We start from the raw sequence: 57671 nt of genomic DNA on the forward strand, positions 1-57671 counted from the left end.
CTTGGCATGATGAATCGAGTTATGGTTGTTTTTTGCAGAATTATTATAACTCATATCATGCCGTCTAAAAAATAATCACGAAAGAACAACACGCCCTAATTTTATCCTTATTTCAATTACTCATTTCCATTTTTTCCTTTTTATGTATCTACGTGGGGTTTCAAGAAAGCTAATAAAAAATACATACAATATAAAAATAAAAACAGCTGACCAGAAAAAAATAATATTTGAAAAAAGCCCTTCTCCTGGCTGACTTATAATTAACAGGCTATATAAAGAAATAAAATAAAAATAAAAAAGAGCTAAACGTCGTTTACGATTTAAAGTTTTGTCATTATTGTAGTCCATTGCAATATATTCCGAAAAATAGCGCCGAATAAAACACCCAACAATAGCAAAAAAATAATAGCTAACCCACATTTCAACAGCCATGCAAATCTCCTTATTTTATAATATTACCGTCTCTATCTTTTCTATATGCTGAACCATCACTACTTTCACAGCTATAATAATCTGGTGCATCATCATTACCTATTGTGATTATCAATGAACAATTCTCAACAATTTGTCCTGTATTAATAATTGTTTCTGGCTCTTTAACAACCATGCTGACTTGTTTAGTATCTTTATTAAGTATAAAAGCTTTTTTTAATTTTTCACGTAGCTGATAAAAAGATAATAGATCACTACCTATTTCCAAAGTTAATAATTTCTTACTCATTTGTTTGTAAGCGTTTTCTAAATCACGGCGACCATATTTAAATAATTTAAATATTGGATTACCAAACTTATTCAGTTTCGGCACTAATTTCAACTTAGCCCCTACTGACATACTTAAATCTAAACTATCATAAGCAATATCACCAATTGAAGAATCAAAACCTAAAGACTCGGCAGCATCTTTATACCAACTTCTTAAAGGCCCATCAACTTCCATACTTCTGTTGCCTCCATCAATCTCGTTCATAACACCATTAACAATACCAGATCCTCCTTCATATATTCCATTTACTCCATGCGCTATCATAGGGGCACCAATAAGACATGACCATCCCGCAGAACAAAGTGCTACCCCATTTTGAATCATTCCTACACCACCAAAAATAGACAAACCATTTTTCGACCATATAAAACTTTATTCCCATAAATTATTTTCTTCAGTCTTTATTTTCTTTGCACCTTCCTCATAACTCATTTCACCACTTTCAACTTTATTGACAATATTCATGGCATATGTATCAACATCATCAATAAAAGCTTGTTTTATTTCGTTATAATAAAGGTGTTTTTCGCATAGTTCGTGGGTACAGTCCATTAAGCGCTTGGCATCCAATCGAATTTTTGACGTGTCGTCACTCATTTCAAGTGATGAGTCACTTTGCGTATACATCAGGTTTTGAAAAATAGGTAATGAGGTTTCTGAAGAGCTAGGCATTTTAAAACTTGAGCTTTTCGCTGATGAATGACTTGCAACATTAACATAAGCAAAGCTTTTAGTTGCGATAATTCGATTATCGCCTATTGGGCATCTACAAACTACAATGCAACCATCATACGCAGCTGGTTTACCTTCTACAATACAATCATATGTTCCTTCAATAATGGAACCATATCCTTTTGTACATTTAGGACAACTTGCGTAATCGCCTAAGTATGCAATGCCTTGACCTTGAGAAAACCCTCCATTTGATGCGGAAATCACTTTACCACCTGTTGTCGTATCATCGCCCAACACTGCTAATTATTTGTTCACTCCCTTCCCCCATTTTTTTATTAAAAAATTTAATAAGAATTGATGACCATTGCGTTAATTATTCGTTCATACCTACTATGGCGTCATTAAACGCCATAATTAATTAACTTTAGAAATTAAGATTTGTGGCCGTTTTGCTCTCGCTCAATTGCACGGTAACCGATATCATGACGATAAAAACAACCATGCCAATAGATGCCTTTGGCTTGCTGATAAGCGCGCTGTTGTGCTTCAAGTACTGTGTTGCCAAGTGCGGTTATGCACAATACTCGTCCACCATTAGTGTAGACACGCCCTTTTTCTAAACTAGTCCCCGCATGGAAGATTTTACAATCATCGGTTGATTCGCTAGGTAGTCCAAGAATGACATCTTGGGTATTATATTTACTTGGGTAGCCACCAGCGGCAAGCACCACACCTAATGCTGGTCTTGGATCCCATTTTGATTTGACGGTGTCTAATTTGCCTTCTACCGCTGCAAGGCAGAGTTCGGCCAGATCGGATTGCATTCGCATCATAATGGGTTGTGTTTCGGGATCACCAAATCGGCAGTTGAATTCAATAACTTTGGGATTGCCGTCTTTGTCAATCATTAAGCCAGCATATAAAAAGCCGACATAGACGTTGCCTTCTTGCGCCATGCCGTTAACGGTTGGGTAGATGATCTCATCCATTACCCGTTTAAAAACCGCATCAGTTACAACAGGAGCTGGCGAATACGCGCCCATGCCACCTGTGTTTAAACCTGTATCGCCATCGCCAACACGTTTATGATCTTGGCTAGTTGCCATTGGCTCGACATGTTTGCCATCAACCATGACAATAAAGCTGGCTTCTTCACCGTCTAAAAATTCTTCAATCACAACGAGGTGCCCTGCATCGCCAAAGGCGTTACCTGCTAACATGTCATGCACGGCATCTTCGGCTTCTTTTAAGGTCATGGCAACAATCACCCCTTTGCCAGCAGCTAGCCCGTCAGCTTTAATGACAATTGGGACGCCTTTTTCATGAATATAGTTAATAGCTGGAGCAACTTCGGTAAAGTTTTGATATTCTGCGGTGGGGATGTTGTGGCGAGCTAAGAAGTCTTTAGTGAAGGCTTTTGATCCTTCAAGTTGTGCAGCTGCTTTGGTTGGGCCAAAGATTTTTAATCCTGCTTTTTGAAAGCTATCAACAATGCCAATCACTAACGGGGCTTCTGGGCCAACTATAGTTAAATCAATTTGTTCTTGCTGAGCAAAACTAAGCAGTCCCCCCACGTCGGTCGCTTTGATGTTGATATTTTCTAAACTAGGTTCTAGTGAAGTACCTGCATTGCCTGGTGCAACAAAGACTTTAGATACTCGTGGTGATTGTGCAATTTTCCAAGCAAGCGCATGTTCGCGCCCACCATTACCAATGACTAAAACTTTCATAAAAGATCCTTAACGATGTCTTTTTAATAAAAAGGTAAATATAGGTAATTTATTTTTTAATAATAATGAGCAAAGTCGCCACATTATTTATAGTAAAATTAATGCCTAAAATGGCGCATATTTGTAAATATCATTGCAATATTGTGTTCATTCGCAGCTTGGATCACTTCGTCATCACGAATCGAGCCACCGGGCTGAATTACACACGTTACCCCTGCAGCTGCTGCCGCATCAACCCCGTCTCGAAACGGGAAAAACGCATCTGAAGCAACCACAGAACCTGCAACTTCTAGATTTTCGTCTTGCGCTTTGATTCCAGCGATTTTGGCGGAATAAACTCGACTCATCTGTCCTGCGCCAATACCGATTGTCATGTTGTTTTTGGCGTAAACGATGGCATTGGATTTAACAAATTTGGCCACTTTCCAACAAAATAAAGCATCAGACAGTTCTTGCTCTGTTGGTTTGCGTTTGGTGACAACAGTAAGCTCGTTTAGCGATACCATACCTAAATCACGATCTTGCACTAATAAACCGCCATTAACACGCTTAAACTCTAAACTGACCGCTGCAGGCGTTGCCCATTGACCACATTCGAGTACTCGTACATTTTTTTTCGTTTCAATAATGGCTAATGCATCTTGATTGACAATTGGAGCGATGATAACTTCAACAAATTGTTGTTGAACAATCATTTGAGCCGTTGCCGCATCTAATGGGCGGTTAAAGGCAATAATACCACCAAAGGCCGATGTGGGATCGGTTTTATAGGCATTTAAATAGGCGTTTAGGATATTGTCGCTAACCGCAACACCACAAGGGTTGGCGTGTTTGACAATGACACAAGCAGGCTGTTCAAATGATTTGACACATTCAAGCGCTGCATCGGTGTCGGCAATGTTGTTATAAGATAGTGCTTTACCTTGCAGTTGCCTTGCCGTTGCAATCGATGCTTCATTAGCGCCTTCTTCAATATAAAAAGCCGCTTGTTGGTGGCTGTTTTCGCCATAGCGCATGTTCTGTTTTTTTATAAATTGAAGATTTAATGTGCGTGGAAATTGTCCTGCTAGTTTGTTGGTTTCGCCCATATAAGGTGGTACGCGTTGCCCAAAATAGTTGGCAATCATGCCATCATATTTGGCGGTGTGTTCAAAGGCTTTAATGGCAAGGTTGAAACGATATTCAAAAGAAAGGGCGTTTTGGTTATTATCCATCATATTAATGATATTTTCATAATCACCACAATCAACCACTATAGCAACATCTTTATGATTTTTAGCGGCAGAACGCACCATGGTTGGGCCGCCAATATCGATATTTTCAATGGCGTCTTCTAATGTGCAATTTGGTTTGGCAACCGTTTTAGCAAATGGGTAAAGATTGACAACCACCATATCAATCGGTGCAATTTGGTGTTGTTGCATAATGTCATCGTCAACCCCTCGTCTTCCTAAAATAGCACCATGAATTTTGGGGTGTAGTGTTTTGACTCGCCCATCCATCATTTCAGGAAAACCAGTATAATCGGATACTTCGGTTACGGGTATTTGGTTATCCATAAGTAGCTTTGCGGTTCCCCCTGTTGAAAGAAGTTCTACATTTCGTTCTGATAGGGCTTTGGCGAACTCTAAAATCCCGGTTTTGTCGGACACACTAAGTAAAGCACGGCGAATGGGTCGAAACTGCTGCATAAATGGCTCCGAAGTTGATATTAAAATTCAAATTATTAAGTCGCATTATATATAAATTAAGGGGGGATGTTTAGTATTAACTTGCTAATAAAGTAAATAGTCGGTTGTCAAAAGTAGGGTTAATTTAGATATATGTAGGAAAACGTCGAGCTGTTTACACTTCATGGTTAACATAATCCTCTAAAAACTCATAAGGCGTTTTTCTACAATTTATTTTGTAAAAAAGTTTCAAGAAACTATACGTTTTAGTCTATTTTTCTTTGTTCTTCGCTTCTTACACCTTAAAAAAGTGATCCTAATCACAAAAATAAAAAATACCCCCGTTTTAACAGCGTGATATTTATCACACTTATCAAATTTTTTTGATGAATCAAATAACCAAATCCCTCTACAATAACAGCATGATGATTATATCAATCAATAAGGAAAGATTTGTATGACTACATCAAACATTAAACTTAAAGTCCAAAATTTTGGGCGATTTCTGAGTAATATGGTGATGCCAAATATCGGCGCATTTATTGCTTGGGGCTTTATTACTGCAATTTTTTTATATAATCCTAACGATCCATCTGCTGGAGGATGGTTTCCAAATGAAGGCGTATCAACTGCTTTTATCGGACCAATGATCACTTATCTACTTCCATTATTAATTGGTTATACTGGTGGTAAATTGGTTTACGGTGATCGTGGTGGCGTAGTTGGTGCGGTCACCACAATTGGGGTAATTGTTGGCGTATCGATTCCAATGTTTTTAGGCGCAATGATATCTGGACCTTTAGGTGGATGGTGCATTAAACAGTTCGATAAATTCATTGATGGTAAAATCAAAAGTGGCTTTGAAATGTTAGTTAATAACTTTTCAGCTGGCATTATTGGTATGATTCTTGCGCTTATCGCTTATTTTGGAATTGGTCCTGCAGTTGCTTCGTTAACTAATGTACTTATTGTTGCAGTACAATTCATGGTTGATCATGGTTTATTACCACTTACTTCTATTCTGGTTGAACCTGCAAAAATACTATTCCTTAATAATGCTATCAATCATGGTGTATTTACTTCACTAGGTGTAACACAAGTAGCAGAAACTGGAAAGTCTATCTTCTTCTTGATTGAAGCGAACCCTGGTCCTGGATTAGGTTTATTACTTGCTTATATGTTCTTTGGTAAAGGTTCTGCAAAAAGTTCAGCCAGTGGTGCAGCAATCATTCATTTCTTTGGCGGCATTCATGAAATTTATTTCCCATATGTATTAATGAACCCGCGTTTAATTATTGCGGTAATTTTAGGGGGAATGACTGGCGTATTTACTTTAACACTATTTGGCGCTGGATTAAGTTCACCGGCATCACCCGGTTCAATTATCGCCGTTCTTGCGGTCACGCCAAAATCATCAATGCTTGGTGTAATGATTTCTGTCATTGCGGCAACAATGGTTACGTTTATCGTTTCCGCTATTTTATTAAAAACCACCAAAGAAGCAGATAAAAGCCTTGAAGATGCAAAATCGAATATTTCTGCAATGAAAAATGAATCAAAAGGGATTGTAAATGGTACACTTGATCTTGCTAAAGTGAAAAAAATCATAGTAGCTTGTGATGCAGGAATGGGATCAAGTGCTATGGGCGCGGGTGTATTACGTAAAAAAGTTCAAGATGCAGATTTAGATATTTTTGTCACTAATGTTGCGATTAATAATCTACCTGATGATGTTGATATTGTTATCACACATAAAGATTTAACTGATCGAGCAAAACAGCACGCACCAAATGCACATCATATTTCATTAACGAACTTTTTAGATAGTCAATTATATAGCCAACTTGTAGCCGACCTTTTAAGCTCTCAAGCAAGTAGTGGCACAATAGAAACTGCATTAGCAAACAATCAATCGCCTGATAATACTCCTTTATTTAAATTATCTAAACAAAATATTTTTTTAGGACTAAGTGCTAAAAATAAAGAAGAAGCTATTCGCTTTACAGGGCAAAAATTGGTCGATAATGGTTATGTCACACCGACTTACATTGAAGCAATGTTAGAGCGTGAAAAATTAACATCAACTTATTTAGGCGAATCAATAGCCGTTCCACATGGCACTATTGAATCAAAAGATGATGTTATTAAAACGGGGATCGTATTTTGCCAATATCCTGCCGGTGTTCAATTTGGTGATGAAGAAGATGATAAAGCAAAAATTGTGATTGGTATTGCTGCTCGCAATAATGAACATCTTGATGTCATAGCAAAACTGACTAATGCATTAGATGATGAAACTATTATTGCAAAACTGGCAACAACAAATAGTATTGAAGAAGTTTTAGCAATACTGAGCTAACCTAATTCTATTTCCCTCTTGATGTGGGAAATTAAGTTAAACAGTTAAATTAAATTATAAAGTTAAGGATTATTATTATGCAAGCACTACACTTTGGCGCAGGTAACATTGGACGAGGTTTTATCGGTAAATTACTATCCGATGCTGGCGTACAGGTTACATTTGCTGATGTCAATCAACAAATTATTGATGCTATTGCCGCTCGTCATGAATATCCGGTAAATGTTGTTGGCGAGCAATCTACCACTGAGATAGTTAAAAATGTCGATGGGATTAATAGCACCTCTAATGAAGTGATCGATTATATTGCCAGCGTTGATTTACTTACCACTGCCGTTGGTTCACAAATCTTGGCGCGTATTGCTCCAACAATTGCCCAAGGAATTATTACAAGACATAATCAAGGTAACACTAAGCCACTTAATATTATTGCTTGTGAAAACATGGTACGAGGTACCAGCCAATTTAAACAAGAAATTTTTAAAGCGTTACCAGAAGAACTTCAGCAATGGACAAATACCCATATTGGTTTTGTCGATTCAGCCGTGGATCGTATTGTACCACCTGCAACATCAAAAACAGGTGATATTCTTGAAGTCACTGTTGAAACTTTTTCGGAATGGATTGTTGATGAAACACAATTTGTCGGTAATATCCCCTCAATTAATGGAATGCAACCCGTTGATAATTTAATGGCTTTTGTGGAACGTAAGTTATTTACACTTAATACTGGTCACGCAATAACTGCTTATTTAGGATTTTATAATGGTATTGGCACAATACGTGATGCAATTCTAGACGAACGTATTCGTTTAATTGTACGCGGAGCCATGGAAGAGAGCGGGTTAGTACTTATCAAACGTTACAATTTTGATGAGCAAAAACATATGGCATATATTGAAAAAATATTATCCCGCTTTGAAAATCCTTATTTACAGGATGATACTGCACGTGTTGGTCGTCAGCCAATTCGTAAATTAGGCGCAGACGATCGTTTAATAAAACCATTACTTGGCACCTTTGAATATCAAGTTAAAAATACTAACTTACTAATTGGAGTTGCTGCTGCGCTTAACTATCGTAATAATGATGATGAGCAAGCAGTTAAACTAGAAAAACTCATTACTGAAAAAGGCGTTAAACAAGTTTTTTGTGAAATCTCTGGTATTGACGTTAATAATTCTATTGTTATGAAGGTTGAAGAAATTTATACTGCAATGCAAAATCATCAATTTATATAACAGCTAATGCCTGAATCGATATTGCAAGAAGATACGATATTAGAAAAACTCAACCAGCAAGCTGATATTCACAGCTTGCTAAAAGTTGCCATTAAATTAATTAATGATAATGTCAACAAATTGATTCTTAAAGTCTTCCGAAAAGAGCCTCACGCCATTAAATTTGTTATTCCCTCATTGGTGGGTAAAAATGGACCTCTCAATGATACCTCAGTGTGCCTAAAACTGCTTTATGTGTTGGGTATTATTTCTCGTGAGGATTACGAAGATATAGAGCTACTGATTGCTGTTTTGGACGAACTAGAGCTAGACGACAAACAATACACTTATTTAGATGATGAAATTTTAGGTCCTATTAGCTTATTACATGATATGGTATTACCACCAAGCTGGGAATCGCAACACGAAAAAGTAAAACAATCAGGTATTGTCGATACTTTAAAATCTTCCATTTACCAAAATCGCTATCAACAAATGATACGCTCGGCACTCATCATCGCTATCACAGAGTTAACGGTTCGAATCATTAATAAACAAAAGATTGACTATTTTCCATAATAATATTGATTGTATATTTTGTTGATGTAACTCTCCCCCAAAATAGCACAACAAAAAAGTAGAAAATTCTCTATGATAAAAGTAAAGGGGATTTAATTATGAAAAAAATGACTGAACATCAAATCATCGCTATTTTAAAAGAAGCTGAAGCGGGTATTCCCGTTAAAGAGCTTTGCCGTAAATATGGCATGGGCAACTCGACTTTTTATAAATGGCGAGAAAAATATGGCGGAATGGAAAGCTCAGATATCAAACGCTTAAAGGAACTGGAGGCTGAAAACCGCAAGCTTAAGCAGATGTTTGCCGAACTGAGCTTAAAATCCCAGCTTCAGGAAGAAATCATAAAAAAGCTGTAGTGCCCACAAAGGCACGTAAAATGTGGGCACAGCAACTACAACAAAATCATTCTGTTACTATTGCTATGAGTTGTGCCATTGTTGGTTTAAGCCGTTGTGCTTACTATTATCAGCCTAAGTTACTGGATGATTCGGTGATTGTTTTGGTGTTGAATGCTATCACAGACCGGCATTTACGCTGGGGCTTTCCTAAATGCTTTAATCGTATCAGAAAGCTCGGCTATAAATGGAATCATAAACGGGTGTATCGGGTGTATTGTGAATTAAAGCTTAATCTCAGGGTAAAGCGAAAAAACGCATTCCTCCACGATGCCCGGAAAGGTTATTAGTCACCAATAAGCAAGGTGAATGTTGGTCAATGGATTTTATGAGTGACAGCAGTCAAAATCAACGCCGCTTTAGGACCTTCAATGTCATCGATGATTTTAATCGTGAGGCGTTAGGTATTGATATTGCGGTCAGTTTACCTGAGGTAGAATCACCCATTATCTGGATAAACTGGCTCAATACCATGGTTATCCGTTAAAAATACGGGTCGATAATGGACCTGAATTTACTGGAAAACGCCTTATGAGTTTTTAGAGGATTATTTTAACCATGAGGCGTAAACAACTCGGCGTTTTCCTACACATTTATAGAAAAATTTGAGTTGTTTACATTTCATGATTTAGTTTGAATTTTATTACTTTTATGCCAATTTTAAGTATATAATCGACACAAATCCCTCTACTATGTATTGTTATGACTAAGGTATCTTCGTTTCGTCAAAAACAGAGCATTATTTTTATTGCTTTTTTAACCACTACGTTTATTGTTGGTGTTGCAGGGGCGTTGCAATCGCCTACGTTAAGTCGTTTTTTATCATTTGAAGTAAATGTTAATCCTCGTTTGGTTGGATTGTTTTTTTCGGTGAATGCGTTGGCAAGTATCATTGGTAGCTTTTTGTTAGCTAAATATTCAGACCAAAAAGGCGATAGGCGGCATATTGTTATATTTTGTTGCTTAATGGGCGTTGCTAATAGTGTAATATTTGCCTTTTCTCGGCACTATGTTGTTTTGATTACGTTGGGGGTTTTATTTGCTGCTTTATCATCGGCTGCGATGCCTCAAGTTTTTGCTCTTGCGCGTGAATATGCGGTAAAAACAGGGCGTAATGTGGTAGCGTTTAATTCGTTAATTCGTGCACAGCTTTCTTTGGCATGGGTGATTGGACCGCCACTTTCATTTGGTTTAGCCGTTAATTATGGTTTTACAGCCATGTATTTAAGTGCCATGTCTATGTTTGTTGTGGCAATGTTATTTGCTATGTTTTTTTTGCCGTCGGTTGAAAAAAATCCAACCTCACAACTTGATAATTCGATTGATATAAAATCAGCCGAACAACCACTATTTAAAAATAGGAATGTGATTTGTTTGTTGCTTTCTACTGTGTTTATGTGGACAGCCAATACGATGTATATCATCGATATGCCACTTTATGTGGATTCTGTATTGCATTTATCAAATTCATTACCGGGGCAATTAATGGGGTTAGCGGCAGGTATTGAAATTCCTGTTATGCTCATTGCAGGCTATTTAGTTCCAAAATTGGGCAAAAGAAATTTATTTTTTATCGCCATTGTTTGTGGTTTGTTATTTTATATCGGTATGATTTTATTGACAGATAAATTTGCTTTATTTGCTTTGCAACTTTTTAATGCGCTTTTTATCGGTATTGTGGCAAACATTGGTATTATTTATTTTCAAGATTTGTTACCAACAAGAATGGGGGTTGCTTCAACCTTATTTAATAATGGCATTATTTGTAGTGTGATTTTGGCAGGTGTGATTCAAGGCTTTGTTTCTGATTCTTATGGGCATGAGGTTATTTATTGGATTGCATTTGCGATGGTTGCCATTTCATTACTGTTTTGTGCTTTGGTGAATGATAAAAGTTGATGAGGTTGTTGGTTAAATTGTCTTCCTAATTAGGGAAGACAATTGTTAACGTTTTTACTTTTTATTAGCAAATTATTCAGCAAAGGTATTGCACTGACTAAGTGAACCGTTATCAAATCCTTTTTTAAACCATGTATAACGTTGTTTTGATGAGCCATGGGTAAAGCTGTCAGGCATAACATAACCATCATTTTGTTGTTGTAATCGATCGTCACCAATAGCTTGTGCCGTTTTTAGAGCTTGTTCTATATCGCCCACTTCAAGAATATTTTGTTTTTGCATCGCATTGCCCCACATACCCGCATAACAATCTGCTTGTAATTCTAATTTTACCGATATTTGGTTTTTGGTGGTGTCTGATTGGCCTTGTGTTCGTTGTGCCACTTGGTTAAATGTTCCCAGTAAATTCTGTACATGGTGTCCTACTTCGTGGGCGATAACATAACCTTGCGCAAAATCACCTCCACCACCAAGACGTTGTTTCATTTCTTGATAAAAGGAGAGGTCTAAATATACTGTTTTATCAATATTACAATAAAATGGCCCCATCATTGCTTGACCTGTACCACACGATGTTTGGGTTGCATGAGTATATAGCACCAATTTAGGTGGGACATAAGTTTTGCCTAAGCGTTGGAATTGTTCGCTCCAGTAATCTTCGGTACTGGCTAAAATTATTGAGGTAAATTTAGCCGCTTCGTTATCATCTGCGGTATATTCTGACGAGGTTTGTTGTGTACTGTCTGGAGTTATTAGGTCGGAACTAAGTAATCCCGTTAAATCAACACCATAATAACCCGCCACTAAAACCACAATAAATAAAGCAATTTTGCCTTTGCCTTTAATAGGAATTACAGTTCCCATCCCACTGCTTGATTGTGAGCGGCGATCTTCAATGTTGTCGCTCTCTCTTTGGTCTTTCCAACGCATAAGAAGTACCTTGTCAGTTTTGGTTTTGTTATTTTAATGGATAATGATTAAGGATACTAGATTAAGTCAATGCTATCGTTGTAATTCGGAAAAGTAATAATGAGTAAAATGAGAGCAGTAGGTAACAATGTAATTTAATAGGTTATTTTTTTGCGTTAATTTAGGTATATAATGTGGTCAATTCTATCATATTTTTTTCATTCTGATATCAGGGTATTATATGCCGTATCTATTGCTTACTTTAGCTGCTTGTTTTTGGGGCGGAAATTATGTTGTTGGGCGTGTTTTGGTAACGCAAGCCGATCCCATTGTTATATCTGAAGGGCGTTGGGTTATTACGGCTGTGTTGTTATTAGGATTGTATCATCATCAAGTGCGTAATGATCTTTCTAAAATTAAAAAGTCGATAGGGCCAATTTGTTTACTGGCAATTTTTGGTCAGATTTTGTTCCCTTTAACACTTTATATTGGATTGCAATATACTTCATCGCTTAATGCATCAATTTACCTTTCGGCAACGCCCGGCATGGTTTTAGTAATGAATAAATTATTATTTAATGATTCAATTTCAAAAAATAATATTTTAGGTGTGTTGTTTAGCACAATTGGCGTGGTTTATTTGATTTTACAAGGCAATCTAACCAATTTAAATGCATTGAGCAATATTAACAAAGGCGACTTGTGGGCAATGGCATCGGCCATGAGTTGGGCATGTTATAGTACTTTTTTACGTTTAAAAGATAAATCAATTGCAGGCAATGCTTTTGTGACAGTCAGTGCCGTGTTAGGCTCTTTGATGTTACTACCTATTGCTTTAGTGTATTTCTATTTTTATCCCGTTGAAAACTTAGCGCATTATACTGATACCAGTTTCGTACTTGGTATATTGTATATTGCTATTTTTGCTTCTTGGTTATCTTATTTGTTTTGGAATAGGGGGATTGCTGAAATTGGCGCAAGCCGTGGACAGATTTATACTCATATTATTCCATTATCTGGCGGTGTTTTTAGTATTCTATTTTTGCATACCGAAATTGCGAGTTTTCATATTATCAGTACGTTATTTATTGTTATTGGTATTTACCTTTGTTCGAAAAAAAACGATGGTTCATAATTATATTTAACAAAAGCAAAATCAGGCTGTGTAGCTGTTGCATTTTACAAAATGGGATATTTTGTTATACTTGACGGACAATTTTCGTGAAAAGGAATTGTTTTTACCGTTAACAAGTCGCAATATAGCTAGTCGAAATTACTTACCCGTTTTTGCTTTTTATTGTCCTCTTTTTTGTTTTGTTGGATTTTGCATCAATCTTTATTAACTGTTTTAGCGTATTTTATGTAATACCGCTGATGTTCGTTTTGCATTACACAATGATATCAATGGTGTTACTTTATTATTCCTTTTCTGTGTCTAATTTTAAATAGGCGGTATGTTATGAAAAAAGCAGTAAGATTTAAAAGGAAACCATTAAATATTAATGATATTACTATTATTGATGATAACAAATTAAGAAAGGCAATTATTGCAGCAGCACTGGGCAATGCGATGGAGTGGTTTGATTTTGGGGTTTATGGGTTTTTGGCGTATGTTTTAGGGAAGGTGTTTTTTCCTGATGCGTCGCCAAGTATTCAAGTTGTGGCTGCTTTAGCGACTTTTTCGGTTCCTTTTTTAGTTCGCCCATTAGGCGGTTTAGTTTTTGGTGTGCTTGGTGATAAGTTGGGGCGCCAAAAAATTCTTTCTGTCACCATTATTATTATGTCACTGAGTACATTTTGTATCGGGCTTATTCCTTCTTATGCCACCATTGGTATTTTTGCACCACTTTTATTATTACTCGCAAAATTAGCTCAAGGCTTTTCGATCGGCGGTGAATATTCCGGTGCGGCCATTTTTGTTGCAGAATACTCGCCAGATCGTAAGCGTGGCTTTATGGGGAGCTGGTTAGATTTTGGTTCAATTGCTGGGTTTTTAGTTGGTGCAGGTTTGGTCGTACTTTTATCAAGCATTCTTGGCGAGGCGAAATTTCAAGGTTGGGGCTGGCGAATTCCATTTTTGTTTGCTTTGCCATTGGGATTAATTGGTCTTTATTTACGTCATGCATTAGAAGAAACCCCCGCATTTCAGCAACATACCGATGAACTGGAAAACAATGAAAATACAAATACCGAAAATCCTCCTCAAATGACATTTAAAGCGATCTTTACTCAATATTGGAAGAGTTTATTAGTTTGTGTTGGATTGGTGATTATTACCAATGTGACTTATTATATGTTGCTTACTTACATGCCAAGTTATTTATCACATAACTTACATTATCGTGCTGATCATGGGGTGTTAATTATTATTGCTATTATGATCGGAATGTTATTTGTACAGCCTATGATTGGCTTTATTAGTGATAAAATTGGACGCAGGCCTTTTATAGTGGGAGGGAGTTTAGGATTACTGATTCTTGCTTATCCTGCATTTATGATGATTAACAGTGATGTTATTGGACTTATTTTTATTGGTCTATTAATTTTAGCTGTATTACTTAACTGTTTTACGGGAGTAATGGCTTCTATTTTACCTGCTATTTTCCCAACAAGTATTCGTTACAGTGCTTTGGCTATATCCTTTAATATTTCGGTACTCATTGCAGGGGCAACACCAACTATCGCAGCTTGGTTGGTTGAAGCGAGTGGTGATTTATATATGCCAGCTTATTATTTAATGGTGGTTGCATTAGTTGGATTAGTGACAGGTTTAAAAATGAAAGAAACCGCCAATAAACCGCTTCGAGGCGCAACACCTGCCGCATCGGATCGCTCAGAAGCCAAAGAGATTTTATCGGATCACTTTGATTCAATAGAGCAAAAAGTGGAAGATATCCAACAACAGATCGATACCTTACAAAAACAGCGTCAAGATTTGGTCGATCAGCATCCTAAATTAGATTGATCTTTTATTTTTGGGTTTTGTATGTTTTGTTTTAAAACATACAAAACTAAAGTTTAATAAAATCAATACGCTACCTGAGTGTTCTTTAACGGTAAAATTAGCACATCATAAAAATAACCAAAACGCTGCCAACCCTTTTTTTTATTGATAAATTAAAACAAATAAAAACAAAGCATTATAGAATAGCTACAAAAAAGGGTTTTTGAAAACAGAAATCCTATTTGCCTTTTGCTAAACAAGGTTTATAGTATATCGGCTTCTAGTTTACCGCCGCATAGGCGGTTTAGAAAAAATGACGCCTGTTATTGGTTGGTTACTGATTGTTTACCGCCGCATAGGCGGTTTAGAAAATTGATTGCCATTTGCTCGTGATTTCCACGAAGTTTACCGCCGCATAGGCGGTTTAGAAAAATGCACGACATCGAGGATTGGTCTGAAAAAAGTTTACCGCCGCATAGGCGGTTTAGAAAAACATCAACAAAAAATAAACCAAGTTCGTTCAGTTTACCGCCGCATAGGCGGTTTAGAAATGCGAGCAAAACCGCCTTTTTAGTACCATAAAGTTTACCGCCGCATAGGCGGTTTAGAAAGACAGCGTCATAGATGAATTTGACACCAATATGTTTACCGCCGCATAGGCGGTTTAAAAATTCAGGCATCATTATTTAACAGTATAACGTTCATTTCTGTATAACTGCTTATTGAGTCTTAACTCGCTAAACAAGGACGATGAATATGTGTAATTGTGGCACAATGTAAAAAACAAAAGAGTTTGACAGTTAACTGTGAAAAAATTATTTGCACATTAACTTACTATGATATTGTCGACGATACTGTGTTGGTGTTCGCTCTGTCTTTTTTTTAAAAATCCGACAAAAATAATTACTATCTTTAAACCCCGATGCTAGAGCAATTTCTTTTATATTTAGATCATAATCCTTTAATAGCGATTTTGCATATTCTAAGCGAATATGATTTAGATATTCATTTAGCCCTATTTTTCCCTCGCTTTGAAATAGATGTGATAAGTAATTGGGTGAAATGTAAAACATATTATGATGCGGCGTGTGATAATTATTGTTTAAATTAATTGATAATTAACCACGCCGTTGATTTCTATATTTGAAAGTGAATTACAACTTTACGGCTTTTCTGGAAATACAACGTCAACATTGTTTAAATCTAGTTCGTATAAATCGATAGTGTAGAGTTCTAACTTTTCTAAACGAGTTTTATCTGCTTCAGATGCTCTGCGTAGTCGAATTGCTCGATTAATGATTTCAATTTCTGTATTAGCGTCATTTAATAATGAATCTCTAATAGTTACATTTTTTTTGATTTTAAACTCTCGTTTTTCTTCTTCATCTAAAATCCATTTTTTGCCATCCCATCTGCAAAATTCAAACGGTTCTAACAGTGTAAAACCATCTTTGATTTTACCAAGATAATCGATTTTTTCCGCACTTTTCGTTTCAATGTTATATACAGTTTTCTCTCGATTGTCTTCAATTAAAATCCATTTGCCGTTCTGTTCACACGGCCAATAACCTTCTTTAAATGAAGGGGCTATCCGTAGCGCATTATCAGGCGGTAATGTGTCATCGTTCGCTTCTAATTGATGTGTAAATGGTCTTAGTTCATTTGTGTTATCAAAATAATAATTAATCATGGTTTTTACCTTTTAGTTTTAAACGCCGAGATAAATCGCGGGTGTTTTCCCTTCATTAAGAACTGTATTTTCAGGCCCAGTTGGCACAACATTAGATGCTCTAAAATCATACCCCCATGCATGCCACTCTTTTTTTGGCTGGAATGCACCATTTTCTGGATAAATAGCGCTCGTTCCCAAAAAAGCACCTCTGGCATAATTGGAATGGAAATCTACAACACCTGTATCAAAGTGTCCCCAAATATCGCGAATTGCATCACATTCAACGCTACCTACTTGTCTGTTAGTTCCATCAACTGCACGCTCAAAATAACCACGACCGTCTGGCGCAAATGCGGTGGGTACATTGATATATTGTTGACCATTAATTACTTTAATAGTTATTTTGTAATCTTCTTTGTAGTTTGCAGATAAACTATTTAAAGCTCGGCCTTGGGGTGAATCTAGTAAATAGTTATCTCCATTTCTAAAATACCAACCAAAAGGTAGTTCCGATGCTCTAAACGCCATTAGTTTTTGTTCACCTATAACGTATGGTTTTTCCGCTCCGGCAATCATCAAATCCCAAAATTCATTTTTTGTAGGATTAACACCTTTTACATTTTTACGAGCTATCCAGCTTGAGCCTCCAAATCCCACAACATCATCTTTTGTGTATTGTGTTGAACTGGCATATTCGCCACACCAGTTGAATCTAATGTTTCCTAAGTTAATTGTTGCCATTTTTAACCTCTCTTTTCTTATATAACCATCAATAGTTCTTTGTCATTAACAATAAATTCACACCCACCGGGTGCAATTATCCACTCAAGAAATTCAGAAATATGTAATGTTTTGTTATCTATATTTCCTGCTGTTTCTAAAATCAATTTTGCACCATCTCTTTTAAAACCATAGAATTGTGTAGCTACGCTTTGTGCTATTTGTTTTATGCTCTCAATTTTTGCTATAAATTCGTTTGAATTTTCAATGACCAACCATGGTTTTCCGTTATTTATTTCATCTATTACATTTGTTTGTGGTAAAACAATATGTGGTAAACTTCCTGCCCAAGCATAATATTTTTTAGTTTGTTCGTTGTAGACAATTTCATTTCTTGTATTTATAGAACATCCATCATTGAAGTTACCAATTGACTCATAGCCGATCTTAGCCTCGATTAGCCGATTTACTTGTTTTTGTAGTTTTTCATCATTACAGTCGACATACTCTTTATTAACGGCATCGTTTTTGTTTTCTGGTTTTTTTAAATTTTCGATGCGATTACACTTAGCATCAAAATTGGAATTATCTTTAGATGCAGATAATGTAAACTCTAATGCACTATTAATTGTATCAACTTCTCTTTTTAAATATTGTGTTCTGTTTGCTAGTTCGTGATGGGGCTTGTTTGCTATACCACGCACACCACCGCCGACGCGGTCTTTTCGCTGAATGAGATATACATTATTTTCCCATGTTGCTTCTTCAATTAAATGTTCCATTATGTTTCCTCTAATATGCAAATTGGTATCGTTCATCATAAGCAATTTCATCATCGTATAAGATGTCGTTGAAATCATTAAACTGTATTATTCTGCCGAATAGTCCAAAATCTGATTTGGGATTTTTTGATAAATCAGGTAATAACTGTAATGTAGTTTCAACATTTGAAAATTCTGATTTATCATCAATCAAGCTGATAAATTCAATGGGATCTAATGACAAGCGATAAAGCTCGATGTTGATTGGTTTATCGTCTATTATGTTTTTTCCTTCATATCGAAGTGAAAAATCGTTAGGCTCATTATTTAAAATGCTAATACCGCTTAATCCTGAATAATCATATTCAACTAGAAGCCGTTGCGATTTTGGTTTTGTTATAAAGATAATTGAACCAGCTTTACAATCTACAATGTAATCAATATTTTCATTTAGATTTTCAATAAAAACGTCTCTTATATTTTGATGTTGTAAATAGATTGTCATGCCTGATTTTATATTTCTGAACTCTTCTTCAGTCCAACCCTGTTGATGTGATACAGACTTTCCTCGCAACAATAATTCAAGATTTTCTAGTGAACGATCAAACCAAGTTGCAGTAACGTTTCCCCCTGTGAAAGTAATAAACCTTTTGCCGTTAACTAATCGTCCACCAATACTGCGTTTACTATATTGTTCTTCAAATTCAAAATTGATTTTTAACGAAGATACATCACCAACCCATCGCCATTGATGATCATCTATTATAGGTGCTAAAAACACTTTTCCTTGACCGTAATAATATTCACTTTGATTAGACATTATTTGCTCTCCACAGTGATATGACCTTCAGGCAGTGTTGTTACAAATTTTTGTAATGATTCATAACCATCTCGAATGCTATATAAAGTTAAAATGTGTAAATCATCATAAATATAGTCTTCACGGGATGAATACGGTAATAATATGAATGTATCAGTGGTATTAAATTTCCACAGAATTTCTTTTGTATAATAGTCAGCAATTTCTATTTTATAGACAGTGCCATCTTCAGGGCCTATATTATCTGATAAACAATCAATTAACTGATCTGCTTGCAATACTCTGTCACGATGTGAAAATGTTAATACATAATTATCGGCTTCATCGATAGAATCGGGGTATAAGACTTCGTTTATTTTTATATTTCCCGGCAAATAAGGGCGTATTTGTCTATTCGACATTACAACGCTTTCTATTGGTGCTATTTCTTGATTTAACACTCCTATATTTGTTTGTGTTAATAGTCTTACTTGAACTTTTTCACCTGATAAATATTCAATACTATCTTGGTATATCGCGTTCATGTAGTAACGGATTTTAGAACCACATTTATGGGAACTTGGTAGTGAGTCAAGGCAACCTCGTCCCACTGTAATTATGTTATTTTCAATTGCATCAACACGCATGAACTCATCATTAATTAATATTCCTTCACCAATGCTTGGTTGACAATCAGAATTGATTTCAAATTTTGTTGTTAGTTTTCCGATATCGTTTATTAGTGTTGCTTTTGGAGTCCAATCTCCTTGACTTTGTGTAACAAAGTCAGTTCCCATTGCACGAGATTGTAAAATATAATTAATTGATGCTGAGGTTGGTGCTGATGCCATAACACCTATGTATCCTGACGATGGTTTTACATAATCTAGATCCGCTGCGCTCAATGTTGATACAAGAACCGCATAAGGTAATTCAATAAGTTGTACATCATTAACTGCCCGAATTGAATTATCTGGTGCTACCCATTCGCTTGTTTGTTGTGATGTACTGTAAGATGTTGATGACAAACTAAAAACATCCTGCACGCCAGTTATTAATAAAGCACCATCATTTTGTTCTTCTATTTTTCCGACGCGTAAAATCATATTTTCAATATCACGGTCAGGTAAAGATACACGGAAACACGATGCCGGCTCTAATATGCCGCCACGTCTATCAAATTTAATGATTAAACGTGTAATGCCCGCTGCATTCATTTCAAGATCTCGCTCAGCCACGCGAGCGGCCAGTTCTTGTGTTGGCACTGCTTTATATTCAACTGAATTACTAATTAAGCCTACTTGTTGAATAGAAGCTAGATTTTGAGCACGAACAGTTCCATCTTCATGTGTTACAGGATTACTATATGTAACAACTATTTCATTATATGTAGCATCATTACTCGCTGAATCATCATCTTGTACTGATAAAATACCGTTATCATAATTAAATAATGGTAATTTTTCTGGATCATAGTCGTTGCGAATCAGCTTTAATGTTAATTTCCCGGTTGATAAATCAGCATATTGAGCAGCTCCAATATGGTCTAAAATTTGCTGTATAAATGTTTGCAGTTGGTCTTGTCGGTTGTATCGAAAACATAAACCAAACTTTTCATTAAATAGTGTGTCTGCCACTTTTTTAAAACTTTCAATATCGATTTCATCCCAGTTTAAGCCACGTCCCCAATCTCGATTGGTTGCGCACTCGAATAATATGTGTGCAGGATTCATTGCATGAATATTACGAATATTATTAGTTACTGCTGCACGCAACTTAGCAAGCTTTTGTTTTATTTTCTCAATTTTCTTTTTTTCTTTCTCTTTTTTCTTCTCTTCTTCATTTTGTTTGGGGGCTTTATTATTACCTATACCATTGATATTAGGTTTTAATTCAATTTCATTTTCATTTTTATTTTTGTTTTCGTTCATTAAAAGGAGAATTAAATCTTCAACAGGTAATTTGCTTTTTATCTCATCTTCAACACCAATAATTTCTGATGCATCGTCACGCAACATGATTGTGCATTTTTCAGGATACCAAACATTTCCTTTATCCCACCCTTTCGCTGTACGACGAACTCGGTAAGACCAAGGTTTTGGTGATGCACTGTAACAACTGATTAATCCTGAATAAAATGTTGTGACCACACCACGAAATCCCGGAATCAATCCTTTTAAAATACTTTTTAAACTATTTGATGGAATTTGGTTTGGTTCACCCATCATTATTTCAAGGTTCCCCTGAATACCACCTTCACCACCAGTGTCCTCACCACCAAATAAATTGGGTTTATTTATATAAATAGAGCAATTCGTATTTGCTTCGCCTTCTTTTCCCAACCACACAATTTTCTTATCAGCTGTAATCGCAACAATAGAATCAATTGGACCACGACCTAACCCGCAAAATAAATCCCATGAATAACGATATCCTACGGTAACCTTTTTCTTTTTAGATCCCATTTAACTTCATCCCTGTTTTTGCAATATTGACAATATGTATCGCTAACGCATCACCTGTTTTTAAAACTATTTCTGAATCAATATATCCATCACGAATAAACGCATTTAAATCTAAGTTATAGCGTTTAAAAAACTCACGTAATCCTCCGGCACAGCCACCGCCCGCACGAATATGTTCCATTGTTATTTTCATAATAAATGCTCCAAAATTACTTACGAATTGCACTATAACGATAATTGCCATAACCAAGCACAAACCAATCCGCAGTCCAGCAGTCGCCAAAAAACACACATTGGGGAGTACCCTCATCAGGTATCGGCATATTCCAATCATCTTCAGTTGCTGCAGTTGGACGATTACTTTTGGGTTGTTTCGCAGTAACACGTGCAATCACATAACTGGCAACAATAACAGCAACAAATTTAGCAACAGCCCACCACACAATAAAATTCCTCCAAATTAAAAAAGCTTAACGATTGTGAACGGTGAAATGCCCGGAATGTGGGGTTGTCCACCATAATTGAGATGATTATTAAATTTTTCATTGCAGGTTTTGATGGTTTTATTGCATCCGGGATATAAATTAATACGCATCCCTTTACTTAATCCTTGAGTACCACCAAGAACACCAATCACGTTATTAACATGTGCTTTCAATCCACGCAGTTCTTGAATACCATCGATATAAAATTCCATGTATCCACCAGAAAAATGACCTGATGCGATGTTCGATAGATTCAATGTGATATTTGCCCCATCGAGCGCAATAATTTCGATATTCGCGGCTTTATAGTTTTCTTGTCGAATCCGGCAATTGTGGTCATAAAGGGCATATGGGCACGAACGCCCATAAGTTAGTCTTAAACCACTTCGTTCAAACGAACTTGCAACACTTGCCGTAATTAATTTTGCTTTTTCAATTGATTCACGTTTAACTTCTTGGATTTTTCCGACCCAGATAACTTTAAATTCATTATTATTTTCGTGTAACTGATACATTTTGATTACAACGGGTTTGGTTGGCGGTACGCCACGAAATAAACGAACTACGTCCGACGTTGACGGCAATGTAATTTCTAGGCTATTACCGGTGCCTATACTGAGTCCTGTATTACTGATTACTTCACTTATCCACATCACACCATTAAAATCAATATTTCTATCAGCATTGGTATAGCGATAATATTTTTGTTCATTACGAATAAATTCATATAACGTTAATGGTTTACCGTTATTTGTTGAATACTCAAATTGATTCCAACTCATCGCGTACTCCTCTAAAACTACAAGTTATATTAGCTAGTCCATCGGCATCGGTTACATGTTTCCAGCTAACTGCATCGCTATTTAAACGGCATAATGTTAAAAATGAAACAGAAAGAATATCGTCAGCATTTACATTAATGGGTTCATTCAGTAGTAAACGCTCAATCTCATCAGAAACGATAGCAACAAGTTCAATACGACGATATAGCTCATTGCCATTACATAAATTGATAACCAAATCTTTTCGACTAGGCATTAATCCAATTTCATTAAATCCTGTGTTTTCAACTTCAAGAACTCGACCATCAACAGCTAGAACATTAAAATCGCTCGCTTGGCTTGATACCCAAATATTTTTTTGACAACCATTAAGATAATAAAATAATTGACGTAATTGCATTTGCTCATTTCGCTCAGTTAGAAACCAACGAAACTCTTGCACAAAGAATGGTAAACGGGCGGTGTCTAATCTTTTTGGAATTCCAGAACCATTATCTAATTCAAGCAAAACACGCTCATATCGACCTTTTAACGATTCAGACCAATCAGGGTGCATAGTTAACACAGGAAAATGTCGATAAACTGGTAAGTGTGAAATATCGTTACCAAAAGCGTTATGTTCGCTAATTCTGAAACGAATCTGAGCGGAAAGTAGATCATCATTATGACGTGTAAGTTCTGGGGCATCTGTTAATACAGCTAATCGAATAGGATAAATACATGCACCGGCCAAAAACTTAGCTTTAACTGGATTAACTAATGTGATTGAATCTGTGCCTATCGCTGCGACTTCAAATAATGCTGTTTGATTAACATTGTTAATCTCACTTTTAATTAGTACTTTATTGCCGACTACAAAATTACGACCTACCGTGCTGCACGGCAGAACTATAGCACCTGTATTAACCGCATCATTCAGATAGGTAACATCAGTATAAATAGGAAAATACCAAGAATTTCCGCCAACAAATGCCAATCTATTTTCAAATCTGGCACGTTCATTACCATTAATTAGAATTGAAAATTCAAACGTTCGACGCGGTGATAATCGCCGAGCAATGCGTTGCTCTGCGCCACTGTACGATTGCAAAATATCGGTTTTCCATTCCAGTATTTCAGTTATGCCATTAGTCCAATCTGGTTCAGCTTGCCATAAAAATATGTTTTTCATGATAACACCTGCTTTAACGTTGGTGCATTAGCATGAATCCACGTCATTAATGCCCTTGAACCATCAACAGAACTAATACCAGACTTCATCATTTCACCGCTATCAAGAACCAGAGTTTGTTGAATGACAGGAGCCGACTGAGCTTGATTTGTTGCGCGTGATGTTAAATTTTCATCATATATATTTGGTGCCTTCGGACTGCTGGCATTTGAAGCTAAACCACCAGTTGCGTAACGATGTAATCGTCCCGTGTTGATTGCATGAAGATAATCAACCCCATATTTTTTAACGGATTCCGCTTTAACAACATATTCTCCGTTAGATAGTTTTGCCGGAATCGAGTCAGACGTTGATGTTCCGGCTCCGGTTATATAACCACCTGTTGCAGCAGCTACTGCTGCCGCGCCTATAGCAGAACTGCCCGCATTTGCACCAGCACTAGCACTTGATGCTGAAATCATTGCTGCACTAATAATTTCACCTGCTGTTGTTCCGGCTGTAATCATTGATGCCGAAATCGTTTCTGCCCCAATACCTGCTGACATAGAAATAGAATCACCCATTAATCCAGCACCAGTTGCCGAACTGGTTGCAATTGCTGTTTCCATCAGTCCTGCTGAAGCAGCAGCATCAGTGGCAGCACCAAATAACGAACTACCTAAATTTGATAGTCCATTCATTGCCATATCTGCTAAACCTTTTGTCGCAACTTGCGCCATCGACGATAAAATACTTTGCGCTAGATTTTTTAGTGCATCTTTTAATTCAAAGGTACCTTTAGCCAAACTATCTAAACTACCTTGAATGCCACTTTGCAATCCGTTTTTAAATGCATTAGTAAGTGCATCTGTGGTTTTATTTAGTTCTGCAATTTGTAGTTGTAATGTTGCCAACGCTTTTTGGGCATTTTCGCCAGCTTGTCCGGGTAATTCAGTCATAGCTTGCAAAGTAGGTAAATATTTGGCAAGTTCTTGCGCTGTTTGCTTGTGCAAATCAATTAACTGGCTTTGCGCTTCAACTTGTGTAATTAACCCACTTGTTACTTGTGCTTGAATACTCTGTTCTTTCGTTGATTGACGTGATTGTACCTGTTGAATTTTAGTGATAATTTCATTTAAATTCGCTTCAGCTTTTTTAAGGGGTAAAATTTGGTCGATTAAATCGATACCTTCTTTATTTCCCATTTTCTTAAACTGGGCTAATAGATTGTTATACCATTGTTCAACTGTGTCATCACTCGCCTTTGTACCAAGTAATAGTTCATTTAATTGTTGCTGCAACGCTAGATTGGTTTTGTCATTTGTTAATGAAAAATCAGTTTTTTTGTTATGTTTTGCTGCATTTTTAGCGTCAACTTGTTTCGCTAGTGCAATGGCTCGGTCTTTTTCTGCTTGTGATGCATTTTTATACTGCCCTTCATTGATTTCATGCATCACTCGTTGCAGTTCTGTTGTCAGTTTTAGTGATTTTTCAACCCCTTTATTGTATTCAAGAATACCTTTATCAGTAATATTTTTAACATCTTTATCATATTGACCCCCTGAAAATGATTTACCGTCTTTTGATTTAACCCCTTGAGCCTGTAAATCTTTACGACCTTTTTCATTGGCCCAAAGTGCTTCATATTTTTTACGTAATTCATCAACCGCTTTAGCTTGTTTTTCGGCATCGCTTGCATTTTGTTTATGAAGCTCGTCAAGTTCTTTTTGGGCATTGATTGCTTTTTCATTAATGACATCGGTGTCATGCTTTTCTTGTGCTTCTTTTTGAAGCTTATCTCGTTGAGCATATTTTTCTTGTAATGCTTTATCATCATTCTTATTGTATGGAATAGATACTGATCCAGGAACAATGTAAAAACCTCTTTTTTTTGCTTTCTCCATTCTTTCAATATCTTCTTCTAGGCTTGATAATCCTAAATCAAACTTAAGCTCTTTCTTTAACTCATTACCTAGAACACTAACCCCATTTTTGAAGCGTCGCCATGCATCTTCTAACCAATTGAGCTGTTCTTTCATCTTATTAGCGCTGACTTCCATCTCTGAAGCATATTTATCTGTAGCGATTGCAATAGCTTCTTCGGTTCTACCTTGTTCTTCTAACGCGCTTATACGCTGATAAGTAGCCAGATCTAAAAAGTGATATTGTTTATTACTTTCAACAGCCCAGCTAGTGACCGAATTTTCAATACCTTTAAATGATTGAACGGCGTCTTGGGCACTTTTTCCTGTCACTTGTGCCATATATGCTGATGCTGTAGCAATGTTTTCAATCGATTTTGCTGATAATCTCCCCTCTGATGTCAGTTCAGCAATAACACCACGTGTTTCACTGTAGTTATGATTAATTTTACCGATACGTTGAGACATGGCCTCAAGCCCTCCTGCGGTAGCACCGGCATAATTACCCGTTGAAATTAATGCACGATTAAATCGCTCTTGTTCTGAAATTATCGTACTTATCACTTGTGACATTTTGTAAGCTGCAGCAATAAATACACCGGCAGAAATAGCAGCAGCCCCAAATAATGAAGGTAACTTTCCTGTCATATTGGCAATTGAAAATAATGAGTTACTAATGCCATTAAAATTACCCGTAGCGAGCTGTTTTGACATCATAAAAAAAGTTCGGTGGGCAGATTTGGTATTAAATACCAATCTTTTAGTCCCCTCATTTAGTGTTTCAACCGTTGATAATGCAGCACGTTGATTGTTGATTTTTCCAAGATAATCATCAAACGTATCAGTATCAATCACGCCCGCTTTTTTGGATTTCCTTAATTTGCTTTCTAGCTCATCTAAACGACTTAGACCTTTTGTAGCAGGATCAATACTAGCAAGTAATTTGTCTAAACCTTGGCGCAGTTTTTCAACTTCTTTTTTATGCGCTTCAGCTGCTTTAGCGGCAATACTTTGTGCTTTAGCTTGTTTTTCAGCAGCAGAGGCAGCTTGCGCACCACGGTTCATTGCCTCAGTTTGTGCCGTATAAACATCTTTGATGCTTTGAGCACTTTTTTTGTTAGCATCTTGAGCAACATTTGCTGACTCTTTCAGTTCAGCATTTAATTGACTGATATTATCTTTTGCTCTATTCACATCAGCAGTGAACTTCATTGCAATATTCATATCGTTATTAGCCATTATTATTGCTCTCCGCGTAACTGTTTTACAAACTTTGTAACTTGTTTACCACTATAAAAGCCAACACAAACATCCTCAATTCGGTTAGCTCGTTCTCGGTTTTGTAACTTAATTAATTCATCGTAATACAGCAGTAATTGGCGTTGCGTATAATGCGGTAACTGCTGTGGTTCATGTCCATTTTTAATTAATAGTGTAAAAACCTCGCTCCAGCTTACTGATTTGCCTGTTTTGCAGCGTTTTGCCGAATGATTTTGCGACTTACCGCGTTCATAAAAAAATGAGAATTAACAACCCACCACCAATCAAGTAATTGCAAACCATCTTCATATGACAACGCTTCAATAAACGAAATCGGTTTTTGAATGGATGTACTGATTAATGAATAAACTAGCTCTAGGTTATTCATAATGATTGAATCTGCTTGCTCAATAGTTATTTTGTTTGTACCGTTCATTTCATTCACAATTAATGCAACAAACTGGTCAATTTCGTTACCGATTGTTAGTGCATCTTTAAATGAATATTCACGTACTGTAATTGTTTCACCAGCTAGCACGATCTCACGATTCGGCATTAATGTTGCTAAATCATTTGATTCTTCTTTTGTTGCTGTCACTTTTTCTGCCATGTTATTTACCTACTAATAAAATTAGAGAGTTGAATAATTAGCGGTGACACATCACCGCATAATAAAATAAATTTATTTCGCCTTTTGAACGTATGAGCCAAAATAACCAAGCGAACTATCCTTGTTTTGACTCATATCAGCCAAAACCGTGGCAGTAAGTGGTAATTCACCGTATCCCTCATTGTGTAGTAACGAGAAGTTAGAAATTGGATTGAATTTAACGCGGAATAGCTCCACAATTACATGTTCATTTTCACGGTCAGTATTGATACCATCGAGCATAAACCAACGTTCTGGTGGCTGGCGTGTAAAAATCCCCAAGCTTTCAGTCTTAGCGTATGAATAATCTACCGTTGCGGTTAATGCCGTTGTAGTTAATAATTTAATTAATCCTGCATGGGCTGATTCGATTTCATAATCCGTGCCTAATACTAATATGGTTCCATCAGCAATTTTTAACTCAACATCGGCAACAAATGGATGGGCTAATTTGATGCGGTCACCAATTACCAGACTTTCAGGTAATTTTTCATCAGTGACAATACCCGCATCAACAGTAATTTTTTCACCATAAAGCGCTAACGCAATGTTTTCGATTGACCAATCTTTTAACGTAAGATTTAACGTACCACTTTTACCCAGTGTTAATTCACCAACTTGTAGACGTTGTCCTGTATATGATTCATTTTGCGTAACTGTCTCAACACTTAACTCCATCTCGCAAGAGTCAGCGGTACCCACATGCCGAAAGGCATTAGGTCGAACGGGTGAACTTGCGGTATTACGTGTGGCAAGGTTAATCGTACCCTGAAGACTCATTAATAAATCTGACATATCTTTCTCCTAAAACTATTTATCGGCTACCAATAAAATGCTGGGTTTGAAATGAATCAATCCAAACAAGTACGCCGTTTTGAAAACCTAACGTTTGCCCACCAACCCATGTGACTGGACGAACTCCATCAATAAACTGAACTGTTTTACCAATCAACAAATCACGCACCGCACCTATAACGGGGTTTGCTAGCTGTTTAACATTTTGAATATTGGTTGCTTGACTTGAAATATCACGTGCAACAACCACAACACCAAAATTAACACTTACTGACTGCCGTGTTCCTGTTGGCTTATCATTCGGCGTTTCCTTACCAAGCAAAACGTAAGCAGCAGGTGTTGGCGCCGATGTTAAATCAGTCAGCTTGCTGTATTCAGCACTGGTACCAACAAACACTAAGGTTTTATCGGGCATTAAACCTTTTAATTTTTCAGCAACAACTGACACATCAAATGGTGCGCTACTCATCGTCCAAAATCCCGTAATGTGTTCATATCAAATACTCTTACCGGTCCAGTCTGTTTTGGTACACCACCTGCCACAGGCAAAGCGTCATCAATACCAAGCGAATATTTACCTTCAGCTACCATTTTTAAAAAGCCCAGAACTTGTTTGTAATCACGCACGATAGGATCGCTTTTTTCATCAGAAACACGATTGCGATGCAATTTGTAACGAACAATAATGCGTGCCCAATCTGTCAATAATCGAGGCACAACAGTTAATGGCAGCTTATGCCCACGCTGACGCAAAAAACCATTGATTTCAGCTTCCGAATCGTTGATTGACTCAGTAATGCGCGAAATCGTTGCATGAGCCGCAGCCACATCATCCGTCGACCAGGAAGACGTATCTTGTTCATGAATAATTGCACTAAGTAAATTACTCGAAACAGGGATCTCACCATCTTGAGCAACTGTTTGCGACAGTTCAATAAGACCCGGGCGCTCAGCGAGGTTAAGCAATGTAATATATGGAACATTCATCTTATCTCCCTCAAACCAACAATAATTTATTGTTGGTTTTAGTTCACATTATTAGCCATTTGCTGGAATAACATTTTCAAACAGATAGCCCGCATCCTTAGCTACAACTAACTCTTTGACTGACTCACCAACTCGAACACGTTGACCGCCACGTAAACCGATATCAGGATCAACAATCGAACCCGAAACACGATCTTTAAATTGGGCTGTAAAGCCAAATGTAACACCACCTTTAGTATTTGCTAATTTATTGCGAACGGTGAAACTAGCTTTATTGCCCCATGCACGTAATAGGGTTGGTGATTTACCTGGTTTTGCACTATTTAGGAATGCATCACCAATATAAATCGCTTCTAACTCTAATAAGTCAGCTAAAAAACCGAGCGGGACAAGACCGTTTTCACCGGCATTTCCATGATATGCAGCAACAATTTTGGGATGACGACGTAATATTGTTGCAACTCGACGACCTAGTGTGCCGATATTAGGTCGCACAATCATTGAATCAAAAGCGTCTGTAATTAAACCAATCGGATCACTTTTATCCTTATTCCACTGTTGCGCTTCTGTTAACTTTTGGGTGTTGGTGTAGTTACTTGCATTAAACAGTACATTAGCAGCACGAACCTCACGATCTAACAAAATTAAATCAGTCGTTGCTTCGACTGCATGACCGAGCGGGTTATGTCCTGTGATTGCAGTATCAATATCGTCTTGTGGTACGGGGCTATCTAGTCCATAATCAGTCACTGAACTTTCTTGCTCTTTGGCGCCAAATTCAACTTGATTCGGTTGTGACGTCCGCCCAACTTTAGTATCTGGGAGCGTAAATCGCTCTGAAAAATCGTACTCCAACCATTTAAAAGACGTGCTAGAAACAGGCACACGGGGCAAAACCTCATCGGCAATTAGCTTATTATTACGGTAAGCGATAGCAATTGCAGTCAACTGCGGTTCAACGGGAAAAGGGCGTTGCATATAAAACTCCTATTTATTAAAACGTGTTTATTAAAGGTCATAGACCATTAGTTAAATAAAAGGCTAAGCTTGTTTGCTTGGTGCAATCCAAATAGTGCCTAATTCATCGGCATTACCCACAACTTCGGCATAGCCAATAATAAAATCACCTGGCATTGCTTTTTTAGCTCGACCATCGGCATTTGCTGTGATTGGATCACCAATTGCAATTGCTTCGCTATAAAAAACTTGTGCCAACCCACTGCGCACAACATCAAATACTTCACCGTCACCACCACCCACAATTGTTGATACACCGATTAATAATACGGTACCGTCAATCGCTTGTTTTGCTAGACCATCTTCACTACCATGACAGACAATCACGCGTGGTTTGACTTCGCCTTCAGCGGTTTTTGCTACTGTTAATCCTGGAATATTCATATAAAAACCTTTTGGTTAAAATTAAAATGATGCTGATATTGATAATCAGCCTGTAATTAATGCTCTTATTTTTTAGCTTTGGTTACATGCGTAACTGCTTGGCTAATTGAAATTGTATTGCCTTTGTCTGCCTGTTCTTTTTGATAGGCTTTGGCTGCATCAGCAATGACTTTTGGATCTTGTTTATCAACGTTATCTTCACTATCACTAGCAGCTGATTTTTCAGCAAAGTTCATAAAAGCAGGACGTTCTGAAAGTACTTTTTTGATTAAATCAACTGGGGAACTGTTAACAGTTGCATCACCTTCAGCAAATGAAATTGGTTCACTACCCAACGCCATAAATACTTCAACAACTGTAGTTTTATGAGCAGGTAATAATTTTCCATCTTTAACTAATTCATCAGCAAATGATGCAAATTCTGCCCGTCTGTTAGTTTGTTCTTTTTCTAGCAATGCTTGTTCACGTTTGGCTAGTTCAGCATTCTTAGCGTCAATTGCTGCTTGTTGTTCGGCAAAGCTAGCGTCTAAAGGTTGAGGCATTTTTTCTTTCTCCTTTTGTTTTCTGTCGGATATTGCACGCAATGATTCTAGGCGCCATTGCGGTAAAAATAAGTCAGCACTGGCAATGCCTTCTTTCTCAATCAAGAGGTCACGCAGGTTAGACAAAATTGAAATCAAATTCTCATCAAATTCTTCATCAGCCATAGAGAATTCAACAGCACCTTGCTCGCCGCCAGATTCGGCAAAACTAACATCAGGCAAACCTTTAATAGCAGGAGCTGCTGCACCTAAAAAACCAATATGCCGAGCATAATAATGACCAGGTTTAGGATTGCCAGGTGAATCGGGTAAATAAATTGAAAGTGAACGTTTTTTATAACTGCCCGCATTATAGGCTTCAGCAAATTCTGGATTAATCTGATCTAACTTGGCATAAACCAAACCATCTTTTACTTCAAATGATTTTGCCCATGCGTAAGCCGGAGCTGTTAGTTTTGGATGGCCAATTACTGCAGGCGCCTCAGATAAACTTGGATCGTAGCTTTCTGCTAAATCAATACAATTTTCTAAAGTAAAAGTGATTTTTCGACCATCTACCGCAGTATGCGTACCAGGTTTAAAAACGGGAATAAGTGCCATAAAAAATGCTCCAATAAATTGATATAGAGCATCATGACTTATTTTGAGAAAAGGATAATCTGAACGCGGGCAGATAATTTTTTAATGATTTGGAAAGAGGAACGGCAAAATAATAGAAGAAATATACACTAAAAACTTATTATAAAGCATTTACAACACGATTAAAGCGATTCGTAAATAAACTAATTAGCCTTTTTTAGTAAAGTGGCTTAAAACGCGTTATATTGCGTTTTAAGCAAAACCCAAGTGCTCACGCACAACATCGACCAATAGTAATTTATCTTGGGCGCTAATGCCAAGCCATGGTCTTGCTGGAATTACCACTTTCTTTACAGGACGTCCTCCCACATTTAATGCATTGCCCTTAACTGGTTTAATTGTACCGCCGAAATGATGGATAGCGCCATAGATTAAGTTCGTACCAAACAACAAAGTATTGCCTTCAATCTGCCAATGCAACGTACTTCTTAGATTACCATCTAGCGTTAAAATTTTATCTTTTTGTTTGGGTTTTGAGTCTTTATACCAAGGAGATAGTTCTTTCCACGGTACACCATCGGGCGATTCTTGGGCATTAAAGCGTGCTTCATGAATATCAAGTAATACTTCGCCCATATGACTAAATAAACTTTGAGTATCATTTATGGCCGCTTCAATATGAAGCATAGCATCAAGCGCATCTTGTATATTAAACTCAATATTTACGCCAGTCATTTTTTCACCTATACTATTTTGAATGTAAGTAAGCAGCTTCTGCCAAAGCCTCAAATCCTTACTTATGCACCTCAATTATGGCAGTGATTGAGGTTTATCGTTTAAACACTCGAACACCGACCCGAAGCTGTTCTAAATATTCAGGGTTATCTGGCGCAAATGTTGTTACACCTAACCAACCATCATCACCCACTTCAAATACCGCAAGCATGGGCTTAACTTCACCATCAATCATAAAACGCGAGATATAGCGACGACGAACCACCGATTTTTGTAGATGATCAAAGTATTCCATTCTCGTCCAAATTTCATCCGGCTGCTTTAATGAATCAGCTAGTAATAATAAAAATTGCTCACGACCACGTTTTGTAACTTTCAATTCACCAGTTTTGCTAACAGTGAAAAGCTGTTTACCGATTACTAATGCATCACCGGCTACATCTTTAAAAATAGCTGGCTTAGTTAACGTTGCGCCAAATTCATTTAAGAAAATATTGGCATAATCTGCTTCAGTTAGGCCTTTTTCTAACAGTCTATTTTTACTTACTTCACGGATAGCTGGCCATTCATCAGTTGCTTTGCTTGATGGTAAACCTCGTTTTAAAGTTGGATCTGTATCTAATGGATTTGGTACAAAATTATCAAGTCTTGATTGCCCGGGAATATGTTCAAAACTAGGGTCAATTCCTTCAGGTACTCGAACTATTCTAGGATTACCGCTATTTTCACCAATCACTCTATCAACCCAATTTATTGTTGGTGCTTTGTCAGGTTGGTTTTTTCCCATTCTTTTTAGATCACCAGTAGTACGCCCACGAACACGACATTGACAACCATAGCCATTGGGTGGAAAGTGAGTATTCCACCAAGGATCATTAAAATCTAATACCAGATGATCCCAACTTTGATGAAGTTCACGAGGGTGTTCAACATAATCACTATGCAAATATTCCATGTATGGAAACTTAGCATCACGTAATTGCTGGTAGCGTCCAGCTTGATAAGATGAATTTAAATTTGTTTCATAGATGATACGAGTACGCCAGTTAAAACCGCCGTTATAACTCCAACCATGACGTTCTACTATCTCAGCAAAGTCTTTACGGAACTCATCCAGTGTTGTGCCTTGGCTAATTGCTTTATCAATAGCTGCACGAAAATCATTTAGTAATGCATTACGATTAGCACCCGCCACAACAAAGGCATAATCATGCTCATTATTGTAGATATCTACATAGCTGTTTGTGGGCACATTTGCTTTACGTCTGAAGAATTCAATTTGCTCTTTAAATGGCAACGAGCCATATGCGACATTAACCATTTTTGCTATCCTCAAGTAGTTCTGTGCGACCTGCTAAATTAGCTGCTGTTAATGCTTCAGCCATGACCTTTGCATATTTATCTAATTGCATATCGGGAATTAGCTCAAATAACTTATCACGTAATTCTTCTAATGATTGAACATTATCAACCAGTTCTTTAATTTGATTAATCCATTGGTCGGTAACTGGTTGCATTTCCGTATTTAAATGATTTGATTGCAACACGGGTGCAAAGGTATTCGGTTGCTGTTCGGCAAAATCAACGTTTTTTAAAGATTGCGCATCAATCGGCTCTGCTAGTTGCGGTTTTTCTTCCCATTCACCACCATAAGTATCCTGTACATGCGAAAGAGTTGGACGGAAACCAGTGGATTCAATAATATTTTTATCACGTTCTGACATTGATTTTAAATCTTCTGGTTCATCAAAAATACGTGAAACCTGAGGAACAGCAGCACCGGGAAAATTCATCTGTGTAAACCAAGTACCTGGTCCTCGATTCCAACTCTCGCACATTACATCAGAATCTGATTTTGCAATTGAACTTAATACCGCAGCTTGGAGTGATTCATCACCACCGATTGAGCTTGATGCACCACCTGAGGAAGTAATTTGTCCAACGGTTACACGCCTAATTGCTTCGTTCATTGAGTCGTAAAACGCTTTGTAATCGCCTGCGCCTGAGCGTGCTATTTGTAGCAATTCAAGCGTCATGCCATCTGGCATGATGATGCCTGAATCGGTCTGAATTGCACGAGTGAGTGACAGTAAGTCCCGTTTTTGTTCAGGTGTTGCACCTGTACTATATTTGCCCACTGCCGTTGGCATGCCGAATTTTTCCAGAAAAATTAGCCAGAACTTAATATCATTGCGTTTAAAAAAGCTTGGCCAGTAAAGCCAATGAGCCAAGCCTAGGCCATACGGTTCATCATCATGATCGGCACCAGTTGCATAATGCCAAAAGTACGGTGCATCACAAGCAACACCTTCATGCATATTATTGGGCGTTAATAAGCGCAGTTCACCCATTGGAGTAAACCGAAAACGACGGCGATCACGAACTTTGATATCATCAATCCAATATAGATTATCTTTGATGCCATAAATTAACTCCGCCACAGCATAACCGTAAAAAACACCGTAGTGCATTAGTTTAGTCACTCGGTCAAACCCAACCGATTTTAATAACTCGCTCATTGCATCAGCTGCTTCAATATCAATCGGTTTATCGCCTCCGGGTTCCACTTTCCACTCACGAGATATAACAGCATCTTGACGCTGAGTAAATGCCGATTTCACTTCATCATCATTTAAAACTTCTTTGTAAATATCTAAACGACCGCCACCCCGATTACGAAGAACACTATCATCTGGCAGCGCTAGCGAACCAACAAACAATTTAGTAATATCATTATTTTCACCTGTGCCTGCCAGCTCTCGTCCTGTTTCAACATGTGGCTTTTTGCCTTTAAACCATAACATTAAATAAATCCTCCAAAATCGTTACCGCCCCGTACTGTGCCAAAGCCTGTATCAGTTGTTTCCAGTTCTGAGCTACCCGAATATTGATTCAATGAACGGTAAGAATCACGATATCCAAGTGACTGATATTCAATTTCATACCTATCTTGGCTAGCTGCATTAATTGCAAGAAAGGCAGCCCAAGTTCTATCAGCATGACCATTACTATCAGAATCAGCAACAAAACGCGGTTGCCCCGTTGCGCCAGTCACTTTTTTCAACTTATGCAAATCAGCACGAAGTGCATTATTGCCAGCGGGAATACGAATTTTTCTATCTTGAAATGCTTGTTTACCTTGTGTTGCTAATGTTAATTTATTGGGAGCGGTAAATAGCACACCTTCAACGACCATTTCACCATAGCGCCGTTTAGCATCCTCAACAGGTTTTTCCCCCATACCTGTTTGGTCCATACAGATACGAATAATACGATAACGTCTAAAAACATCATCAAGCAGTAAATCTTGTTCGGCAAAAGAGATTCGCTTCCTCTCAATAATTTCACGAGTCCAAAGAACATCGCCCACTTGTTCAATGACCCAAATAACAAATAGGTCATTACGTGTAGCAATATCAACGCCAACAAAACAAGGATTGCCTGTATAGTGTTCAGGAACTCCCGCTTTTTCATCTTCGACACTGGTTATTAAATCAAAATCAAGCCAACTGCTGGCTTCATCAAGCCACTTGAGTTCAAACTCTTGTGCCCATAAATCATCATCACCGGCACCTTTGCGTAATTCCTCAATATTTCGAGGTAACCCATCATTAACGCATTGATAAATATCCGCTACATGGCGTGACCAACCATCATCTTTACCAGTCATCAGTTCATAGAACTTATTACCTTTACCATTGGGGGTGCTAATGACTCGCAATTTTAATCCGGGCTTTGAAATAACAGGGAACAAGGCTTTCCAAATAGCACGGCTATCTTGATGAAAGGCAAATTCATCCAGTAAAACACTAGCACTAAAACCACGAGCGGTGTCTGGATTGGCAGGTAAAGCAGTAATTTTACTGCCACCGGGTAATTCAACTTCTAACGCTCGAATATTGGCATCCCAATCATAATCGAGTTCTTTAAAACCTGCGGACATTGCACGCAGATGAACTTTAACCCCCTCATTCATGGCTTCACGTGCTTGACGTTCACCACGTGATAAAATCACCCAACGCGCACGTTTCCCCTGAGCTTCAGCTCGCAAACAGTCGAGCACAATTTGTAATGTACTGGTAAAGGTTTTACCACATTGCCGAGAAAACATAGCAATAGCAAAACGGCTAGTGTCGTTTACCCACTGTTTTTGATAGTCATAGAGTTTTAAGGCTGGTTCATTTTTTACTGTCATAAGTCATACGCCGCTTTAATTACTTTAGCTAACATTTCAGCTGGTACTTCGCCTGTTTTTTCTAGCTCATCCAGTTTTTCTTTTTGTTCACGCAATAACTTTTCACGTGCTGCTTTTTCGATTTCCTGCCTCTCTTTAAAGCTTAATTGCCTTGCTTGCATGGCCTCTTTAGCGGCTTTCGCTAAAAAACTAATTTCCTTGATAGTGATATCTTCCGATTCATGTGCCTTAAATGCGGCACGCGTTGCCAGCGTTGTAACAGCCTGAGCAAGTAGTGCTCCTGATTTATCATCAACACTGTCACCAAGTTCATCAACCAAAATACGTGATGCTGTTTCAATTTCACGTAAGCTATTGGTCATTTCATTAAATCCCTTCTGATATCGATGCAAACTGCTTCTGCTAGGAGTTTCACTGCTTGGGAATTTTTGTTGCAGTTCTGCAATCATTTCATCAAGAGTAAGTTGATCTGCTCGTAATAGTTTCTCAATATAACTACGTACCTCAGGCTCTAGTTTGTGGATCGTTGATTTACGTCCCATAATTAAGCTCCTGCGCTTGGTCGTTTTACACCAGGCACAACAACTTTACCGGTAGCCACATCAGCACCAAAATCGGTTAAACGTGCAACAATAACACTACCGATTGTTTCGGTTTTAATTAAGTCTTGTTGTCCAAGCCAACTTAAATGGGTTTTAACTTGATCACGACTAATAGCGTGGCCATAGTGATCTAACGCACTATAGATAATGCTAGAATTACTGCTATAACTTGGCATTTCATATAAGATACGCAAAATAACCAAACGTTGATCTTCTTTTAAAAATTCAGCGTAGCTCATAATTCCTCACTTGTTCTTTAATAAAAATTGGTTAATGTTATCTAATTGACGAGATAATCCTGAAAGCCGATCAGATAACTGATTTAAAGTAGCTTCATTGCTACTTAATTTTTCAATCAATTTGGTTACCTGATGCTGAGTTGGTAATGACTTAACCGTCTCTTCAACTTGTGTTACTCGAATACGTAAGTCTAGTAGCTCTTTTTGGCTAGCCGATTGACGACCAATTAACCATGAGTAAACGCCAACCACCGCCATTACAGCCCATTGCAGAAACTGCCAGTTAAAGGTAAGTTCATTAAAATTCATCGTTTATTCCTTTTTTCTTTTATCGAAGCACATTCAATACATAAATCAGTCACTAATGCTTTTCGACGTTCTTCAGCTATCAGCTCTTCACAGATTCGACAATACAAACTTGATACTCCTGCCTTTGCTTGATGTTTTGCTAGTATTCGTTCCCGTGCTTCCATTTCTACAGTTGATGCTAAATCAGCGTTGTCCATTGTTTACCTCGTTAATATATTTTATTAGTTCAATAAATCGACCTGAGCACTGCCCATATTGGTCATAAAGCTGTTTTAAGGCTTCAGCTAAACCATCCGCCGTATTATTTCGTCGTTTTACGGGTAATTCGCATGGTACCGTCAGTTGTGCTGGTAAAACCATGGGTTGTTGCTTGAGCGGCATTTGCACGGGCTGAGTCGATGAACCGCAAGACACTATCATCAAACACGCAATAACTGCGATCATTAGCCGTTTTGTTAAGTGCATCTTGTAATGCTTGATTTGATTGTTCATCATATAATTTCCTTTCTACTATCTGCCGTGACAATGAATAACTTGCATCATTAGCGGCTTTAGCTAATTGCTTTGTACTCTCAATAAATTGACTTAACGTATCCATTGCTTGTTGTGCTTCTAAAGCAATATATTCTTGTTTGGCCATTGATCTGCCATGACTGACACCTAATCGGTAAAGCGAACCCAAACCCACAATCAAAATTATTCCCAACAAAAAATAACTTTTATTGTTCACAAAAAAGCTTTTGATTAATTTGTATATATTTTTAATCATCACAAACTCCTAAACCCCAATTTTCAGCAATGTAAACAGGTTGCCAACGGTAGATAATGCGAATCGGATAATCACGGTTTTCTTTAAAATTAATGCTTTTACGACCGCCATTAATATTTTCAACAACGCCCCAATAGTGAGTAGCATCTTGGTATTCTCGTTTTGCTCGTTGACGATCGCGATTCACCCAACCAAGCCCACCGTTATATGCTGAGAGCGTGAATCCCCACTTGTCACAATCACTAGCTGTTTCATTTATACGTTGATATAACCAATAATCATATTGAACTAAAGCACGCAGTGCCCAAGATGGGTTATACGGTTCGTTGCTACCCAATGATTTAGGATAAGCCCCTGCAATCCAATCAGCCGTAGTTGGCATAAACTGAGCCAAACCTTGAGCACCCACATGTGATTTTGCGTTTACTTTCCATCTTGATTCCTGATGAATTTGAGCTGCAAACAATGAAACAGGTGCATCAAGACCAAAAATTGCACGTGCATTACGTGTCAGTTCCCGTTGATGTTGCTTAGCATCATTTGGTACAACTGCTATAGCAGGCGCTAAATGACAACTAAACAGCATAAATACAATGATTAAGGTTAAGTAACGCATGACTATAATCCAAGTGTTACGCCAAGAATCACAGCGGAAACAATTAACGCCCGACGAATCAGAACAACCGCAAAAATCATCCGATAAGGTTCTAATACAGGGTATTCGGCTAAGTAATTGGCATTTGATTTGTCATACAATCTACCATCTTTTATGTATTTAATTTGATAGAAGTTTTTACCATCTTTTTTCCAATCAGTACAAAGATAACTACCTGGAGAAGAATAAGGAAAAAGAGCACGGTCAAGGTGATAACCAACAACAGCAGAAAGTAAAACAAGAGATAGTTTATAAGCTACAACGGGCAACTGTTGAGGTGAGAGTAATGTAATAATTGCAAATAAAGTAATAGCGACTAAATACCATTTAAACAAACGAATTTGGGATAATTTTTTGATAGGGTGTTTCATAAAAAAACCTCATAATTAATTAGATTAATGTATGAGGTTATTATGATCTTACTTACTTGAAATGTAATTTGAACGGGGGCAGATTATTTGCCCTAGTTCAAATTATTTTTGTCTGATTTTTGAGTTAGTACAAATAAATCATCTAAAGTTTTTTTTTCTTCATTTTCTTCGTCTGATTTTGTTTTAATCATATCAGCAGGAATTAAGGTTAATATTATGGTCCAAAGTTGCCATATAGTTAGCATAACAAGTATAAAATAAGAGATGCCTCTTGCTACATCTTTGCTATCTTGAATAAAACTAAACTGTTTTATAATCGGTGCAAGTATTCCTATCACTAAAATAACGCACAGAATCACAGTAGAATTAATTGCAGGATGCAATAATTTTCCAATATTACTATTAGAACTCGTTTTTTTTTCTGTAGGTTTAAATGTAAATTTGAGACGTTCTGGGTAAATGATTGCTAGCCATGCCCCAACTACAGCAAAAATAATTGATGCTGTTGTTCTAAGGGCTTCAAACAAAGGCCATTGTTCAGAAAAAGGAATGTTTTTCCCATAACAATATCCTAATACTCCAAACACAGTTGCAATAATGATAAGGATGCTTTTAATTATATAAGCTTTTTTCATTTTTAAATTTTATTAAGTATAGTGTCTCGGTGTAAATTCAATTGTTCCAATAATGAGTATGGTTCAACTATTTCACTATTTTGCCATATAACATCTAAATCTGCATCCGCTTTTATTAATGATTTACTTAGCCATAATATACTATTACTATCACCTTTCATGCTAAACCCATAGTCATTCCAACCATTTTGTTTCAAATTTTTCCACTCTTTTATCATAGACTTAACATCTTTTTTAGTTAAAAGTTTTGGAATAAATTCATACTTCATTTTCACGTCTTGTGTGCGTTTATTTTCATATGAATCTCCTAATCCAATTTTTCTCAATCCAGTTTGCCACCATTTTTTATCAATGGTTTGAGTTAATTTTAAGGTATCTTTAAAATACACTTTTCCTATTCTTGATGCGTTATTGATGATTTTATCCATTTCAGCTGATTTTTGAGCTCTAAATGTTCTAAATTTGGGGTATAGTTTTTCGGGTTGAGCATTAGGAGGTGCATATCCAAGAATTTCTCCAGAATTAGGATCTTTATGAACAAAGGAAGATATCCTCTCAAGAGCTGCTTCAATGTATGCTCTCATTGCTCCTTGTCCAGTATTAGTTCTATTTCGGAATTTTATAGATGCAAACATATTTTTTTCAGGAATAAACCAAAAATAAGTAGGAAACCCCGGTATTGAACCAGACCTAACTGAATTCAATACTACAGTAGGATTTGCAACAGTCGAACTACCCACGATAGAGGCTACTTTTGAATTAGTTGAGGGTACTTCATTCCACATAACTAATAGCCAATCTTTACTAGTTTTAGAAGGAATAGATTTAAATAAATATACAGGTAAGCGGTCATTAACTGGTTCATAAAGTTTAGTCTTAATAATACTTTTAGGTTGTCCCCACTTTTGAATATCACTAAGAATTTCTTCTATTGAACCATATTTAGGCTTAGGATTGTTATATTTATAATAACCACAATTATGAATTCTATAAAACTCAAATTTAACCAATTCCTGCATAATTTATCATCCTTATTCAATAATTAATCAATTATTTCTCAACCACTTCACTATCACATTTCTTTGTTGACCAAAGATCGTTTAATTGAGTTGAACGCCTATTTGCACTCTTCAAAGCTGCGTTTTTTTCAATAACATTGCCAACCCCAAAATCACCTAAAAAGGATAGAACGGAACGACCATCAAATTTACTTTCTTTGTCAACATGTTCTATAAAACCTTGAACTTTTGCTTTTTCTAGTGCTATTTCACGGCAAGTCATGGTGTCTTTTTCATATTGAGTTAATTCTCCCTGACGACCGTAATTTTTAGTAGCACAGCCAGTTAAACCTAAAGCTAAACATAAAATTAGTAAATTTAATTTATTCATACTCAACCCTATTTATTTAAATATTCAATATTAACCATCAATAATCTTCATTTTCTCAATAACTTCAAACCTATCTGTGTTTGTTAAATGGCTAACTTCTTCAACACCACCTTGGGATAAAAGTAATCCACTTATTTCAGATGGATTTTTGTAGATTGCAAATTCATATTCTTGATAACCAGTAAACGCACCATACCCATTTTTAGTATTAATAAATACAATATAAACAGTTACATCATGACCATCTATTTTTCCTTGCATATAGCCTTTAAATATATATTGCGCACTATCTGGATCTTTCAGTTTACCCATCATATAGTTTTTTATTTTTTCCTCATATTCAGGATGAGAATTGCAACCAACTAATAAAAAAACGCTAAATATAATTGAAGTACAAAATAACCATAAATTTTTCATCTTTAATCTTTAGAAAATAATCGCACCCAAAATAAAACCCACGGCAAATATTGCTAACGTGGGTTTTATTTGAGTTCTGAATAAAGTTATTGTTTGGTTATATAAATTTTGATTATTTAATTTCTCTAAATTAGAAAGTTCTTCAACATAATTTAATACATTTTGTAGCTGTATTTTATTAAGCCGTTTTAAATCTGAAGTACAAAATTGCCGCTTACTGTAATGATTCATCTTATCTTTTAATTCTTCTCTTTCATTAATTTCACAAAGAATCAAATGGATAAGCATTTTGCAAGATGCTTTTTCTTTAGCTGCCTCAAATTCATCAGTTAAAAATTTATCAGCAATAGGAAATTGTGAAACAGTTATTTCATTAATACTACAAACACCAAGAGTAGCGTGTAGTTTAAGCCATAGTTCTCGTGCCGTTAACTCCCCATAGTTTTCAATATCAGAAATTAAACTATTAAGGGATTTTCGTTGTGCAGGAACCAACGGGCGAGTATCTAATTCATCATCATTACTTGACGTAATATTATAAATATCTCTACCAGCTATTTGTTCTGCCGTATTATCCTGAAGTCTAACCGTCACTTTATTTTCCGCCTCCTAGTTGTATAAATATTTCCACCAGCAATTTGACCTTCACCTCGAATTGTATTATTCGAAATATTAACCCCTGCCTGCTGAGCCGTTCCTGCTGTTAATGCACCTAAGGCTGCCGCTTTAATTGCCAATGGTGCTGTTCTAAATTTGTCAATTAAATCTTGCTCATCAACAGATAAATTACTTGTTGTTCTAATACCAGTTACAACATATTGAACATCTAACCCAAAATTGGCTAATGTAGATAAATATAATGCATCAGGAAATCTCTCACCTTTTTCATAATTAAGTTGAGTTAATTTCTTTACATTAGCAATTTCTCCCATAGCAACTTGGCTAAGGCCCATACGTTCACGTTCTTCTTTTAGTCTCAATCCGATATTTTTTTGCATACTTTTTATCTTGACAGGTATAAATATTTATACCATAATTTAACACATAATTTATAAATCACTTATTAATAACTTATATCAAAGGAGCTAAAAATGTCTAAAGTTCTCACTCCCGAACAAGTTAAGCAACAATTTCAACAAAAAGGCAAAACTATCAAATCTTGGGCGATTGAAAATGGTTACCACCCCGTTGTTGTTTATAACGTTTTAAACGGTTTAAGCCGTGCTCATCGTGGTAAAACACACGATATAGCAGTAAAACTTGGCTTAAAACAAGCTTACTAATGCCGATTGTAACAGTTTTTCATATATAGAAAAAGGGCGAAAAACATGCATAGATCACAAATTTCAACGTCTGGCACTCGAATACTTAAGGTACTAAAAGCGCTTAAAGGTTATACGTTAACGGGTTTATCTAATGGCGATATCGCAAAGATGATTAATGAATCACCTGTTAATGTAACGCGTTCACTTCAAACACTAATCGAGGAAGGACTAGTAATTAAGTTAGATAATGGTTTGTTTGCTCATAGTGTGCAAATGTTGCAAATAGCCCAAGCGCATGCAATTCACATCACTAAAATGCAAGACCAAATAACAGAAATCAATCAGCGTATTACTGCTGGTTCAAGAGGATAACTAAAATGGCAAGACAAGCAAACAAAGCAAAAGACGAAATTGAACTACCTGCAATTGATGAGCAAGGGATTAATGATGCAATGAATACCCTGACTAAGATTCAAAGTGAATACAGTGATAAACGTGATTTAGTAAATCAAATTATTGGTGAACAAAGAATGGCGGAAGCTTTAGGTAAATTTTCGCTGACCGTCAGCACTTTTAAATTAAAAATAATCAAAGAAAACAAGCTATATAAATCATTAAGCGGTAAAAAAACTGCTGACGGTCAGCAGTTTTCAGGAACTTGGGAAGATTTTTGTCAATTAATTGGTAAATCAAGACCGCAAGTTGATGAAGATATTTTAAATTTAAATATTTTTGGTGAAGAAGCTCTTGATGGTATGTCTCAAATAGGTATCGGTTATCGTGAATTACGTCAATATCGCAAACTGACCGAAGACCAAAAAACAGCACTGATTGAAGTTGCTAAAGCAGGTGATAAAGAGGCATTAGTTGAATTGGCAGAAGAATTTATTGCTAAAAATACTAAAGAAAAAGAGCAACTCAAAAAAGAAAATAGTAATTTGCAAGCTGATTATAAAGCCCTGAGCAAGCGTAATGCTGATGTAACGAAAGAAAAGGAAGAATTAGCAATAAAACTAGCTCAATTTGAAATGAAAACCGTACCACTTGATGAGCGTTTAGTTAATGTCGAAAAAATAGTTGGAGACTCTTTATCGGATGTTAAATCCAAATTAGAAAATTTCCGTCAATTGATTGAAAATTTAGAAAAACTCCAATTTGAGATATTTGAAAATGATCCAAGTTATGATCCCGAACAACCATACTCATTGCCGGATTCTTTTGCTGTAAGTGTTCAAATGATTCATGGGGGCATTGGAACAATAAAAAAACAAGCCATTGCAATTGAAAAAGAATTAGCCAATAAATTTACGACAGAGCTTGGTTTAAATCTTGATGAATTTGAATTCATTATGGCTCAACGCTAATTAAATTAGATGATATCTTAGGTGATTTAAATGGCTATAAAACAAGATATTCGTAACTATGTAAATGAATTAGCAATAAAGCTAGATAAAACTCCACACGGAAAACGAGGAGAACTTATCAATAATGCTGTGGGTTTTTTAGGAATATCTCGTCAAACGCTTTATCGTTATTTAAAAGAGTTTAGTGGTTGGTCAAGTGAACGAGCAACACGGGAAGGAAAAGGAAAAACTAGTCTTTCTAGAGATTCGTTGGTGGTTCTTAGTTCAGCTCTCAAAGCATCTATTCGAGAAAATGGTAAGCAAACCATGTTTACGCCAACAATCAGGGGAATTCTTGAACAAAATGGGCACAATATTAGTTTAAGTAATGCTCAAATAAATAGAGTGTTACGAAATGAGAAAATGAATGTCAAGGCGCAAAAAATGGCAAATCCTGTACAGTCATTACGCGCATTACATCCGAATCATGTGCACGAAATTGATCCGTCATTATGCTTGATTTATTACATGAAAAATAAACAACATATTATGCGTGACAGTGAATTTTACAAGAATAAATTGGCTAATTTTGACAAAGTCAAATTTAAAGTCTGGCGTTATACTTTGTATGACCGTGCATCAGGCATGATTATACCTTGGTACGTTGAAGCTGCAGGAGAAAACCAACACTCATTATTTCAGTTTTTAATGTTTGCTTGGGGTAAGCAATATGGGCGTTTATTTCACGGTGTACCAAAGCTATTGTATTGGGATAAAGGTTCGGCTAATACATCATCAGCAATCAAGAACTTGCTAGACCATTTAGAAGTTAAATATCTAGAACACGAAGCAGGCAATGCAAGGGCTAAAGGTGGTGTGGAAAATGCCAATAATATTATCGAAACACAATTTGAAAGTCGTTTAAAGTTTCAACCTGTCAGCAGTATTGATGAGTTAAATCATGCAGCAATGAACTGGGCGGAGGCATATAACGCTAATCGCTTACCTGGGCAAGATACACGCCTACGTCGCATAGGGTTATCAGAACCTGTATCACGTCAATCACTTTGGCAACATATTACGGCAGAACAATTACGCACATTGCCATCAATAGAAGTTTGTCAGGCATTAATGGCAAGTCGTGAGCAAGAGCGACAAGTGAAAGCTGATTTAACCATTAGTTTCAAACATCCGCAAGCTGATAGTTCGCTTATTTATAGTTTAAAAGGCTTAGATGGTATTGCGGTTAAAGATAAAGTCAGTGTGCGTTCATTAGTTTACGGTGATTGTGCTATTCAAATTGAAGTCCCCCGTTATGACGGTGAAGCACTGATTTATCGTGTTGAGCCAGATCGCAATTTTGATAAGTTTGGACAACGTTTAGATGCTCCAGTAATTGGTGAGGAATATAAATCTAAAGGTGATACCGAAATTGAACAAGCAGCAAAAGCGATGGATCAAGTGGCATATCCAAATATGACGGAAGATGAAATCAAAAAAGCGAAGCAAAAACAAGTTGCGCCGTTCGGTGGCAAGCTCAATACACTCTGTTATCTAGATGAAATTAATCATCCAGCCTATTTTGAACAAAAAGGCAATGAAATTGAAACACCGGAACATTTAAAGCCAGCTATAACAACATTAACGCTAACCGCAGCTTTAATGCGTATTACCAGTTCAATCGGTCGCAGATTAACAACTGATGAAAATAAATGGTTATCCGCTCGTTATCAATATGGTGTACCGGAAGATTCGTTAGATTCACTAATTCGTACATTTACAACACCTGTTGCAGTCGGTGACGGTACGACAGGGTTTAGGAGTGTTAAATAATGCTGAAATTAAAAAGCGTAATGACGCAATTCAATATCAAACAAGCACAACTCGCTAAGCATATTGATTATAAAGGCAATTCAATCAGCCAAGCAGTAATTAGCCAGCTCGTTAATCACAATATTTGGCCACGCTCTATTAAACGTGAAGAACTAGAGCAGAAGATTGAAAAGGCATTAATAAAATTAGGTTTAAGCCATGATTATTTACTAAATATTTTTGAAGAAGAAACTGACACAGCCGAAATCTTGGCGGACGACGCTGTGCCAGTTGACTCAAATGAAAAACACTTAACAAAGGAGTCAGCCTATATGTTACTACGAAAACAAACTATAAATCGAGATGCTCGTGCACATTTCCGCATTCCAAGGGATCCATTTACGGATGAAATGACCCAAGATGCCGATGTCTATCTTTCTGATGATATTCGTTATGTACGTGCTGCAATGCGTCAAACAGCAAAGCATGGCGGAATGTTGGCGGTAATTGGTGAGTCAGGTAGCGGTAAATCCACATTGCGCCACGATTTAATTGATTGGATCAATATTAATCATGAACCAATAACAGTTATCGAGCCTTATGTACTTGGTTTAGAAGATAACGAAGTCAAAGGTAAATCACTAAAAAGTATGGATATTAGTGGTGCAATCATTAATGCGATTGATCCACAAGCAAAACCAAAACGTAGTGCTGAAGCACGAGCAAGGCAAATGCATACTTTACTTAAAAATAGCGCATTATCAGGTCGTAAACATTTAATGATTATTGAAGAAGCGCATGGTTTATCAATTCATACGCTTAAGCATTTAAAACGCTTTTATGAGCTACAAGAAGGCTTTAAAAAACTGCTATCAATTATTTTAATTGGCCAAACAGAATTACAAACAAAACTATCAGAATACAATCCTGAAGTTCGTGAAGTGGTTCAGCGTTGTGAAGTTGTGAACTTAAAACCACTGGATTTTAAAGTTGAAGAATATATCAAGCATAAATTTTCACGTATTGATATGGACTATACAACGTTATTTGATTCGTCTGCATTTAACGAAATCATTAACCGATTAAGAGTTGCATCAACTCGACGTGGTGAAAAGCAAGTGCGGTCATTGTGTTACCCATTAGCAGTTAATAATTTAGTTTCTAACGCATTAAATCTAGCTGCACGTATAGGTGCCCCGAAAGTTACAGGTGAAATAATTGTTGAGTGTATCAAAGACCGAGGAGATATCTGATGAAAAAGAACCAACTAATCAGTAATAGCATCAATGCGGTTAATAATGCTGTAAATATATTATCTAATGAAGAATTAACTGTCATTGGTTTTTATCATGATTCACTTTCAAAACCGACTATTGAAATTGAGCATCACCCTAAGTGCAATAAATATATAGATGCTGGTCAGGCAACGTATTATCGACACGAAGGGTACCATCGATTTGGGCAGTTTGAATTAAATGGCTGTCGAATTATATGGAGAGAGTGCGATATTAGTCGCTTGCATTAATTTAATAGGAGCCATAAAAATGATAAAAGCAAAAAAACGTATTAAAGCAGCCGCATCTGTTTATGCAGTGCAATCCAAAGAGGAAGTAACATCATCAATTAGGAATTTAGGTGATATTCAACGTGAATTGATTCGCCTAGAAACAGAAATGAACGACAAAATAGCCGAAATAACGGCAAGCTATTCATCAACTATTGATTTACTAAAGCTTAAGTCTACACAACTACAGACAGGTATTCAAATTTGGTGTGAAGCAAATCGTGACGAACTGACTAATGGCGGAAAAGTTAAATCAGCTAATTTGATTACTGGTGAAGTTCAATGGCGTAATAGACCACCATCATGCACTATTCGTGGTTCAGAATCAGTTATTGAGGCATTGAAAGAACTGAAATTGAATCGTTTTATACGTACAAAAGAAGAAATCAATAAAGAAGCCATTTTAAACGAACCAAATGCAGTAGCACATGTTCCTGGCATCACTATCAAAAAAGATGTAGAGGATTTTGCGATAGTACCTTTTGAACAGGAGATTTAATCATGCAAACACAAGATTTTTATATTTTGCATCAATTTATATTAAGCCAGACAGCTAATTTTATAGTTCACTGTAAAGAGTATGGTTTATCTGAATTTGAAGCGGATCGCATCATTAACGAGCTAGAGGAATTAGCTAATGGCTAAATTCTCTAGTCCTAAACGTTATATGCCCGACCATTATATTTCAATCAGCCATGAACATTCATTTATGCGTGAAGTAACTGGTCAGGGCTATGTTGATGGAAAGCTGTACGATGAACTTTATGCTGAATATGTAAAATTAAAATCAGCTAAAACATTAAAACAGCGTTTTGTTAGTTTTTTTAAGGTGTTTTTATGACAAATAATAATGAAAAGTATATTGAAAAAATCAAAAAACTTTTAGCGTTAGCAAAATCAACTAATCCACATGAAGCCGCAATTGCTATGAATCAAGCCATCAAATTGATGGTAAAACATAATATTAGTAATAAAGATGTGGAATTATCTGAAATTGAGGAACATGTGTCAAAACATGCTCCTTCAAATGCAGAAAAACCACCAAGATATTTTTCAATATTAGTAAGTATCATTACAAGCGCATTTGGTGTTCGAGCCTACTTTACTTGGGAAAACAATAAAAGAAAGGTTTCATTTTATGGACTTAGGGAACGACCACAATTAGCAGCTTATACCTTTGACGTTTTAAGTGTTCAATTAGTTAAAGCTCGAAAAGAATTCTTATCGCAACAAAATGGTAATTGCAAAAAAATCACTAAAATCAACCGAGCTGATGCGTTCTGTGTTGGCTGGGTTAATGGTGTTTATCAATTAATTGAAGATTTCGCAATGACTGATGAGGAACTAAATCTATTAGCTGAATATAGAAAGACAAAAGATTTATCACCAGCTAAGGTTAGAGATGCTAAAAAGTGTAATGGTTCAGATTCTTCACAATTTATTGGTTACTTACAAGGTAAAACCGCTCAATTGAATCATGGTGTATCAAGTTCAGGTTATTCTCCATCACTAATAGGGGTTAAATAGATGAAATCTAAATATATCAAACTGATCCATATTGCAAAATCTCAACTTAATCTGGATGACGATACCTATCGTCATCTATTACTGAATATAACTAAAAAAACTAGCACCAAGGATATGACTGTTTGGGAACTGGAAAAAATTCTAAATAACCTTAAATCAAAAGGTTTTAAAGTTAAATCATCAAAAAAAATGGGGAAGATAACTGCTACAGAACCAGTTCATAAAAAAATACGATCATTATGGCTAGCACTAGCTGATGCGGGTGAAGTAAAAAACCGCTCAGAAAAAGCTATCAATTCATATGTAAAACGTATTACTGGTGTTGAAGTGATGGATTGGCTTACTCAAAAACAAGCAATGGTTGTAATTGAAAGCCTAAAAAGTTGGCAAGCACGTATATAAAGGAAGAAGCATGAAATTAACACGTTGCCCAATTTGTCATAACGAAATTAATTTAGAAGCATTAGTCGAAGATGTTTCTGGAAGAGAACTACTTATATTAATAAGTAATTTAAGCTATGGCTGTGCTAAACCGATGATTGCCTATATTGGTTTATTTCGTACTCAAAAATCAAATTTAAGTAATTCTAGAGCAGTAAACTTAATTAATGAAGTTCTAAAATTATATCAACCAAGCAGGCATCTAGCTCACGCACTACGGGAAACAGTTAATAATATTCACGCAAAGCGTGCATTGGGTGAATACAAACCGTTTAAAAATCATAACTACTTAAAATCTGTTTATGAATCAACTAAGCATTTATTTGCATACGTTGAACATAAAGAAGAAGACAAACCCGCTCGTAGCAGTAATGAAGAGTATTTTGAACAGATGTATAGGGCTGGTGTTGACTTTAGTAAATTAGAAAAAAATATACCCGGTGCACTGGATTGGTATAAGAACAAAACAGGAGCGTAAATTATGACTAAGTCTGCAATGTCTATTAAACGTCATGAATTACTAACACATGTATCATTATCTGTAGCTAACGATGCGATGGATTACGGTTTACCTGAAGATATTGCAGCACAGTTAGGTGATAGCATTGCAAATACAATTTCAGAACTATTTGGAGGCCAAAACTTCACATTTCCGCGTGATTATATCTTCAAACTTAACCAACGTGATCTACAAATCTATGATGCATTTAAAGGTAACAACTATGCAGAGCTAAGCCAAAAATATAATATGACTGAACGTGGTATCAGGAAAGTAATTGACCGAGTTCATAAACGAATGATAAAAGAAAAACAACCAACACTGTTTGATTTTAATGACGCCTAATTAATTTTTGAGCAAAATTTTTTAGGCAATTTTTTATTTCATATTTTGTAACACTTTTTCAAAAAACAATTTCATTATTTCCCTGTTTATTTTGTTATATCCCATTTATCTCATCATTCTATTATTATTTATCATGTTCTATTTCAATATTAGCTAAAAAGTCGCGTGTAATATCTTCACGAAAGTGAGTATCAATATATTGGCGAATGGCTTCATATAGGCAAGTCGTTTTGGATGATGTTTTGATATTGATATTTAACAAATCGAGCGTGTTGCTAAGTAAACTATGAATAAGATAGTAAGCAGTTTGATTTTGTTTATATGATTGGTTTTGCCAGATAAGTTCGGTCAGAGCTTGAATAATAAATGTACCAACCCGTGGGCCACGTCTTGGTGTGTTGATTTGTTCAAGCGGAATTAGTTGTGTGCCATCCCAATGCAATAGGCTTATACCAATTTGTTGTTTATCAAATAAGATGTTTAATAAAGTAACAGGGCTTGTCCAAATGGGTTTGTTCCAGCTTTGAGCGGAAATATATAAAAGATCATTAGTTGATAATATTTTTTCAATAACTTTGCCATTACTATCCGCCCATAGCATCTGTTGCTTTCCTTCTAATATAATTTCAATTCTAGGAAAGTTGACTTGGCAGGCAAGTAAAGGCGGGCAAGCATTACTATTGGCAAAATAGATATGATTGATTGGCTCTTGGTTATTGACTAGTTTGGCTAGTTTTTCGTTAATGATTTTAGTCATAAATTAAGTTAATGATAAATCAAGTGTGTACTATCGTTTAGATTATATACGCATATAGAAAAGATGAAAATAAGTATAAATTTTTCTTTTATTTAATAAGTTAATGTTAATTTTTCGTTGTGTGATCTAAATCTCAATTTCTTATTTAGCGTACAAAAATCCAGTAAATGACAAAATTGTCTTCTAGGCGATTAGATCCGTTTTTTTTACTATAGCAGTAACGCAAAATTTGTAATACAAAGAGCGTTATATGTATACGTTAATAAATGTTTGTTGGTTTTAGCTAGGAGTTAATCATGGAATTATATTTAGATACCGCCGATATTGTCGCCATTAAACGTTTAGCCAAGGTGTTACCTATTAGTGGGGTTACCACTAATCCAAGCATTGTAGCAAAATCGGGCAAGCCTATTTTTTCGTTATTAGATGAATTACAGGAAGTATTGGGTTCAGATAAATTATTATTTGCTCAGGTACTTTCAAGTAATGCTGATGAAATGATAAAAGAAGCACATCAGCTTAGAAAAGCAGTACCATCAATTGTGACTAAAATTCCTGTTAATGCTCAAGGATTGATTGCAATTAAAGAATTAACCCAGCAAGGTATTCCAACTTTGGGAACGGCTGTTTATGGTGCAGGGCAGGGGTTTTTAGCTGCATTAGCTGGGGCTAAATATATTGCACCTTATGTTAATCGCATTGATGCACAAGGTGGAAGTAGTAAAGATACAGTACTGGAATTACAAAAATTGTTAAATTTGCATTGCCCACAATCAATTGTGTTAGCCGCAAGCTTTAAAACACCACGCCAAGCGTTAGACTGTATGCTTACAGGGTGTAAGGCTATCACCTTACCTGTCGATGTTGCAGAGCTTTTTATTTCAGATCCTGCTGTTGATGCGGCAATTGCTAAGTTTGATCAAGATTGGTGTGAAGTTTTTGGATCGTTAGCATTTTAAGTTTGTTTATTTATTGATTGATATTTGTTGAATCTTGTTCCATCGTTTTAATGATGGAACAAGTTACCTGTTTTTTAATTGTAAAAATAGCATCACTCTAACATTTTTTGTTGTATGATGATTTTAACTATTAAAAAATGTAAGAATCGATGATTATGGATAAACAAAAAATCAAACTAAACAAAAAAGTCATTGTTAATTCATTATTAACAGTATTAAAGGTTGAAAAAATATCACCGAGTTTTATTCGTGTGCAGTTTAGTTGCGATAAACTATTTGATATTAATCCATTATGGATTTGTCCGCATTTAAAGCTGCTATTTCCCGATCCTTTAACTGGCAAAATTGCGTTCCCTAAGCTTGATGATAATAATAAAATTGCCATTGATGATAAGTTACGTCAGTTAGTGCGTAGTTATAGTGTGCGAGAATTCGATAGTGTCACTAATCAAATTTTTGTTGATTTTGCTATTCATGATACCGGATTGGCTTCTGTTTGGTCGCAGAAGGCTAAAGTTGGCGATCAAATTGGTTTGATTAGTATTGCTAGTAAGTTACAGTTTACTGATGACTGTTTGGTGTTAATGGGCGATATTTCCGCTGTGCCGGCGATTTGTTATACGCTTGAGCATCTTCCTAAAAAGCAAAAAGCGTTTGCTTTTATTGAGGTTAATCATAGTAATGACATGGTGTCGTTGCCCGATAATAAAAATGTTGCGGTTCGTTGGTTTGTGCAAAATTCCAATGCTCCGCATCAATTAGTCGATGCTGTCATGAGTACTAATTTGTTAGAGCATGATAAGTTATTATTTTGGGGAGGAATGGAGCGTTCGTTGGCGCAATCTATTCGTCAAGCTGTTAAGAATAAATATGCTAATTTGTCGCCAGATGCCTTTCAGATTACTAACTATTGGCGAGAAGGTCTTGCCGAAGGTGAATTTAAACATCGTGAATAATTGATTATTTTTATGAATATTTTGGCTCATTTGCATTTGGCTACATTAGCTAATAGTTCGTTAATTGGTAATACCGTAGCGGATTTTATTAAAGGCAATCCTTATTTAATTTATGATTGCGATATTGCTGATGGCATTATGCTACATCGTAAAATCGACAGTTTGACTGATAACCTATTTGAAGTTAAGCAAGCCAAACTACTATTTCGAAAATCACATCAACGTGTAGCCCCCATTACATTAGATATTGTTTGGGATCACTTTTTGTCAAAATATTGGGCTAAATATGGACTATTGAAAAGTGTGGCTGAATTTAATCAAACAACCAAAGCACTTATCCAACCTTATATTACAGTTTATCCTGTCGATTATCAGCATTTTATGAATGCAATGTGGCAAGGGGAGTGGCTTGTAAATTATGCTTCTATTGATTTTGTTGGTGATGTATTAAGAGGTATGGCAAAGAGACGACCAAAATTATCTTTATTAAAAGAAACGATCGTTGATATTAAACAAAATTATGTGCAATTAGAATTGTTGTTTTTTTTGTTATATCCTAAAATCTGTCTGGCGGTAAAAGATCGTATTGGCTGAATTAGGGGCGCTATCGAATTTAAATCGTTGTACTTGAGTTTAAATTCGATAGCGAGTTAGTATAAAGCCTATTAATTAGGTAGTATTAAGTTGCCCTCGTTTTTTTGAATAATTTCTTTGCTATTTGGCAATTGTTTTATCGACTGTAGGGTTTTGTCGGTTAATGGTAGGGCATAACCACTTTTGCCACCACGTGCTTTGGTATGTACAACTTGGCTTACTGGTAGCGTAGCATTGTTGGTTAAGTTAGCCCATAACCACTCGATGGCATCTTCCCCATAATAATCAATGGGTAGTAATGTGTTGTCAAATGGCGCTCTGCCGTCTAAGTAGCTTGCGTTTTCTACTTCAATGTACCTTAGTTGCGATTGTTCACCTTCAACCAAGCTATTTAATGCGACATAAGGGCGCGATGTGTAGTTTGGTAGCTGTTTGACATTGTTGCGACCATGGACAATAAAGGTTTTTATACCGTGCAAGTTACCCGATGCCATAACTTGTGTTATGCCTTCCTTAACACGCGATTCTTGTGATTTTTCATAAACACAGATCGATCCTTGGGTGCCATAGTCAACAGTGTTTTTTGTTTGTGAGCTAGAATAAAATTCACGCCTTGGAGTATTTAGGTCTTTGTTTTCAACTAGATCTAAAACCGCTGCATTACGGCCATTCCAAAGCGGTAAATGACCATTTGCCATTCCCCATATCTGTTCAAATGAGATCTCTTTTAATGGCACAACTTTACCCGTGTTATTAATTGGGTTTTGCTGGGTACTGGCTACTGAAAAATCACACATGTTTTCAGTGACATCATATTTGCCATAAGCACTAATATACTGATATGGAAGACCGATAGATTCAGTGTAGTAAAAATAGGGTAGCTGGATATCCATATCAGGCGTCCAACCATTTTGATGTAGTTTTTCTAGCGCTTCTTCTGGAGTACCTTTGGTGAGTAATTTTGCTTTTTTTAGTACATTACACCGTTCTTGCGAATAAAGAAAATAATTAGCATAAGGTACATAAGCATCACCTTTATGAGGTTTTATTGCAGGGATTGCACACGGTATATATAAGGCGCCGTAAGCACTGTAATTGGCAATAGATTTTTCTTCTAATTTTTGTGAGAAGTCATTACCTATTTTTAATGTGAGTTCAGCGTTATTAAGATTTGGTTGAATTTGCGGATTGACTGCCACAATGCCATCAATTAGGTTTTGGTCATCTAATTCACCTGCTTTTAATGCGGCTCCACCACCGTCACTGGCGCCGTACACTAAAACAAGGGTATTATCTTTGTTATAGATAACTTGTTGATTGGTTGAAAACATACTATTGAGTTCATAAAAGGCGAACTCAATAGATTTTAATACATGTTCCCCCCAGCGTGCTTCAGCATTTAGTTTTGAGTGCAACTGTTTTATAGCATAGCGATGAGGGTATTTTTTGATGTATTGTTCTCGATCCTTTATCAAAGGGCTAAATAAAATATTACCATTGTTTACTTCGCCCCATACGGTAAAACCAAGCTTATGCTCAATATCGTAAATGCCATTGCCTAATCCTTTGTCGTTATACACAACAGCACAGTTATGACGAAGTCCCCATAATCCACGGATTTGTATATCTTTGGCATTTAATATCCCGTCTGAGTCGATAGTAGGAACTGCAACAATGCAGGGTTTGTTTTTATTAAAATCAAGTGGAATTTGTAATAACATGCCAACGCCGTCTTCTCTTTGCACGGCGGATATTTCAGTACCTGCAATTTTGCCGTCAAATAAGGGAGTCAATTCTTGTTTTCTAAAACCAAATAATGTGCCTTCACCAATTTTGGTGTCAATATAGCGATTTAGCTTTGCTTGCCGACGCTCTTCAAAGTTTGGCTTTTTGGGTGTTTCCACTTTTGGTGTAATGATACTTGTTGATAACGGAGTAAAGCCAAGACCAGCAGTAACAAGATCATTATCATCACCATTATAATAAACCAACGTACTACGAACTAACCACGTTGGTTTTTTTATAGTGTTATCAATATCAAGGGCGCTATTGTTATTAGCATTGCTGTTGATTGTTGATGTAGTCGGTTCAATATTGGTTGTAGAGACACTATTATTTGTGCTGCTTATTTTTGTACTTGCGTCCATTTCTGACGATTTAGTAGGGGTGCATTCCGCCACGATTGGCATAGTTATAGCAGAAAAAAACATTAATGAAGCTAAAGTTCTTAATTTTATCTTTTTCATTTCAATTCCATTGCAATGATATTGTGTTACATATAATTTTTATAAAACCCAGTATGTTAATTAACACGTTAATGGTTTTTATTTTTTGAGGTATATTATACATGATTTTTTGTTATTTTTTATTGGGTACATTTAGATTACAAATTTCCCAAAAAGCAGCGATGATTTTTTCAGATAATCGCCTTTTTTGTACACAAATACCAACATCAAAAGGTTCCATTAAGTTAGTAGACCATTCAGTGATGCGATCTTTTACTCGTTCTGGGCTGTTGTCCATCACGACTTTTGGCAGTAAAGCGACCCCACAGCCTAAAGCCACCATCGATACAATGGCTTCATGTCCTGCAACGGTTGCATAAATTTTGGGATTAGAAATTTTTCTTTGCTTGAACCATAAATCAATGCGATGGCGGCTTGGTCCATGTTCTGGCAATATAAAGGGAATATTGTGCCAGTCAGGCTGTTTTTGATGTAATTTGTCACTAAATGTGCTATTAAGTTTAGGTATTAGCAATACCATTTCAATTTCGCCAAATTTTAAAAACTCAATACCAGTGGGGAGCTGTTTTGGTTTGCCTGCTATAGCTAAATCGGCTTCATTTGCTTGTATTTTTTTTACAGCATCGGCCGCATCGCCGGTTGATAGCTTAATTTCAACAAGTGGGTAGAGGCTTCTAAAACGATCGAGTATTTCGGGTAAATGGCTATATGCAGCGGTGACTGAACAAAAAAGCGTTAGTTCGCCAACAAGTTGTTGGTTAGGTTGAGCTAAATCGTGTTTTAGTTGTTGGTGCATATTTATGACTTGCTTAGCAAAACGTTTGACCTTTTCGCCTACTTGGGTGATTTGCACTTGTCTGTTGTCGCGAATAAATAGCGGATGTCCAAAGTGCTCTTCGAGCCGTTGGATCTGCCTAGATAAGGTTGATGGGCTA

At 36.5% G+C, this 57671-nt stretch carries 68 protein-coding genes, 1 pseudogene and 1 CRISPR repeat array (1 of these 70 running past the window's edge); of the genes and pseudogenes, 25 read left to right on the top strand and 44 right to left on the bottom strand.

Annotated elements, in window-relative coordinates:
- Positions 1-120: 120 nt before the first annotated feature.
- The 5 genes from GQ590_RS03240 to purH all read right to left on the bottom strand — a co-directional run bounded on the left by GQ590_RS03240 (position 121) and on the right by purH (position 4859).
- A complete protein-coding gene (locus GQ590_RS03240) occupies positions 121-432 on the bottom strand; it encodes a hypothetical protein (protein WP_160406524.1) in 312 nt (103 codons plus the stop codon).
- 10 nt (positions 433-442) lie between these two features.
- The gene (locus GQ590_RS03245) at positions 443-1111 is read right to left on the bottom strand and encodes a DUF4225 domain-containing protein (RefSeq protein WP_160422531.1); all 669 of its coding nucleotides are present in this window, start codon (positions 1109-1111) and stop codon (positions 443-445) included.
- Positions 1112-1135: 24 nt separating this feature from the next.
- Positions 1136-1735, bottom strand: coding sequence for a PAAR domain-containing protein (locus GQ590_RS03250; protein WP_160422533.1), 600 nt, complete (start codon positions 1733-1735; stop codon positions 1136-1138).
- Positions 1736-1869: 134 nt separating this feature from the next.
- Entirely contained in the window at positions 1870-3168 is a 1299-nt protein-coding gene (purD, locus tag GQ590_RS03255) for a phosphoribosylamine--glycine ligase (RefSeq protein WP_160406527.1), read from the bottom strand.
- Positions 3169-3266: 98 nt separating this feature from the next.
- Positions 3267-4859 carry a bifunctional phosphoribosylaminoimidazolecarboxamide formyltransferase/IMP cyclohydrolase gene (gene purH, locus GQ590_RS03260; protein WP_160406528.1) on the bottom strand — a complete coding sequence of 531 codons (1593 nt, stop codon included), beginning with the start codon at positions 4857-4859 and terminating at the stop codon, positions 3267-3269.
- 436 nt (positions 4860-5295) lie between these two features.
- Here purH and GQ590_RS03265 point away from each other — a divergent pair, with 436 nt between their 5' ends.
- The 7 genes from GQ590_RS03265 (at position 5296) to GQ590_RS03295 (ending at position 11290) form a co-directional block, all read left to right on the top strand.
- Positions 5296-7197 carry a PTS mannitol transporter subunit IICBA gene (locus GQ590_RS03265; RefSeq protein ID WP_160406529.1) on the top strand — a complete coding sequence of 634 codons (1902 nt, stop codon included), beginning with the start codon at positions 5296-5298 and terminating at the stop codon, positions 7195-7197.
- Positions 7198-7274: 77 nt separating this feature from the next.
- Positions 7275-8438, top strand: a complete 1164-nt coding sequence (locus tag GQ590_RS03270; protein WP_160406530.1) for a mannitol-1-phosphate 5-dehydrogenase — start codon at positions 7275-7277, stop codon at positions 8436-8438.
- A 6-nt stretch (positions 8439-8444) separates the two neighbouring features.
- Positions 8445-8996, top strand: coding sequence for an MltR family transcriptional regulator (locus tag GQ590_RS03275; protein ID WP_160406532.1), 552 nt, complete (start codon positions 8445-8447; stop codon positions 8994-8996).
- 98 nt (positions 8997-9094) lie between these two features.
- Positions 9095-9352, top strand: a complete 258-nt coding sequence (locus tag GQ590_RS03280; protein WP_160406533.1) for a transposase — start codon at positions 9095-9097, stop codon at positions 9350-9352.
- 20 nt (positions 9353-9372) lie between these two features.
- A complete protein-coding gene (locus GQ590_RS03285) occupies positions 9373-9681 on the top strand; it encodes an IS3 family transposase (RefSeq protein WP_160406535.1) in 309 nt (102 codons plus the stop codon).
- A 38-nt stretch (positions 9682-9719) separates the two neighbouring features.
- Positions 9720-9878 carry a hypothetical protein gene (locus tag GQ590_RS03290; protein WP_160406537.1) on the top strand — a complete coding sequence of 53 codons (159 nt, stop codon included), beginning with the start codon at positions 9720-9722 and terminating at the stop codon, positions 9876-9878.
- 215 nt (positions 9879-10093) lie between these two features.
- Entirely contained in the window at positions 10094-11290 is a 1197-nt protein-coding gene (locus GQ590_RS03295; protein ID WP_160406539.1) for an MFS transporter, read from the top strand.
- A gap of 72 nt (positions 11291-11362) precedes the next feature.
- On the opposite strand, the gene GQ590_RS03300 is transcribed toward GQ590_RS03295, so the two are convergent.
- Positions 11363-12220 (bottom strand): neutral zinc metallopeptidase, encoded by an 858-nt coding sequence (locus GQ590_RS03300; RefSeq protein WP_160406542.1) that lies wholly within the window; start codon positions 12218-12220, stop codon positions 11363-11365.
- Between the two features lie 220 nt (positions 12221-12440).
- Here GQ590_RS03300 and GQ590_RS03305 point away from each other — a divergent pair, with 220 nt between their 5' ends.
- On the top strand, positions 12441-13334 hold the full coding sequence (locus GQ590_RS03305) for a DMT family transporter (RefSeq protein ID WP_160406544.1): 894 nt from the start codon (positions 12441-12443) through the stop codon (positions 13332-13334).
- Positions 13335-13658: 324 nt separating this feature from the next.
- Positions 13659-15164 (top strand): glycine betaine/L-proline transporter ProP, encoded by a 1506-nt coding sequence (proP, locus tag GQ590_RS03310; RefSeq protein WP_160406546.1) that lies wholly within the window; start codon positions 13659-13661, stop codon positions 15162-15164.
- A 262-nt stretch (positions 15165-15426) separates the two neighbouring features.
- A CRISPR array of direct repeats spans positions 15427-15814; the repeat unit is 28 nt; unit sequence GTTTACCGCCGCATAGGCGGTTTAGAAA.
- Positions 15815-15958: 144 nt separating this feature from the next.
- Here the strand turns inward: proP and GQ590_RS03315 are convergent.
- From GQ590_RS03315 to GQ590_RS03485, 35 genes and pseudogenes are all read right to left on the bottom strand, one after another.
- Positions 15959-16213, bottom strand: a pseudogene (locus tag GQ590_RS03315) (helix-turn-helix transcriptional regulator); the annotation flags it as partial.
- Positions 16214-16305: 92 nt separating this feature from the next.
- Entirely contained in the window at positions 16306-16833 is a 528-nt protein-coding gene (locus GQ590_RS03320; RefSeq protein ID WP_160406552.1) for a tail fiber assembly protein, read from the bottom strand.
- Positions 16834-16851: 18 nt separating this feature from the next.
- Positions 16852-17556 (bottom strand): hypothetical protein, encoded by a 705-nt coding sequence (locus GQ590_RS03325; protein ID WP_160406555.1) that lies wholly within the window; start codon positions 17554-17556, stop codon positions 16852-16854.
- Between the two features lie 17 nt (positions 17557-17573).
- A complete protein-coding gene (locus GQ590_RS03330; protein ID WP_160406558.1) occupies positions 17574-18317 on the bottom strand; it encodes a hypothetical protein in 744 nt (247 codons plus the stop codon).
- A 10-nt stretch (positions 18318-18327) separates the two neighbouring features.
- Positions 18328-19116, bottom strand: a complete 789-nt coding sequence (locus GQ590_RS03335) for a hypothetical protein (protein ID WP_160406561.1) — start codon at positions 19114-19116, stop codon at positions 18328-18330.
- Positions 19116-21560, bottom strand: coding sequence for a phage tail protein (locus GQ590_RS03340; RefSeq protein WP_160406564.1), 2445 nt, complete (start codon positions 21558-21560; stop codon positions 19116-19118). The genes GQ590_RS03335 and GQ590_RS03340 overlap by 1 nt, the downstream gene beginning before the upstream one ends.
- Positions 21550-21753: a hypothetical protein gene (locus GQ590_RS03345; protein ID WP_160406567.1), complete on the bottom strand. Its 204-nt coding sequence runs from the start codon at positions 21751-21753 to the stop codon at positions 21550-21552. The genes GQ590_RS03340 and GQ590_RS03345 overlap by 11 nt, the downstream gene beginning before the upstream one ends.
- A gap of 16 nt (positions 21754-21769) precedes the next feature.
- A complete protein-coding gene (locus GQ590_RS03350; RefSeq protein ID WP_065574298.1) occupies positions 21770-22003 on the bottom strand; it encodes a hypothetical protein in 234 nt (77 codons plus the stop codon).
- A 17-nt stretch (positions 22004-22020) separates the two neighbouring features.
- Positions 22021-22827, bottom strand: a complete 807-nt coding sequence (locus GQ590_RS03355; RefSeq protein ID WP_160406570.1) for a phage BR0599 family protein — start codon at positions 22825-22827, stop codon at positions 22021-22023.
- Complete coding sequence (locus GQ590_RS03360) at positions 22808-23998, bottom strand: phage tail protein (RefSeq protein WP_160406574.1); 1191 nt, start codon at positions 23996-23998, stop codon at positions 22808-22810. The genes GQ590_RS03355 and GQ590_RS03360 overlap by 20 nt, the downstream gene beginning before the upstream one ends.
- On the bottom strand, positions 23995-27138 hold the full coding sequence (locus GQ590_RS03365; protein WP_160406577.1) for a phage tail length tape measure family protein: 3144 nt from the start codon (positions 27136-27138) through the stop codon (positions 23995-23997). Before GQ590_RS03365 ends, GQ590_RS03360 begins: the two co-directional genes overlap by 4 nt.
- 214 nt (positions 27139-27352) lie before the next feature.
- Positions 27353-27769, bottom strand: coding sequence for a DUF6631 family protein (locus GQ590_RS03370; protein WP_160406580.1), 417 nt, complete (start codon positions 27767-27769; stop codon positions 27353-27355).
- A gap of 72 nt (positions 27770-27841) precedes the next feature.
- Positions 27842-28603, bottom strand: coding sequence for a hypothetical protein (locus tag GQ590_RS03375; protein WP_160406582.1), 762 nt, complete (start codon positions 28601-28603; stop codon positions 27842-27844).
- A gap of 19 nt (positions 28604-28622) precedes the next feature.
- Complete coding sequence (locus tag GQ590_RS03380) at positions 28623-29072, bottom strand: hypothetical protein (RefSeq protein WP_065635990.1); 450 nt, start codon at positions 29070-29072, stop codon at positions 28623-28625.
- A complete protein-coding gene (locus GQ590_RS03385; protein WP_160406585.1) occupies positions 29069-29590 on the bottom strand; it encodes a gp436 family protein in 522 nt (173 codons plus the stop codon). Before GQ590_RS03385 ends, GQ590_RS03380 begins: the two co-directional genes overlap by 4 nt.
- 51 nt (positions 29591-29641) lie before the next feature.
- Positions 29642-30568 (bottom strand): phage capsid protein, encoded by a 927-nt coding sequence (locus GQ590_RS03390; protein ID WP_160406588.1) that lies wholly within the window; start codon positions 30566-30568, stop codon positions 29642-29644.
- Between the two features lie 63 nt (positions 30569-30631).
- Positions 30632-30991 carry a DUF2190 domain-containing protein gene (locus GQ590_RS03395; protein WP_160406593.1) on the bottom strand — a complete coding sequence of 120 codons (360 nt, stop codon included), beginning with the start codon at positions 30989-30991 and terminating at the stop codon, positions 30632-30634.
- A gap of 65 nt (positions 30992-31056) precedes the next feature.
- Positions 31057-32133, bottom strand: a complete 1077-nt coding sequence (locus tag GQ590_RS03400; RefSeq protein ID WP_160406596.1) for a peptidase — start codon at positions 32131-32133, stop codon at positions 31057-31059.
- 231 nt (positions 32134-32364) lie between these two features.
- On the bottom strand, positions 32365-32847 hold the full coding sequence (locus tag GQ590_RS03405; protein WP_160406599.1) for a phage virion morphogenesis protein: 483 nt from the start codon (positions 32845-32847) through the stop codon (positions 32365-32367).
- A gap of 94 nt (positions 32848-32941) precedes the next feature.
- Positions 32942-34168 carry a PBECR2 nuclease fold domain-containing protein gene (locus GQ590_RS03410; protein WP_160406602.1) on the bottom strand — a complete coding sequence of 409 codons (1227 nt, stop codon included), beginning with the start codon at positions 34166-34168 and terminating at the stop codon, positions 32942-32944.
- On the bottom strand, positions 34161-35651 hold the full coding sequence (locus GQ590_RS03415; RefSeq protein ID WP_091123311.1) for a DUF935 domain-containing protein: 1491 nt from the start codon (positions 35649-35651) through the stop codon (positions 34161-34163). Before GQ590_RS03415 ends, GQ590_RS03410 begins: the two co-directional genes overlap by 8 nt.
- Positions 35651-37042 carry a terminase family protein gene (locus GQ590_RS03420; RefSeq protein ID WP_202112854.1) on the bottom strand — a complete coding sequence of 464 codons (1392 nt, stop codon included), beginning with the start codon at positions 37040-37042 and terminating at the stop codon, positions 35651-35653. The genes GQ590_RS03415 and GQ590_RS03420 overlap by 1 nt, the downstream gene beginning before the upstream one ends.
- On the bottom strand, positions 37039-37584 hold the full coding sequence (locus tag GQ590_RS03425; RefSeq protein ID WP_160406606.1) for a phage protein Gp27 family protein: 546 nt from the start codon (positions 37582-37584) through the stop codon (positions 37039-37041). Before GQ590_RS03425 ends, GQ590_RS03420 begins: the two co-directional genes overlap by 4 nt.
- A gap of 2 nt (positions 37585-37586) precedes the next feature.
- Positions 37587-37883, bottom strand: a complete 297-nt coding sequence (locus GQ590_RS03430; protein ID WP_065588008.1) for a hypothetical protein — start codon at positions 37881-37883, stop codon at positions 37587-37589.
- A gap of 6 nt (positions 37884-37889) precedes the next feature.
- Positions 37890-38192, bottom strand: a complete 303-nt coding sequence (locus GQ590_RS03435; protein WP_065574282.1) for a DUF2730 family protein — start codon at positions 38190-38192, stop codon at positions 37890-37892.
- On the bottom strand, positions 38189-38389 hold the full coding sequence (locus tag GQ590_RS03440; RefSeq protein WP_160406608.1) for a TraR/DksA C4-type zinc finger protein: 201 nt from the start codon (positions 38387-38389) through the stop codon (positions 38189-38191). Before GQ590_RS03440 ends, GQ590_RS03435 begins: the two co-directional genes overlap by 4 nt.
- Positions 38390-38493: 104 nt before the next feature.
- The gene (locus GQ590_RS03445; RefSeq protein WP_160406613.1) at positions 38494-38961 is read right to left on the bottom strand and encodes a hypothetical protein; all 468 of its coding nucleotides are present in this window, start codon (positions 38959-38961) and stop codon (positions 38494-38496) included.
- On the bottom strand, positions 38954-39547 hold the full coding sequence (locus GQ590_RS03450; protein WP_368669148.1) for a transglycosylase SLT domain-containing protein: 594 nt from the start codon (positions 39545-39547) through the stop codon (positions 38954-38956). The genes GQ590_RS03445 and GQ590_RS03450 overlap by 8 nt, the downstream gene beginning before the upstream one ends.
- A 32-nt stretch (positions 39548-39579) precedes the next feature.
- Entirely contained in the window at positions 39580-39987 is a 408-nt protein-coding gene (locus tag GQ590_RS03455) for a putative holin (RefSeq protein WP_160406619.1), read from the bottom strand.
- Between the two features lie 92 nt (positions 39988-40079).
- The gene (locus GQ590_RS03460) at positions 40080-40622 is read right to left on the bottom strand and encodes a hypothetical protein (protein ID WP_202112855.1); all 543 of its coding nucleotides are present in this window, start codon (positions 40620-40622) and stop codon (positions 40080-40082) included.
- Between the two features lie 2 nt (positions 40623-40624).
- Positions 40625-41641 (bottom strand): hypothetical protein, encoded by a 1017-nt coding sequence (locus GQ590_RS03465; protein ID WP_160406622.1) that lies wholly within the window; start codon positions 41639-41641, stop codon positions 40625-40627.
- A gap of 31 nt (positions 41642-41672) precedes the next feature.
- Positions 41673-42011 (bottom strand): hypothetical protein, encoded by a 339-nt coding sequence (locus GQ590_RS03470; protein WP_160406625.1) that lies wholly within the window; start codon positions 42009-42011, stop codon positions 41673-41675.
- 30 nt (positions 42012-42041) lie between these two features.
- On the bottom strand, positions 42042-42428 hold the full coding sequence (locus tag GQ590_RS03475; protein ID WP_160406628.1) for a hypothetical protein: 387 nt from the start codon (positions 42426-42428) through the stop codon (positions 42042-42044).
- A gap of 9 nt (positions 42429-42437) precedes the next feature.
- Entirely contained in the window at positions 42438-43022 is a 585-nt protein-coding gene (locus tag GQ590_RS03480; protein WP_160406630.1) for a hypothetical protein, read from the bottom strand.
- Entirely contained in the window at positions 43019-43426 is a 408-nt protein-coding gene (locus tag GQ590_RS03485; RefSeq protein ID WP_160406632.1) for a helix-turn-helix domain-containing protein, read from the bottom strand. The genes GQ590_RS03480 and GQ590_RS03485 overlap by 4 nt, the downstream gene beginning before the upstream one ends.
- Before the next feature lie 93 nt (positions 43427-43519).
- Between GQ590_RS03485 and GQ590_RS03490 the strand changes: the two genes are divergently transcribed.
- Genes GQ590_RS03490 through GQ590_RS03550 form a run of 13 tightly spaced genes read left to right on the top strand, consistent with a single transcriptional unit; the run spans position 43520 to position 51224 of the window.
- Positions 43520-43711: a DNA-binding protein gene (locus GQ590_RS03490; protein ID WP_065567015.1), complete on the top strand. Its 192-nt coding sequence runs from the start codon at positions 43520-43522 to the stop codon at positions 43709-43711.
- Between the two features lie 45 nt (positions 43712-43756).
- On the top strand, positions 43757-44065 hold the full coding sequence (locus tag GQ590_RS03495; protein ID WP_160406635.1) for a helix-turn-helix domain-containing protein: 309 nt from the start codon (positions 43757-43759) through the stop codon (positions 44063-44065).
- 5 nt (positions 44066-44070) lie between these two features.
- Positions 44071-45057, top strand: a complete 987-nt coding sequence (locus GQ590_RS03500) for a hypothetical protein (protein WP_160406638.1) — start codon at positions 44071-44073, stop codon at positions 45055-45057.
- 30 nt (positions 45058-45087) lie between these two features.
- Positions 45088-46869: a DDE-type integrase/transposase/recombinase gene (locus tag GQ590_RS03505; protein WP_160406641.1), complete on the top strand. Its 1782-nt coding sequence runs from the start codon at positions 45088-45090 to the stop codon at positions 46867-46869.
- Positions 46869-48101, top strand: coding sequence for an ExeA family protein (locus tag GQ590_RS03510; RefSeq protein ID WP_160406644.1), 1233 nt, complete (start codon positions 46869-46871; stop codon positions 48099-48101). The genes GQ590_RS03505 and GQ590_RS03510 overlap by 1 nt, the downstream gene beginning before the upstream one ends.
- Positions 48101-48373 carry a hypothetical protein gene (locus tag GQ590_RS03515; protein ID WP_160406647.1) on the top strand — a complete coding sequence of 91 codons (273 nt, stop codon included), beginning with the start codon at positions 48101-48103 and terminating at the stop codon, positions 48371-48373. Before GQ590_RS03510 ends, GQ590_RS03515 begins: the two co-directional genes overlap by 1 nt.
- Before the next feature lie 19 nt (positions 48374-48392).
- Complete coding sequence (locus GQ590_RS03520) at positions 48393-48911, top strand: host-nuclease inhibitor Gam family protein (protein WP_160406650.1); 519 nt, start codon at positions 48393-48395, stop codon at positions 48909-48911.
- A gap of 2 nt (positions 48912-48913) precedes the next feature.
- On the top strand, positions 48914-49057 hold the full coding sequence (locus GQ590_RS03525) for a hypothetical protein (protein ID WP_160406651.1): 144 nt from the start codon (positions 48914-48916) through the stop codon (positions 49055-49057).
- Complete coding sequence (locus GQ590_RS03530; RefSeq protein ID WP_160406654.1) at positions 49050-49253, top strand: hypothetical protein; 204 nt, start codon at positions 49050-49052, stop codon at positions 49251-49253. Before GQ590_RS03525 ends, GQ590_RS03530 begins: the two co-directional genes overlap by 8 nt.
- On the top strand, positions 49250-49939 hold the full coding sequence (locus GQ590_RS03535) for a DUF2786 domain-containing protein (RefSeq protein WP_160406656.1): 690 nt from the start codon (positions 49250-49252) through the stop codon (positions 49937-49939). Before GQ590_RS03530 ends, GQ590_RS03535 begins: the two co-directional genes overlap by 4 nt.
- Complete coding sequence (locus GQ590_RS03540; protein ID WP_160406659.1) at positions 49940-50341, top strand: gp16 family protein; 402 nt, start codon at positions 49940-49942, stop codon at positions 50339-50341.
- Between the two features lie 10 nt (positions 50342-50351).
- The gene (locus GQ590_RS03545; protein WP_160406662.1) at positions 50352-50858 is read left to right on the top strand and encodes a hypothetical protein; all 507 of its coding nucleotides are present in this window, start codon (positions 50352-50354) and stop codon (positions 50856-50858) included.
- 3 nt (positions 50859-50861) lie between these two features.
- The gene (locus GQ590_RS03550; protein WP_202112856.1) at positions 50862-51224 is read left to right on the top strand and encodes a Mor transcription activator family protein; all 363 of its coding nucleotides are present in this window, start codon (positions 50862-50864) and stop codon (positions 51222-51224) included.
- 124 nt (positions 51225-51348) lie between these two features.
- Here the strand turns inward: GQ590_RS03550 and GQ590_RS03555 are convergent, their stop codons facing one another.
- Positions 51349-51981, bottom strand: coding sequence for an AraC family transcriptional regulator (locus GQ590_RS03555; protein WP_160406664.1), 633 nt, complete (start codon positions 51979-51981; stop codon positions 51349-51351).
- Between the two features lie 296 nt (positions 51982-52277).
- On the opposite strand from GQ590_RS03555, the gene fsa reads away from it, so the two are divergent.
- The 3 genes from fsa (at position 52278) to GQ590_RS03570 (ending at position 54490) form a co-directional block, all read left to right on the top strand.
- Positions 52278-52940 (top strand): fructose-6-phosphate aldolase, encoded by a 663-nt coding sequence (gene fsa / locus GQ590_RS03560; protein WP_160406667.1) that lies wholly within the window; start codon positions 52278-52280, stop codon positions 52938-52940.
- 155 nt (positions 52941-53095) lie between these two features.
- Positions 53096-53896 (top strand): siderophore-interacting protein, encoded by an 801-nt coding sequence (locus GQ590_RS03565; protein ID WP_160406671.1) that lies wholly within the window; start codon positions 53096-53098, stop codon positions 53894-53896.
- Between the two features lie 12 nt (positions 53897-53908).
- Positions 53909-54490 carry an ACP phosphodiesterase gene (locus tag GQ590_RS03570; protein WP_160406674.1) on the top strand — a complete coding sequence of 194 codons (582 nt, stop codon included), beginning with the start codon at positions 53909-53911 and terminating at the stop codon, positions 54488-54490.
- A 71-nt stretch (positions 54491-54561) separates the two neighbouring features.
- Here GQ590_RS03570 and GQ590_RS03575 read toward each other — a convergent pair whose 3' ends face one another.
- Together GQ590_RS03575 and ilvY are read right to left on the bottom strand one after the other, a co-directional pair.
- Positions 54562-56736: a 3-hydroxybutyrate oligomer hydrolase family protein gene (locus GQ590_RS03575; protein ID WP_160406679.1), complete on the bottom strand. Its 2175-nt coding sequence runs from the start codon at positions 56734-56736 to the stop codon at positions 54562-54564.
- Positions 56737-56848: 112 nt separating this feature from the next.
- On the bottom strand, positions 56849-57671 hold the 3' portion of the coding sequence (gene ilvY / locus GQ590_RS03580; protein ID WP_160406682.1) for an HTH-type transcriptional activator IlvY. The gene runs 80 nt beyond the window's last position; only the last 823 of its 903 coding nucleotides appear in the window; its start codon lies off the right edge, out of view; it ends in the stop codon at positions 56849-56851.

It is taken from the genome of Gilliamella sp. Lep-s35, assembly GCF_009795845.1.
GTDB lineage: Bacteria > Pseudomonadota > Gammaproteobacteria > Enterobacterales > Orbaceae > Gilliamella.

Coding starts and splice junctions, on each gene's coding strand:
- GQ590_RS03240 (WP_160406524.1), bottom strand. CDS start 432: ATGGCTGTTGAAATGTGGGTTAGCTATTATTTTTTTGCTATTGTTGGG.
- purD (WP_160406527.1), bottom strand. CDS start 3,168: ATGAAAGTTTTAGTCATTGGTAATGGTGGGCGCGAACATGCGCTTGCT.
- purH (WP_160406528.1), bottom strand. CDS start 4,859: ATGCAGCAGTTTCGACCCATTCGCCGTGCTTTACTTAGTGTGTCCGAC.
- GQ590_RS03265 (WP_160406529.1), top strand. CDS start 5,296: ATGACTACATCAAACATTAAACTTAAAGTCCAAAATTTTGGGCGATTT.
- GQ590_RS03270 (WP_160406530.1), top strand. CDS start 7,275: ATGCAAGCACTACACTTTGGCGCAGGTAACATTGGACGAGGTTTTATC.
- GQ590_RS03275 (WP_160406532.1), top strand. CDS start 8,445: ATGCCTGAATCGATATTGCAAGAAGATACGATATTAGAAAAACTCAAC.
- GQ590_RS03280 (WP_160406533.1), top strand. CDS start 9,095: ATGAAAAAAATGACTGAACATCAAATCATCGCTATTTTAAAAGAAGCT.
- GQ590_RS03285 (WP_160406535.1), top strand. CDS start 9,373: ATGTGGGCACAGCAACTACAACAAAATCATTCTGTTACTATTGCTATG.
- GQ590_RS03290 (WP_160406537.1), top strand. CDS start 9,720: ATGAGTGACAGCAGTCAAAATCAACGCCGCTTTAGGACCTTCAATGTC.
- GQ590_RS03295 (WP_160406539.1), top strand. CDS start 10,094: ATGACTAAGGTATCTTCGTTTCGTCAAAAACAGAGCATTATTTTTATT.
- GQ590_RS03300 (WP_160406542.1), bottom strand. CDS start 12,220: ATGCGTTGGAAAGACCAAAGAGAGAGCGACAACATTGAAGATCGCCGC.
- GQ590_RS03305 (WP_160406544.1), top strand. CDS start 12,441: ATGCCGTATCTATTGCTTACTTTAGCTGCTTGTTTTTGGGGCGGAAAT.
- proP (WP_160406546.1), top strand. CDS start 13,659: ATGAAAAAAGCAGTAAGATTTAAAAGGAAACCATTAAATATTAATGAT.
- GQ590_RS03320 (WP_160406552.1), bottom strand. CDS start 16,833: ATGATTAATTATTATTTTGATAACACAAATGAACTAAGACCATTTACA.
- GQ590_RS03325 (WP_160406555.1), bottom strand. CDS start 17,556: ATGGCAACAATTAACTTAGGAAACATTAGATTCAACTGGTGTGGCGAA.
- GQ590_RS03330 (WP_160406558.1), bottom strand. CDS start 18,317: ATGGAACATTTAATTGAAGAAGCAACATGGGAAAATAATGTATATCTC.
- GQ590_RS03335 (WP_160406561.1), bottom strand. CDS start 19,116: ATGTCTAATCAAAGTGAATATTATTACGGTCAAGGAAAAGTGTTTTTA.
- GQ590_RS03340 (WP_160406564.1), bottom strand. CDS start 21,560: ATGGGATCTAAAAAGAAAAAGGTTACCGTAGGATATCGTTATTCATGG.
- GQ590_RS03345 (WP_160406567.1), bottom strand. CDS start 21,753: ATGAAAATAACAATGGAACATATTCGTGCGGGCGGTGGCTGTGCCGGA.
- GQ590_RS03355 (WP_160406570.1), bottom strand. CDS start 22,827: ATGAGTTGGAATCAATTTGAGTATTCAACAAATAACGGTAAACCATTA.
- GQ590_RS03360 (WP_160406574.1), bottom strand. CDS start 23,998: ATGAAAAACATATTTTTATGGCAAGCTGAACCAGATTGGACTAATGGC.
- GQ590_RS03365 (WP_160406577.1), bottom strand. CDS start 27,138: ATGGCTAATAACGATATGAATATTGCAATGAAGTTCACTGCTGATGTG.
- GQ590_RS03370 (WP_160406580.1), bottom strand. CDS start 27,769: ATGGCAGAAAAAGTGACAGCAACAAAAGAAGAATCAAATGATTTAGCA.
- GQ590_RS03375 (WP_160406582.1), bottom strand. CDS start 28,603: ATGTCAGATTTATTAATGAGTCTTCAGGGTACGATTAACCTTGCCACA.
- GQ590_RS03380 (WP_065635990.1), bottom strand. CDS start 29,072: ATGAGTAGCGCACCATTTGATGTGTCAGTTGTTGCTGAAAAATTAAAA.
- GQ590_RS03385 (WP_160406585.1), bottom strand. CDS start 29,590: ATGAATGTTCCATATATTACATTGCTTAACCTCGCTGAGCGCCCGGGT.
- GQ590_RS03390 (WP_160406588.1), bottom strand. CDS start 30,568: ATGCAACGCCCTTTTCCCGTTGAACCGCAGTTGACTGCAATTGCTATC.
- GQ590_RS03395 (WP_160406593.1), bottom strand. CDS start 30,991: ATGAATATTCCAGGATTAACAGTAGCAAAAACCGCTGAAGGCGAAGTC.
- GQ590_RS03400 (WP_160406596.1), bottom strand. CDS start 32,133: ATGGCACTTATTCCCGTTTTTAAACCTGGTACGCATACTGCGGTAGAT.
- GQ590_RS03405 (WP_160406599.1), bottom strand. CDS start 32,847: ATGACTGGCGTAAATATTGAGTTTAATATACAAGATGCGCTTGATGCT.
- GQ590_RS03410 (WP_160406602.1), bottom strand. CDS start 34,168: ATGGTTAATGTCGCATATGGCTCGTTGCCATTTAAAGAGCAAATTGAA.
- GQ590_RS03415 (WP_091123311.1), bottom strand. CDS start 35,651: ATGTTATGGTTTAAAGGCAAAAAGCCACATGTTGAAACAGGACGAGAG.
- GQ590_RS03420 (WP_202112854.1), bottom strand. CDS start 37,042: ATGACAGTAAAAAATGAACCAGCCTTAAAACTCTATGACTATCAAAAA.
- GQ590_RS03425 (WP_160406606.1), bottom strand. CDS start 37,584: ATGGGACGTAAATCAACGATCCACAAACTAGAGCCTGAGGTACGTAGT.
- GQ590_RS03430 (WP_065588008.1), bottom strand. CDS start 37,883: ATGAGCTACGCTGAATTTTTAAAAGAAGATCAACGTTTGGTTATTTTG.
- GQ590_RS03435 (WP_065574282.1), bottom strand. CDS start 38,192: ATGAATTTTAATGAACTTACCTTTAACTGGCAGTTTCTGCAATGGGCT.
- GQ590_RS03440 (WP_160406608.1), bottom strand. CDS start 38,389: ATGGACAACGCTGATTTAGCATCAACTGTAGAAATGGAAGCACGGGAA.
- GQ590_RS03445 (WP_160406613.1), bottom strand. CDS start 38,961: ATGATTAAAAATATATACAAATTAATCAAAAGCTTTTTTGTGAACAAT.
- GQ590_RS03450 (WP_368669148.1), bottom strand. CDS start 39,547: ATGCTGTTTAGTTGTCATTTAGCGCCTGCTATAGCAGTTGTACCAAAT.
- GQ590_RS03455 (WP_160406619.1), bottom strand. CDS start 39,987: ATGAAACACCCTATCAAAAAATTATCCCAAATTCGTTTGTTTAAATGG.
- GQ590_RS03460 (WP_202112855.1), bottom strand. CDS start 40,622: ATGAAAAAAGCTTATATAATTAAAAGCATCCTTATCATTATTGCAACT.
- GQ590_RS03465 (WP_160406622.1), bottom strand. CDS start 41,641: ATGCAGGAATTGGTTAAATTTGAGTTTTATAGAATTCATAATTGTGGT.
- GQ590_RS03470 (WP_160406625.1), bottom strand. CDS start 42,011: ATGAATAAATTAAATTTACTAATTTTATGTTTAGCTTTAGGTTTAACT.
- GQ590_RS03475 (WP_160406628.1), bottom strand. CDS start 42,428: ATGAAAAATTTATGGTTATTTTGTACTTCAATTATATTTAGCGTTTTT.
- GQ590_RS03485 (WP_160406632.1), bottom strand. CDS start 43,426: ATGCAAAAAAATATCGGATTGAGACTAAAAGAAGAACGTGAACGTATG.
- GQ590_RS03490 (WP_065567015.1), top strand. CDS start 43,520: ATGTCTAAAGTTCTCACTCCCGAACAAGTTAAGCAACAATTTCAACAA.
- GQ590_RS03495 (WP_160406635.1), top strand. CDS start 43,757: ATGCATAGATCACAAATTTCAACGTCTGGCACTCGAATACTTAAGGTA.
- GQ590_RS03500 (WP_160406638.1), top strand. CDS start 44,071: ATGGCAAGACAAGCAAACAAAGCAAAAGACGAAATTGAACTACCTGCA.
- GQ590_RS03505 (WP_160406641.1), top strand. CDS start 45,088: ATGGCTATAAAACAAGATATTCGTAACTATGTAAATGAATTAGCAATA.
- GQ590_RS03510 (WP_160406644.1), top strand. CDS start 46,869: ATGCTGAAATTAAAAAGCGTAATGACGCAATTCAATATCAAACAAGCA.
- GQ590_RS03515 (WP_160406647.1), top strand. CDS start 48,101: ATGAAAAAGAACCAACTAATCAGTAATAGCATCAATGCGGTTAATAAT.
- GQ590_RS03520 (WP_160406650.1), top strand. CDS start 48,393: ATGATAAAAGCAAAAAAACGTATTAAAGCAGCCGCATCTGTTTATGCA.
- GQ590_RS03525 (WP_160406651.1), top strand. CDS start 48,914: ATGCAAACACAAGATTTTTATATTTTGCATCAATTTATATTAAGCCAG.
- GQ590_RS03530 (WP_160406654.1), top strand. CDS start 49,050: ATGGCTAAATTCTCTAGTCCTAAACGTTATATGCCCGACCATTATATT.
- GQ590_RS03535 (WP_160406656.1), top strand. CDS start 49,250: ATGACAAATAATAATGAAAAGTATATTGAAAAAATCAAAAAACTTTTA.
- GQ590_RS03540 (WP_160406659.1), top strand. CDS start 49,940: ATGAAATCTAAATATATCAAACTGATCCATATTGCAAAATCTCAACTT.
- GQ590_RS03545 (WP_160406662.1), top strand. CDS start 50,352: ATGAAATTAACACGTTGCCCAATTTGTCATAACGAAATTAATTTAGAA.
- GQ590_RS03550 (WP_202112856.1), top strand. CDS start 50,862: ATGACTAAGTCTGCAATGTCTATTAAACGTCATGAATTACTAACACAT.
- GQ590_RS03555 (WP_160406664.1), bottom strand. CDS start 51,981: ATGACTAAAATCATTAACGAAAAACTAGCCAAACTAGTCAATAACCAA.
- fsa (WP_160406667.1), top strand. CDS start 52,278: ATGGAATTATATTTAGATACCGCCGATATTGTCGCCATTAAACGTTTA.
- GQ590_RS03565 (WP_160406671.1), top strand. CDS start 53,096: ATGGATAAACAAAAAATCAAACTAAACAAAAAAGTCATTGTTAATTCA.
- GQ590_RS03570 (WP_160406674.1), top strand. CDS start 53,909: ATGAATATTTTGGCTCATTTGCATTTGGCTACATTAGCTAATAGTTCG.
- GQ590_RS03575 (WP_160406679.1), bottom strand. CDS start 56,736: ATGAAAAAGATAAAATTAAGAACTTTAGCTTCATTAATGTTTTTTTCT.